General features: G+C 39.1%; 53 protein-coding genes and 1 tRNA gene (1 of these 54 running past the window's edge). 18 read left to right on the top strand and 36 right to left on the bottom strand.

Annotated elements, in window-relative coordinates:
* The 3 genes in view from HPE56_RS15810 to HPE56_RS15800 are tightly spaced (at most 9 nt apart) and all read right to left on the bottom strand, a layout consistent with a single transcriptional unit that may run on beyond the window.
* Window positions 1–105, bottom strand: partial view of a GH1 family beta-glucosidase gene (locus tag HPE56_RS15810; protein WP_188244722.1) — the 5' end (the start) only. It extends 1266 nt beyond the left edge of the window; only the first 105 of its 1371 coding nucleotides appear in the window; its start codon is at window positions 103–105; its stop codon lies off the left edge, out of view.
* 2 nt (window positions 106–107) lie between these two features.
* The gene (locus tag HPE56_RS15805) at window positions 108–1115 is read right to left on the bottom strand and encodes a glycosyltransferase family protein (RefSeq protein WP_188244721.1); all 1008 of its coding nucleotides are present in this window, start codon (window positions 1113–1115) and stop codon (window positions 108–110) included.
* Between the two features lie 9 nt (window positions 1116–1124).
* Window positions 1125–1997 carry a UDP-2,3-diacylglucosamine diphosphatase gene (locus HPE56_RS15800; RefSeq protein WP_188244720.1) on the bottom strand — a complete coding sequence of 291 codons (873 nt, stop codon included), beginning with the start codon at window positions 1995–1997 and terminating at the stop codon, window positions 1125–1127.
* Between the two features lie 452 nt (window positions 1998–2449).
* Between HPE56_RS15800 and HPE56_RS15795 the strand changes: the two genes are divergently transcribed.
* From HPE56_RS15795 to HPE56_RS15775, 5 genes are all read left to right on the top strand, one after another.
* Window positions 2450–3619 (top strand): TIGR03364 family FAD-dependent oxidoreductase, encoded by a 1170-nt coding sequence (locus tag HPE56_RS15795; RefSeq protein ID WP_223170344.1) that lies wholly within the window; start codon window positions 2450–2452, stop codon window positions 3617–3619.
* Window positions 3620–3978: 359 nt separating this feature from the next.
* Window positions 3979–4335: a fructose 1,6-bisphosphatase gene (locus HPE56_RS15790; protein WP_188244719.1), complete on the top strand. Its 357-nt coding sequence runs from the start codon at window positions 3979–3981 to the stop codon at window positions 4333–4335.
* 22 nt (window positions 4336–4357) lie between these two features.
* Entirely contained in the window at window positions 4358–5209 is an 852-nt protein-coding gene (locus tag HPE56_RS15785) for a cell envelope biogenesis protein OmpA (protein WP_188244718.1), read from the top strand.
* Window positions 5196–5693 (top strand): Rab family GTPase, encoded by a 498-nt coding sequence (locus tag HPE56_RS15780; protein WP_188244717.1) that lies wholly within the window; start codon window positions 5196–5198, stop codon window positions 5691–5693. The genes HPE56_RS15785 and HPE56_RS15780 overlap by 14 nt, the downstream gene beginning before the upstream one ends.
* Complete coding sequence (locus HPE56_RS15775; RefSeq protein WP_188244716.1) at window positions 5680–7212, top strand: hybrid sensor histidine kinase/response regulator; 1533 nt, start codon at window positions 5680–5682, stop codon at window positions 7210–7212. The genes HPE56_RS15780 and HPE56_RS15775 overlap by 14 nt, the downstream gene beginning before the upstream one ends.
* A gap of 1298 nt (window positions 7213–8510) precedes the next feature.
* Here the strand turns inward: HPE56_RS15775 and HPE56_RS15770 are convergent.
* Together HPE56_RS15770 and HPE56_RS15765 are read right to left on the bottom strand one after the other, a co-directional pair.
* Window positions 8511–8582, bottom strand: a tRNA-Arg gene (locus HPE56_RS15770).
* Between the two features lie 93 nt (window positions 8583–8675).
* Complete coding sequence (locus tag HPE56_RS15765; protein WP_188244715.1) at window positions 8676–9389, bottom strand: hypothetical protein; 714 nt, start codon at window positions 9387–9389, stop codon at window positions 8676–8678.
* A gap of 448 nt (window positions 9390–9837) precedes the next feature.
* On the opposite strand from HPE56_RS15765, the gene HPE56_RS15760 reads away from it, so the two are divergent.
* The 6 genes from HPE56_RS15760 to rimK all read left to right on the top strand — a co-directional run bounded on the left by HPE56_RS15760 (window position 9838) and on the right by rimK (window position 16709).
* Window positions 9838–11295: an arginine decarboxylase gene (locus HPE56_RS15760; RefSeq protein ID WP_188244714.1), complete on the top strand. Its 1458-nt coding sequence runs from the start codon at window positions 9838–9840 to the stop codon at window positions 11293–11295.
* Window positions 11296–11322: 27 nt separating this feature from the next.
* Window positions 11323–12264 carry an agmatinase gene (gene speB / locus HPE56_RS15755; RefSeq protein ID WP_188244713.1) on the top strand — a complete coding sequence of 314 codons (942 nt, stop codon included), beginning with the start codon at window positions 11323–11325 and terminating at the stop codon, window positions 12262–12264.
* On the top strand, window positions 12254–13228 hold the full coding sequence (locus tag HPE56_RS15750; RefSeq protein WP_109651746.1) for a deoxyhypusine synthase family protein: 975 nt from the start codon (window positions 12254–12256) through the stop codon (window positions 13226–13228). Before speB ends, HPE56_RS15750 begins: the two co-directional genes overlap by 11 nt.
* Before the next feature lie 2 nt (window positions 13229–13230).
* The gene (locus HPE56_RS15745; RefSeq protein WP_188244712.1) at window positions 13231–13551 is read left to right on the top strand and encodes a hypothetical protein; all 321 of its coding nucleotides are present in this window, start codon (window positions 13231–13233) and stop codon (window positions 13549–13551) included.
* Between the two features lie 128 nt (window positions 13552–13679).
* Window positions 13680–15206: a bifunctional GNAT family N-acetyltransferase/carbon-nitrogen hydrolase family protein gene (locus HPE56_RS15740; protein ID WP_188244711.1), complete on the top strand. Its 1527-nt coding sequence runs from the start codon at window positions 13680–13682 to the stop codon at window positions 15204–15206.
* A gap of 126 nt (window positions 15207–15332) precedes the next feature.
* On the top strand, window positions 15333–16709 hold the full coding sequence (gene rimK, locus HPE56_RS15735) for a 30S ribosomal protein S6--L-glutamate ligase (protein WP_188244710.1): 1377 nt from the start codon (window positions 15333–15335) through the stop codon (window positions 16707–16709).
* Window positions 16710–16756: 47 nt separating this feature from the next.
* Here rimK and HPE56_RS15730 read toward each other — a convergent pair whose 3' ends face one another.
* Window positions 16757–17698: an NAD-dependent epimerase/dehydratase family protein gene (locus HPE56_RS15730; protein ID WP_188244709.1), complete on the bottom strand. Its 942-nt coding sequence runs from the start codon at window positions 17696–17698 to the stop codon at window positions 16757–16759.
* 63 nt (window positions 17699–17761) lie between these two features.
* Here HPE56_RS15730 and HPE56_RS15725 point away from each other — a divergent pair, with 63 nt between their 5' ends.
* Window positions 17762–18259, top strand: coding sequence for a hypothetical protein (locus HPE56_RS15725; protein WP_188244708.1), 498 nt, complete (start codon window positions 17762–17764; stop codon window positions 18257–18259).
* A gap of 91 nt (window positions 18260–18350) precedes the next feature.
* Here HPE56_RS15725 and HPE56_RS15720 read toward each other — a convergent pair whose 3' ends face one another.
* The 4 genes from HPE56_RS15720 to HPE56_RS15705 all read right to left on the bottom strand — a co-directional run bounded on the left by HPE56_RS15720 (window position 18351) and on the right by HPE56_RS15705 (window position 22765).
* Entirely contained in the window at window positions 18351–19049 is a 699-nt protein-coding gene (locus tag HPE56_RS15720) for a tetratricopeptide repeat protein (RefSeq protein ID WP_188244707.1), read from the bottom strand.
* A 132-nt stretch (window positions 19050–19181) separates the two neighbouring features.
* Entirely contained in the window at window positions 19182–19556 is a 375-nt protein-coding gene (locus HPE56_RS15715) for a hypothetical protein (protein WP_188244706.1), read from the bottom strand.
* Between the two features lie 121 nt (window positions 19557–19677).
* Complete coding sequence (locus HPE56_RS15710) at window positions 19678–20487, bottom strand: NAD-dependent epimerase/dehydratase family protein (protein WP_188244705.1); 810 nt, start codon at window positions 20485–20487, stop codon at window positions 19678–19680.
* On the bottom strand, window positions 20480–22765 hold the full coding sequence (locus HPE56_RS15705) for a M20/M25/M40 family metallo-hydrolase (protein WP_188244704.1): 2286 nt from the start codon (window positions 22763–22765) through the stop codon (window positions 20480–20482). The genes HPE56_RS15710 and HPE56_RS15705 overlap by 8 nt, the downstream gene beginning before the upstream one ends.
* Window positions 22766–22882: 117 nt before the next feature.
* On the opposite strand from HPE56_RS15705, the gene HPE56_RS15700 reads away from it, so the two are divergent.
* A complete protein-coding gene (locus tag HPE56_RS15700) occupies window positions 22883–23347 on the top strand; it encodes a CBS domain-containing protein (protein ID WP_109651912.1) in 465 nt (154 codons plus the stop codon).
* Between the two features lies 1 nt (window position 23348).
* Here HPE56_RS15700 and HPE56_RS15695 read toward each other — a convergent pair whose 3' ends face one another.
* From HPE56_RS15695 to HPE56_RS15655, 9 genes are all read right to left on the bottom strand, one after another.
* Entirely contained in the window at window positions 23349–23699 is a 351-nt protein-coding gene (locus tag HPE56_RS15695; protein WP_188244703.1) for a hypothetical protein, read from the bottom strand.
* A 1-nt stretch (window position 23700) separates the two neighbouring features.
* A complete protein-coding gene (locus tag HPE56_RS15690; RefSeq protein ID WP_188244702.1) occupies window positions 23701–24195 on the bottom strand; it encodes a DUF6265 family protein in 495 nt (164 codons plus the stop codon).
* 59 nt (window positions 24196–24254) lie between these two features.
* Complete coding sequence (locus tag HPE56_RS15685; RefSeq protein ID WP_188244701.1) at window positions 24255–24830, bottom strand: pentapeptide repeat-containing protein; 576 nt, start codon at window positions 24828–24830, stop codon at window positions 24255–24257.
* Window positions 24831–24833: 3 nt separating this feature from the next.
* Window positions 24834–25256, bottom strand: a complete 423-nt coding sequence (locus HPE56_RS15680; RefSeq protein ID WP_188244700.1) for a PH domain-containing protein — start codon at window positions 25254–25256, stop codon at window positions 24834–24836.
* A 12-nt stretch (window positions 25257–25268) separates the two neighbouring features.
* Window positions 25269–28415: a VPS10 domain-containing protein gene (locus HPE56_RS15675; protein WP_188244699.1), complete on the bottom strand. Its 3147-nt coding sequence runs from the start codon at window positions 28413–28415 to the stop codon at window positions 25269–25271.
* Between the two features lie 191 nt (window positions 28416–28606).
* A complete protein-coding gene (locus tag HPE56_RS15670; RefSeq protein ID WP_188244698.1) occupies window positions 28607–30412 on the bottom strand; it encodes a glycoside hydrolase family 2 protein in 1806 nt (601 codons plus the stop codon).
* A gap of 54 nt (window positions 30413–30466) precedes the next feature.
* On the bottom strand, window positions 30467–33028 hold the full coding sequence (locus HPE56_RS15665) for a beta-mannosidase (protein ID WP_223170343.1): 2562 nt from the start codon (window positions 33026–33028) through the stop codon (window positions 30467–30469).
* Between the two features lie 529 nt (window positions 33029–33557).
* Entirely contained in the window at window positions 33558–34067 is a 510-nt protein-coding gene (locus HPE56_RS15660) for a MepB family protein (protein ID WP_188244696.1), read from the bottom strand.
* A 45-nt stretch (window positions 34068–34112) separates the two neighbouring features.
* Window positions 34113–34553, bottom strand: a complete 441-nt coding sequence (locus HPE56_RS15655; protein ID WP_188244695.1) for a serine hydrolase — start codon at window positions 34551–34553, stop codon at window positions 34113–34115.
* Window positions 34554–35047: 494 nt separating this feature from the next.
* Here HPE56_RS15655 and HPE56_RS15650 point away from each other — a divergent pair, with 494 nt between their 5' ends.
* Window positions 35048–35908, top strand: a complete 861-nt coding sequence (locus HPE56_RS15650; protein WP_188244694.1) for an outer membrane beta-barrel protein — start codon at window positions 35048–35050, stop codon at window positions 35906–35908.
* 467 nt (window positions 35909–36375) lie between these two features.
* Here the strand turns inward: HPE56_RS15650 and HPE56_RS15645 are convergent, their stop codons facing one another.
* On the bottom strand, window positions 36376–37251 hold the full coding sequence (locus HPE56_RS15645) for a polysaccharide deacetylase family protein (RefSeq protein WP_188244693.1): 876 nt from the start codon (window positions 37249–37251) through the stop codon (window positions 36376–36378).
* Between the two features lie 327 nt (window positions 37252–37578).
* Between HPE56_RS15645 and HPE56_RS15640 the strand changes: the two genes are divergently transcribed.
* Window positions 37579–38196: a class I SAM-dependent methyltransferase gene (locus HPE56_RS15640; RefSeq protein WP_188244830.1), complete on the top strand. Its 618-nt coding sequence runs from the start codon at window positions 37579–37581 to the stop codon at window positions 38194–38196.
* A gap of 12 nt (window positions 38197–38208) precedes the next feature.
* Here the strand turns inward: HPE56_RS15640 and HPE56_RS15635 are convergent, their stop codons facing one another.
* Entirely contained in the window at window positions 38209–38535 is a 327-nt protein-coding gene (locus HPE56_RS15635) for a cupin domain-containing protein (protein ID WP_188244692.1), read from the bottom strand.
* Between the two features lie 182 nt (window positions 38536–38717).
* Window positions 38718–39635, bottom strand: a complete 918-nt coding sequence (cysK, locus tag HPE56_RS15630) for a cysteine synthase A (RefSeq protein ID WP_188244691.1) — start codon at window positions 39633–39635, stop codon at window positions 38718–38720.
* A gap of 206 nt (window positions 39636–39841) precedes the next feature.
* Between cysK and HPE56_RS15625 the strand changes: the two genes are divergently transcribed.
* Complete coding sequence (locus HPE56_RS15625) at window positions 39842–40015, top strand: hypothetical protein (protein WP_188244690.1); 174 nt, start codon at window positions 39842–39844, stop codon at window positions 40013–40015.
* Between the two features lie 188 nt (window positions 40016–40203).
* On the opposite strand, the gene HPE56_RS15620 is transcribed toward HPE56_RS15625, so the two are convergent.
* The 6 genes from HPE56_RS15620 to HPE56_RS15595 all read right to left on the bottom strand — a co-directional run bounded on the left by HPE56_RS15620 (window position 40204) and on the right by HPE56_RS15595 (window position 46637).
* A complete protein-coding gene (locus tag HPE56_RS15620) occupies window positions 40204–41019 on the bottom strand; it encodes a class I SAM-dependent methyltransferase (protein WP_188244829.1) in 816 nt (271 codons plus the stop codon).
* Between the two features lie 88 nt (window positions 41020–41107).
* Entirely contained in the window at window positions 41108–41785 is a 678-nt protein-coding gene (locus HPE56_RS15615) for a hypothetical protein (RefSeq protein ID WP_188244689.1), read from the bottom strand.
* Window positions 41786–42392: 607 nt separating this feature from the next.
* Window positions 42393–43058 (bottom strand): hypothetical protein, encoded by a 666-nt coding sequence (locus tag HPE56_RS15610; RefSeq protein ID WP_188244688.1) that lies wholly within the window; start codon window positions 43056–43058, stop codon window positions 42393–42395.
* A gap of 1 nt (window position 43059) precedes the next feature.
* Window positions 43060–43572, bottom strand: coding sequence for an RNA polymerase sigma factor (locus HPE56_RS15605; RefSeq protein ID WP_188244687.1), 513 nt, complete (start codon window positions 43570–43572; stop codon window positions 43060–43062).
* A 389-nt stretch (window positions 43573–43961) separates the two neighbouring features.
* A complete protein-coding gene (locus tag HPE56_RS15600; protein WP_188244686.1) occupies window positions 43962–45614 on the bottom strand; it encodes a serine hydrolase domain-containing protein in 1653 nt (550 codons plus the stop codon).
* 96 nt (window positions 45615–45710) lie between these two features.
* Window positions 45711–46637 (bottom strand): PD40 domain-containing protein, encoded by a 927-nt coding sequence (locus HPE56_RS15595; RefSeq protein WP_188244685.1) that lies wholly within the window; start codon window positions 46635–46637, stop codon window positions 45711–45713.
* Window positions 46638–47053: 416 nt separating this feature from the next.
* On the opposite strand from HPE56_RS15595, the gene HPE56_RS15590 reads away from it, so the two are divergent.
* Both HPE56_RS15590 and HPE56_RS15585 read left to right on the top strand, forming a co-directional pair.
* Window positions 47054–47509 (top strand): helix-turn-helix domain-containing protein, encoded by a 456-nt coding sequence (locus tag HPE56_RS15590; protein WP_188244684.1) that lies wholly within the window; start codon window positions 47054–47056, stop codon window positions 47507–47509.
* Entirely contained in the window at window positions 47499–48062 is a 564-nt protein-coding gene (locus tag HPE56_RS15585; protein ID WP_188244683.1) for a PIN domain-containing protein, read from the top strand. The genes HPE56_RS15590 and HPE56_RS15585 overlap by 11 nt, the downstream gene beginning before the upstream one ends.
* A gap of 134 nt (window positions 48063–48196) precedes the next feature.
* Here the strand turns inward: HPE56_RS15585 and HPE56_RS15580 are convergent, their stop codons facing one another.
* The 8 genes from HPE56_RS15580 to HPE56_RS15545 all read right to left on the bottom strand — a co-directional run bounded on the left by HPE56_RS15580 (window position 48197) and on the right by HPE56_RS15545 (window position 57393).
* A complete protein-coding gene (locus tag HPE56_RS15580) occupies window positions 48197–48769 on the bottom strand; it encodes a DUF7010 family protein (protein WP_188244682.1) in 573 nt (190 codons plus the stop codon).
* A 597-nt stretch (window positions 48770–49366) separates the two neighbouring features.
* Entirely contained in the window at window positions 49367–50989 is a 1623-nt protein-coding gene (locus tag HPE56_RS15575; protein ID WP_188244681.1) for a M28 family metallopeptidase, read from the bottom strand.
* Between the two features lie 388 nt (window positions 50990–51377).
* Complete coding sequence (locus HPE56_RS15570; RefSeq protein ID WP_188244680.1) at window positions 51378–52223, bottom strand: alpha/beta hydrolase; 846 nt, start codon at window positions 52221–52223, stop codon at window positions 51378–51380.
* A gap of 282 nt (window positions 52224–52505) precedes the next feature.
* Window positions 52506–53297: a hypothetical protein gene (locus HPE56_RS15565; RefSeq protein WP_188244679.1), complete on the bottom strand. Its 792-nt coding sequence runs from the start codon at window positions 53295–53297 to the stop codon at window positions 52506–52508.
* Between the two features lie 612 nt (window positions 53298–53909).
* Window positions 53910–54518 (bottom strand): short chain dehydrogenase, encoded by a 609-nt coding sequence (locus HPE56_RS15560; protein WP_166386127.1) that lies wholly within the window; start codon window positions 54516–54518, stop codon window positions 53910–53912.
* A 67-nt stretch (window positions 54519–54585) separates the two neighbouring features.
* Window positions 54586–55149 (bottom strand): Crp/Fnr family transcriptional regulator, encoded by a 564-nt coding sequence (locus tag HPE56_RS15555; RefSeq protein ID WP_188244678.1) that lies wholly within the window; start codon window positions 55147–55149, stop codon window positions 54586–54588.
* 279 nt (window positions 55150–55428) lie between these two features.
* Window positions 55429–56070, bottom strand: a complete 642-nt coding sequence (locus tag HPE56_RS15550) for a hypothetical protein (protein WP_188244677.1) — start codon at window positions 56068–56070, stop codon at window positions 55429–55431.
* 216 nt (window positions 56071–56286) lie between these two features.
* Window positions 56287–57393, bottom strand: a complete 1107-nt coding sequence (locus tag HPE56_RS15545; protein ID WP_188244676.1) for a toxin-antitoxin system YwqK family antitoxin — start codon at window positions 57391–57393, stop codon at window positions 56287–56289.
* Window positions 57394–57671 lie beyond the last annotated feature (278 nt).

Raw genomic sequence — 57671 nt, 5'->3', positions numbered from 1 at the left:
ACCTTCAATTTGGTAGGCGGCAGTGGATACCCCCCAAATAAAATCGGGGCCAAAATCGGATGCTTTTAATCCGTAGTCCGAAAAATTTGGATTTGGTGGTGTCAAATTTAGTAATGCATTTGGCCGACGGAAGCTTCTTGAAGGATCTGATTAACAATATTGGCCGTAATATCCGGATAGTGAATATTGGTTTTATGATCTGTTTCAACCCAGTTTCCCAAAACTTCCAAATGTTTCATTTTTAATGATTTCATAGTGGGAACCCCGATTTCATTAAGGGCCATGGCATTGCATTGTTGTTCATATTGCCCTTTCATGGGTATTGCCAACAATTTTTTTCCTAGATAAAGGGCCTCCGCAGGGGTTTCAAAACCTGCACCGCAAAGAATACCCCTGCAATTGGCCATGCTTCGTATAAAGGCCTCATTATTGATTTTACGAACGGTTATGTTTTTGAAAAGGAAGCCCGTAAGGGTATGTTTAGAAAATACTTCCCATTTTACGCCTTTCAGTTTGGAAAGCATCTTCAATATTTTTTCGTCGCTGTAAGAGGGAAGGTAAACCGTATAATAATCACCCAAGGTTCTGGTCGAGTTTCTGATTTCCTTACGAATGATAGGGGTGAATATGTGGTCCCCATAGGCCTTGAAATGCAGCCCATAGGCATGGCTCGTAGGAGCATATTTTTTTAAGATCATTTTTCCTAAAAGATCGTTCTTTAGGGGTTTTGGAGTGTTGGGGGCAATTACTGCCGCCTGATGGCTAAAACCAACACACGGTTTATCCCTTAATTTGCATGCCCATGCCGACACGGGCTCAAAGTCATTAATGATCAGGTCATAATCTGTAATCGGAAGATTCCTTATTTCTTTCTGTAATTGGGCAGCGTTGGTTTTAAGGTAGGTCCGCCACATATCCACACCCCCCTTTTTTCCAAAGATAAAACTCAGGCCTTTTAATTGATATTTAATGGGATAAGGGATTTTGACATCGGCCTGGGTACCACTGACCAAAATATCGAGGGCGATCTTTCTTTTACGTAGTTCGGGAATTATGTCCCTTGCTCGGCTTAAATGACCATTGCCGGTACCTTGAATTGCGTATAGTATTTTCATTGAATCGGCCTACTTTGTTTTTACATTGCCGCTAGGCACCGAAATGGTTTGGAACTCGAGCATCAAACGTTCAAACAGTTCATTTTTTTCCAATAATTCGGTCGGTTCAAAAACTTCCATGTCTCGGGAATGTATGGCAATGTCATCATCATATCTGTATAGTTCCCATTTGCCCTGGGAGAATTCCAAGGCGGTAAGGTTTTCAACCCAGTCACCGGAATTTAAGTACATGACAGAACCTTTGGTCGTGGTTACCTTTTGAATAACAGGTTGGTGTATATGTCCACAGATAACATAATCAAATTCTTTTTCAATGGCGATATCCGCTGCGGTCTGCTCAAAATCACTGATGAACTTTATGGCCGATTTCACCCCGTTTTTTATTTTTTTGGACATGGAAACGGGTTTTTTGCCCATTTTTTTGGAAACAAAGTTTACGGCACTGTTCAGGAGGATCAGAAAGTCGTAACCCATAGCCCCAAGTTTCGCGATCCACTTGGAATGTCGCATGGTAACATCAAATACATCCCCATGGAATATCCATGCCTTTTTACCATGAATGTTAAGCAATTCCTTGTTAGCGATACTGAACGAACCCATTTTAAAACCTGAGAATTTTCGAAGCATTTCATCATGGTTCCCGGTAATGTATTGCACTTTTACCCCTTTGGCAACCCATTGCAATAGAAGCTTGATGATCTTCATGTGCGATTTTGGCCAATAGTGTTTGCTAAATTGCCAGATGTCAACAATATCCCCATTGAGGATGACCTGGTTCGGTTTGATGGACTTTAAATACTTCAATAGTTCTTTGGCATGGCAACCGTAAGTGCCTAGATGCACATCGGAAATGACCACAATTTCAATAGGTCTTTTTTTCATTTGAACGGGGTCGGATTGGTTGGTTGTTTTTCTTCACTTTTAGGGGTGAACCGTAAGTGCCCATACGATCCAGAAGAAAATCGAATAGGAATGTTGCAAGCGAAACTGGAATATTCTTCATAGTCAGGACTTCAACTATACCAAAGGTTTCGAATAAATTTTGATATTGCTGTAAAGTCTATCTTAAAGTTAGGTTAGGCAATGTTTAACAATAGACTTCTTACATCTTTTTTTATAACCATCTTATAACCTGGAAAAATTATTTTTCAGAATAATATTCATGAATATTGTTTATTACAATGGCCTGGGAGGGCCAATTCAATCGCGTTTCAATATTAGGAGGTAGGGATATGGAATTTTATTGACCATGTATTTGTGTTGACTTTGGAATATTTCGATTGTGGGTATTTTGGGTCGGCGATGGCCGATGGTAAGACTTAAAGGACTGGTATATGACGATACAACCACAATATGACCTTATCGTGGTAGGAGGCGGGGTTCTAGGAACCTTTCATGCCTATCATGCCCTCGAAAGAGGATTGAAGGTGGCGTTGATAGAAAGGGATAATACGCCGCAAGGAGCCACTATAAGTAACTTTGGGCAAATAGTGCCTTCAGGGATGAATAGTAAATGGCAGCTTTTCGGAAGGGAGAGTTTAAGGGTTTATAAGGAAATCCAGCAACAGTTCGATATTAGTGTACGCCAAGAAGGTAGCGTATATTTTGCATCCAACCCTAAAGAGGAACAGTTGCTGGTGGAACTGCATCAAATTAACAAGGACAATGATTACCCCTCCGTGCTATTGACCAAAAAGAAATGTCTCAACTCTTATCCGGGTTTGCGTAAGGACTATGTTACATCCGGACTTTTTTTCCCCGAGGAGATAATGGTAGAGCCACGGGTTATGATCAATAGATTACATAAATATTTAAAGGCAGTGGGGTTGGTCCTTTTTTCAAATTGTACGGTAATCGATTGTATGGCCTTATCTAATGGGATAGAGGTACAATGCTCGAACAATAAATCATTATCGGCGGCAAAGGTTATCATTTGTAATGGTACTGACTTTAAGACCTTGTATCCGAAATTGTTCCGTGAAAGTGATTTAGTGGTGTCAAAACTGCAAATGATGCAGACCAAGTCGCAGCAGAAGTATAGATTACCAAGTTCAATATTTACTGGACGGGCAATACGCTCCTATGGGGCTTTTCAAGAATGCCCCTCGTATACTGGGATGAAATCAGGGGAAAAGTTCAGTTCTGTGGGAAAGAAATGTGGAGTGCAGATCATCTTTAAGCAGTCCGTCGACGGATCAATTATTCTTGGGGAGTCACAGCAATCGGTTTATGTATCTAAAATAGATACCTTGGGAACGGACCTGGATATGGATGTTGATAATTACATACAACAAGAAGCCAAGAGGATTATTGATTTGCCCACATACGAAATACAAAGGCGATGGTACGGTTTGTTCTCCCATTGTAAATCGGCGGATGTTTATCAAGCGACCATAGACGACAATATCCATATCGTTACGGGAATCGGAAGAAAAGGGTTGACCGGAAGCGCAGGATTCGCAAAGGCCAATATTCATCAAATTTTCAATCTAAGACACGTATAGGGACGTATCGATTTTTTTATTAATGGTCAATCAATGTGATACCAGTGGTTTACTAAAAATACCAGGGGCTTTTACATGATGATATTCTTCGAAGTAAATCGTTGCGCGTGAATAACAGCTTTTTAAAAGGTCGGTTTTACCACCAACAAATAGGGATTATTTTTCGGCTATAGCTTTAAAAAGGATAAATCAAAATAGGAAACCTAATTTGTTATATCTTTGAAAACTAGCTTGAAAACACTATATTTCATTTGTTAGGGGATTTTATTCCCTATTTTTTGATGAAATTGAATGTGCTCGATATTTGATTGAATTCAATAGCCAATTACTATATTAAAACCCGTTAAATAAAACCAATAATGTCAAAGGATCAAAAACCTGTAATTAATCTACACGGAAAGCAAGACCCGGACTCAAAGATAGAAGCGATAAAAAACCTCATTTTTGGTGATAATATCCAGAGCTATGACGCAGAGTTCGAGGCTTTAAAGGAAGATATCCTCAATAAGAAAAAGATTTTGGAGGATTTGATTGAGGAGGTCGGGACCGACTTAAGAAAATCAATTGATGATGTTTCAACCGATGTGAATATTCGAATAACCGACCTGGAAAACAGTTTGGCCACAAAGATGGAGGACTTGGACGGGAAAAGCGTTGCCAAGGAAACCTTGGGTAAATTACTCATTGAATTGGGTGAAAAAGTCAGTAGTAAATAAATAGATCTTAAGGGCAGTTCGAATGAACGAGAAAGACAGATTGGAAATCCTTAAGGATATTTTGTTCACAGAGGATCGTGAAGATATTGATAAAATTGCCAATCGCATCGAACTGTTGGAGCAAGCTTATAATAGTAGGGAGAAATTCGCTTCCCGCGTGGATCCCATTGTGGAGGAACAGTTGGACAAGTTTACCAAAAGTATTCCGCATACCCTCGGACCGACAATTACCGCAACGTTAAAAAAGGAAATCCAAAACCACAAAGACGAAGTTGTTGACGCCCTTTACCCCGTGTTGGGTAAAATGGTCAAAAAATATGTGGCCCAGGAAATAAAGGTTTTATCTGAAAAGATAGATAACCAACTGAGCTTTATTTCTGCCTGGAAAAGAAAATTAAGATCGTTTTTTGGCGGTAGTAAGGAAAAAGAGTTATTACTTGATGATATAGGCGGGGAAAAAATTGAACAGGTAATGTTGATCGAACGTGGTTCAGGTCTGTTGAAAGCTAGTTTTTCAAAAACCGAAACCATAGATGAGGAAATGATCTCAGGAATGCTCACGGCCATAAAAACCTTTGTTGAGGATGCCTTTAATCAGAAAAACCAGGAGTTGGAACTTATAGAATATGAACTATACAATATACATATACAAAGCTTCGTCAACTATTATGTGGCAGTGGTGATTTCCGGTGCCTACAGTTTAAAGGCAAAGGATAAGGTTCAGGATATTATCTTCGACTTTTACCATAATTTCATGGAGATGAACCTTGATCTCATCTATACCAGTCGTCATCTCGAACAGCCGGTTGACACCATAAGCAGTAAACTGATTCAAAAAAAGCTAGCAGAATATTTTGGCAATGCAAAAATCTAAGAAGATTGTAATTTTAGGTCATTTCGGTGTCGGTAAGACATCATTGATCCAACGATTTGTAAAAGACAGTTTTTCCGATAAATATAAAGTGACCATTGGCGTTCATATTACCAAAAAAATTGTTGAGGTAAATGAGAATGATTCCATTTCACTGATTATTTGGGATCTCGAAGGTACCGATGAGGTGCAAATGATACGGCAGGCATACTTATTGGGTACCCATGGGGTTGTCTTCGTTTTTGATGTAAGTCGACCTTCCACATTCCAGAATTTGAATAGTGATTTAAAAATAGTTGCCGAGAAAACCCCCGATACTCCATTGATCATCGTTGGCAACAAAATTGATTTGGTAATCCAGGATGAGCTTCAAAGTCTTTTAAAAGACAACAATATTGAAGCAAATTACCTTACCAGTGCAAAAACCGGGGATGCTGTAAACGAAATGTTCACCCATTTAGCTACCCTATTGAATGACCTTACTTAGCCAATATAAAGAGCAATACATAAATCAGAGCATTCAGTTTGTTGTCATAGACTTGGATGGTAAGGTTCTTGAAAGTGATCAAACTTTCATTACGTTGAAACAGGATGGGTTCATCTATGATGTACATCCTTTCTTTATTTCCTACTCAAGTATTCTGGACAGTACGGAGGATTCGATGACCTATAATTGTGTTCACCTTGGGGAAGGTGATATGGAATTGATTACCGATATACGGTTTATAAAGAAAGAGAACCACCTGCTATTGGTCATTTATGACCTTACCGAGCATTATGTCTCCTATCAACGAATCGCACAGGCTAGGAACGAATCCATCATTAATTCTGAATTGGTGGTTCTTAAGAATATTGAATTGGAAGAACGGGAACGTTTCAAAAATGCCTTTATTCAGAATTTCAGCCATGAACTTAGAAATCCGCTAACAAGTATAATTTCGATAACCAACCTGCTCGAAAAAACCAACTTGGATAATGCGCAGCACCAAATGGTTGATTTTCTTAAGGAATCGAATACCAATTTACGATTATTGCTCGATGATATTCTGAGCATAAGCATGATTGCCTCTGGTAGGTTGCAATTGCGTAACAAAGTATTCAATCTGTTAAAATTGCTAGAGCTTATTGCGTTTACCTATACATCGAAAACCAAAGGGACATCCATTTCATTTTTGATGGATCATGATCAAAAAATACCTGAATTTATCGAAGGGGATAGGTTGCGATTGTTCCAAGTGCTCACCAACTTACTGGATAATGCCATAAAATTCACCGAAAAAGGCACGATTGCCCTAAAAGTAATACTCAATCAGAAAAGGGCAAATAAGGTAAGTCTAAGATTTGAGGTAAATGATACTGGTATTGGCATTCCTTCGGAAAAGATAAATACTGTTTTCGAGAGTTTCACACAATTGGAGGAAGAAGGTAAAAAAGGGGGTGCCGGTTTGGGGTTGTCTATAGTCAAAGGATTGGTAGAACTCATGGGTAGTGAGATCAAGGCGGAATCAAAGTCGGGTAAAGGTTCTTCCTTTTACTTTGACGTTACCTTGACCTATGCTATGAATTTAGCTTCCAAGCCTATTGAAAACACCAAAAATAAAACTGTAGATATATCAAAGCTCAAAGGGGATAGAAAATATAAGGTATTATTGGTTGAGGATGATGAACGTACACAAATGGTATTGTTCAAAACCCTTATGGATACCAATCTGTTTTTTATTGATTTGGTCAATGATGGCGCCATGGTTTTTGAAACGGTGATCAACAACAACTATGATATTATTCTTATGGATGTTGATCTGCCCAATGTTTCCGGTGATCAAATTACCAAATTGATCCGTGAATTTCCCTTTAAGAACATCAAGAATATTCCTATTATCGGCGTCACGGCCAATGTGTTTGAAGATAATGTCGATAATTATTTGAAGTTGGGCATGAATGCGGTGGTACCCAAACCATTCGATTTTAATGAGCTGCTAAAAGCCATTGTTAAACTACTTAAGTAGTATCCAACCCTTTTTGCATATTTATACTTTATACGGCTTATTGTCATAAGCGAAACACACTTCATAAACACTAAAGTAAGATAAATCTTGTTAAGAATGTATTTCATCGATAAAATATGCATTTTATCGACATATATTTCTAATCCATTATTTTCAGCCCTTTAGCCATGACTGCGCCTTAGATTTGTCCTGTATTAGAAATGAGACCCCTGATACATTAATTATAGAACGCACATGAACACATCGATTTTTGTAGATATTTTTTTTGTTATCAGTTTGTTGGTTTTTATGACAACCCTTTGCATTATTCTGCCTACCACCTTGTTAAAGCGGAAAGCATTGTTGAAAACAAAGGCGGAATACAGAATGAATAACATGATGAAAAGTAGATGATAAATATAATTGTTGTTTATCTCGGCATTCAAGCCATAAACAACGATAAACCTTAAAGGATAAATGCTATGCTAAACACTAACCATTTTATCCGTTTAAGTCCACTGGAATCTAATTGGCGATTTTAGTGGAGTGATAAAACCAACCCGGGTTTTGATAGTGATTAAAGTAATTTAGGTTTTAATTAGTCGGTTGGTTTAAGGGCCCTGTTTACAGGGCCTTTTTTTAATAAAATAAAGGATTAGATCAGAAAGACAATGCGTCCGTTGCCCATTGCACTATAAAATTTGAATATAACTTTAATGGGGAAATCAGTGAGCTTTAAGTATTTAATAGGTAACAGTTCAAAGGAGATGGATTTTGATCGACACAACAATACGAAGGGGTTGTATCCTGATTTAAACCAAGAGGAATTGTTTATTGGCGCTGTTTTTTTAAGTGACGTGTTAAAATTTGATTTATCGGACCAAGAACATAAAATGGAATACTTTGGTAGACTGGGTTTAGTTCATGTGGACGAATAAAAAGTGCTATGAAAAGGAAGGTAAATGGTGATGCATTGGTGATACTCTTGGGTATATTGATTGTGCTGGAGTCTATTAAAAACGTGCTGTGACCAAATTAATTTAGACTTTCGAAACGTTGATCGAATGAGATACGGAGAAAAGGTCGAAAACTTATCATTAGGGTTGTTTTACGATAACCCAGCCATCATAAGATGAATTTTATGGGTTGGTTATATTCATTTTAAAAGGTAATGAGGGTTGTGTTTGTTACGTTCCCCCTTAAGGGATAATTAGAAAGAAATTTCTGTTATCCCTTTTTAATTTTCCTATATTTAAAACAAAGGTCTGAAACCTTCGATTGACTAAAGGGAGGGGTGAACATGAACACTTAAAAATTAGTGACCTCGGCAAGAATCGAACTTGCATCTAAAGTTTAGGAAACTTCTATTCTATCCATTGAACTACGAGGCCAGTATAAGAAGAGCGCAAAAATAAAGTTTTTTGCAATAATTTACTTTATCAATCGTAAATATTTAAGAAGTATTATTATCAAAGGCTTTTTGGTTAGTTGTTCCGCCTCATCCATATTTCATACATCGGCTCCCCCTTACTATTCTTGCCTTGGTGATGCCAGTCATTCCCATTGATTTTGTATTCGAATGTGAGCTCGGCCCCAACCCTTGAATTATCTCTGGAGAAAAACTCGATATTTTCTTGGTAGACCCCATCCTTCGAGGTAAAGGAGCCACCACCGGTACCGTGAAATTGCATGGTTTCGGTATTATAGGCTATCCATTGAAACCTGCCATCTTGTAAAAATTTCAATGTTTTACGGGATTTGCTGTCACCCCTTCGTTCCTGTCCCTCATCAGGACCCCGTACACCGAACAACCACTGTCCATCCAAATCCTGGCTTATTTTTGCATTTGGCTTAAACTTCATGTCCGATTTCATTCCAAGAATCAAATTGTTGCCATCCTTTTCAAATGGAATACGCAGTTGGCGAATGGGGTCTTTGGCGTAATTGGAATTGAATTCCAGGAGCACCACCAAACGTTGATCTTCAATTTGATAAAACCCACCTTCGGTCTTTATGAAATTTGCAGGTGATTTTTTATAGGTCGTATGTATCAAATACCGATCGGATAACTTTAATTCGTGAACCGTGTCGTTGGCCACCGAAAAATACACACCTGGCATAATCTGGGCATTGATTGTAGGTGCGGCACAAAGGAATACCAGTAAGAAATAGTGGTAAATAGCTGTTTTCGTTTTCATAAGTGGGTTTTTAATACTAAATATAATAATTAAAACACTATAAATGAATTGATTAGGATTGATTCGGGGAATAATGGAATATTTTTGAAGTATTTTTTATAAAAAGCTTGTTTTATAATTTTTTTGATTTTATTTGTACCATCAAACTAAGCGTTTATTAGTTTGGTTTAAGGCTTTTAGCTGAACATAATGAACCTTGTTTATATGCTCGGGACCATGGGGATTAGGAAGTCATACCCATTGTCTGCCCAGGGATTGGGTGACCGGGATTTAAAGCTAACTTCTGTGAGGACCCTTACCATCGTCTGTAGCCAGCACGATTACTTTTTCATTCCTACAACGGCGGAACAAATCATGATTTGATTTTAATTCAATGATCTTTTTATAAAAGGTTCTATTCCTTTATCCAAAATTTTATTGCTATTAATTTTAAATATTCTATTGTTCCATGAACACTAAATACATTGATCTAATCGATCAAACGTTTGATTTTCCGCAAGAGGAGTTCTCACTTCAGAACGATAACCTGCAATTTCACGGCATTCCCTTATATGAACTCGTTCAGAAATACGGAAGTCCGTTAAAATTCACGTATCTGCCCAAAATTTCTGAAAATATCATGCGCGCCAAAAATTGGTTCGCAACGGCCATTGAAAAAAATGGTTACAAGGGAAAGTACAACTATTGTTATTGTACAAAAAGTTCCCATTTCCAGCATGTAATGCATGAGGCCTTAAAGAATGACATCCATATAGAGACGTCATCCGCCTTTGATATCAATATCATTGAAAACTTAAAGGAAAAAGGTAAATTGAAGAATGACGCTTATATTATCTGTAATGGATTTAAGCGTGATCAATATATAGAAAATATTGGTCGCCTTATCAACTCGGGTCATCGCAACTGTATTCCTATCATCGATAATTATGAAGAGATCGATCTGTTGTCCGATGTGGTCAATGACAACTTTAAGGTAGGTATCCGTATTGCTTCGGAAGAAGAGCCTAAATTTGAGTTTTACACCTCCCGTTTGGGAATCGGGTATAAGAATATCGTGCCCTTCTACGAAAACCAAATTAAGGACAATGAGAAGGTTGAACTTAAGATGCTCCATTTTTTCATTAACACCGGTATACGGGACAATGCGTATTACTGGAACGAACTGGCCAAGTGTCTAAAAGTCTATGTGCGATTGAAGAAAATGTGTCCTTCACTCGACAGTCTTAATATAGGTGGAGGGTTTCCCATAAAGAATTCCTTGGCCTTCGAGTATGATTATGAGTATATGATCGATGAGATCATTAATCAGATCAACATAGCCTGCCAAGAGGCTGAAGTATCGGTGCCCCATATTTTTACTGAGTTCGGAAGCTTTACGGTAGGAGAGAGCGGAGGTGCCATATATGAGATCTTATATCAAAAACAACAGAATGATCGGGAAAAATGGAATATGATAGATTCGTCTTTTATTACCACCCTACCCGATACTTGGGCCATCAATAAACGATTTATCATGTTGCCGGTCAATCGTTGGCATGATGAATATGAGCGTGTTCTTTTAGGCGGACTCACTTGCGATAGCGATGATTATTACAATAGTGAACAGAACAGGAATGCCATTTATTTGCCTAAATACAGTAAAAGTAAACCACTTTACATAGGTTTCTTCAATACTGGGGCGTATCAAGATTCCATTGGGGGCGTTGGTGGCCTGCAGCATTGTCTGATACCACAGCCCAAACATATCATTATTGATAGGGATGAAAATGGTGAGCTGACAACCACACTGTTCAAGACTCAGCAAAAAGCTGATCAGATGTTGGAAATACTGGGATACGACAATAATGTGCCAGTGCATAATATTGAAGAGGTCCTTAACGAACAAACAATTCCTTTACAAGGGTAGTATAACAATAAATTAATATTTAAAATCATGAGTACAACGAAGAATTACGCGGGTATTACCGACGAATTCGCACAATTGGAAACTGCGAAAGTGGTTTTGATTCCAGTGCCCTATGACGGTACAAGCACTTGGGGAAAAGGAGCCGATAAAGGTCCGGAAGCATTCTTGGATGCATCGGAGAACATGGAATTGTATGATATTGAAACCAATTCTGAGGTGTATAAACAAGGGATTCATTTGACCAATCCGGTAACTGAAAACGATTCTCCCGAATCCATGGTGGATGCCGTACATAAAGTGACCAAGGAGTACATCAAACGCAATAAATTCGTGACGCTTTTTGGAGGGGAACATTCTATCTCAATAGGTAGTATAAGGGCGTTCAATGAATGCTTTGACAATCTAACGGTTTTGCATATTGATGCCCATGCCGATTTAAGGGAGTCTTACGACGGAACACGATGTAACCATGCCTGTGCCGTGCATGAGGCCAGTCAGTCAACGAATCTAGTACAGATAGGCATTCGTTCCATGGACGCCATAGAGAAGACTTTTATGGATGATGAAAAGACCTTTTTCGCACATGATATGGTGAATGATGAATATTGGATGGATAAGGTTGTAGACCTTATGACCGATAATGTGTTCATTACTTTTGATTTGGATGCTTTCGATCCCTCTATATTGCCTTCTACGGGAACACCGGAACCGGGAGGATTGTTCTGGTATGAAACCCTGGATTTTTTGAAGCAGGTCTATAAGGAGAAAAACGTTGTTGGTTTCGACATTGTTGAACTATGCCCCAATGCCCAAGATAAATCTTCGGATTTTTTGGCGGCTAAGTTGTATTACAAAATGCTAAGTTATAAATTCATGGGTGAAGATGTTGATGATGACTATGATAATACCTATGATGTAAACCATAAATCGGGGAATACCCATTCAAAATTTGAAGAGGATGAAGACTAAAGGAGCTATTTCCAATTTTATTGAAAAATATTATTTGCATTTTAATGCCGCCGCCTTGGTCGATGCGGCCAAAGGCTATGAGGATCAGTTGAAAAAAGGTTCCAAAATGTTGGTGTCCTTGGCTGGGGCCATGAGTACCGCCGAGTTAGGTAAGATTTTTGCGGAAATGATTCGGCAGGATAAGGTACAGATCGTTTCGTGTACCGGGGCCAATTTGGAGGAGGATATTATGAACCTGGTGGCACATTCGCACTATAAACGGGTACCGGAATATCGCGATTTAACCCCCCAGGATGAATGGAATTTGTTGGAAAAAGGACTCAATCGGGTTACGGATACCTGTATCCCCGAGGAAGAGGCATTCCGCAGGTTGCAAGAGCACATATTTAAGATCTGGAAAGATGCCGAGGATAAGGGTGAACGTTATTTACCCCATGAATATATGTATAAGATGTTGCTTTCCGGGGTATTGGAAGAGTATTATGAAATAGATTTGAAAGATTCTTGGATGTATGCCGCGGCAGAGAAAAACCTACCTATCGTTTGTCCAGGATGGGAAGATAGTACTATGGGGAACATTTTTGCTTCCTACGTTTTAAAAGGGGAACTTAAGGCGAGTACCATGAAGTCCGGGATTGAATATATGACCTTTTTGGCTGATTGGTATACCGACAATTCAAAGAATGGTATTGGGTTTTTCCAAATAGGTGGGGGTATTGCGGGTGATTTTCCAATTTGTGTGGTACCCATGTTATATCAGGATATGGAACGTACGGACACGCCTTTCTGGAGTTATTTTTGCCAGATTAGCGACTCAACAACAAGTTATGGGTCGTACTCGGGGGCCGTACCCAATGAAAAGATCACCTGGGGGAAACTCGATATGGATACGCCAAAATTTATAATAGAAAGTGATGCGACCATTGTGGCGCCTTTAATTTTTGCTTATCTTTTGAACATGTAATTATGGACAAGCACGCACATTTAAAAAGAGTAATAGTCGATTTCAGAAAACTGACACCGGAGGTTCTCAAACTTTTGGTCGAAAGGTATCCTGATGGTTATGACGATCGTAATATCATTTCATTTAGAAATGCCAGTGGCGAAAGGGTAGAAGCTGTGGAGGTTTTGACTGAGGACACCAAATATTTGGTCAAGATCAGTGCAAAATTGGAATATACCATGGAGAATTATGATGAGGATGACTATGAGGATTATGATGACGATGATCCAGAAGCCGTTCCCGATCCCGATTTGTCAGAGGATGGACATGACGATGACGATTAATACGAATAACCCTAGGTAACCCATTCAAATTTTCGCAAGCCAATCCCTTTTTAAAGGGGACTTCCCTTACGATATTAAGCCGGTGTCCCGATAAAGGACATGAGGCTAACCTTATCACATATTCAAGAATGAAAATAGAAGAGATTGAAAATATTGAATTAAAGTTCCTAGACCTTGAAGACTACAAGGAACTCAAGGAAGCAATGCTTTCTTCCTATACCAATATGCCTGGTTCGTATTGGAAAGAGGAGCAAATTAAGTTATTGGTAGACAAGTTTCCCGAAGGGCAGGTCGTCATTAAGATCAATGGCCAATTGGCTGGTTGTGCCTTATCGATCATAGTCGATTATGAACTGTATGAGGACGATCATACCTATGAGGACATTACAGGCAACTATTCCTTCAATACACATACCAATGAAGGGGATGTGTTATATGGAATAGATGTTTTTATCAAACCCGAATTTCGTGGACTCAGGTTAGGCCGCAGATTATATGATTACCGTAAGGAACTCTGTGAAAAACTGAACCTAAAAAGTATTGTTTTTGGGGGTCGGATGCCCAATTTCCATAAATATTCGGAAGAACTTACCCCTAAGGAGTATATCGCAAAAGTTCGGTTGAAGGAAATCCAAGACCCTGTACTCAATTTTCAGATCAGCAATGATTTTCATCCAGCCAAAGTGATGAAAGGATATTTGGAAGGCGATGAGGCGTCCAACGATTTCGCCATTTTGATGGAGTGGGATAATATTTATTATCACAAACCCTCTAAAAAAGCCGCCACCAAGAAGACCATTATACGATTGGGGCTTATCCAATGGCAAATGAGGCCTTATAAAGATTTGGAAGCCTTATTGCAACAGGCAGAGTATTTCGTGGATGCCGTTTCGGGTTATCGTTCTGATTTTGCGATGATGCCCGAATTTTTCAATGCCCCCCTGATGGCCGATCACAACCATCTGTCCACCCCTGACGCTATTCGCGAACTGGCGGGGCATACAACAGCCATTGTCCAAAAATTCTCTGAGTTTTCGATTTCATATAACATCAATATCATTTCCGGTAGTATGCCCGAAATCGTAGATGGCCGTTTATTGAATGTGGGGTATTTGTGTAGAAGGGATGGTAGTGTGGAGCGTTATGAGAAGATCCATGTTACCCCCGATGAGGCTAAGGTATGGGGAATGCAGGGAGGCAATCAAATAAAGGCATTTGATACCGATTGCGGTAAAATAGGCATCCTAATATGTTACGATGTTGAGTTTCCTGAATTGGGCCGTATTTTGGCCGATGAAGGCATGAATATACTGTTCGTTCCATTTTTGACCGATACCCAAAATGGGTATTCAAGGGTGCGCAATTGTGCGCAGGCAAGAGCCATAGAAAATGAATGTTATGTAGCGATAGCCGGTAGTGTTGGTAATTTACCCAATGTACAGAACATGGATATCCAATTTGCACAATCGATGGTTTTTACACCCTGTGATTTTTCATTCCCTACCAATGGTATCAAGGCGGAAGCCACCCCAAATACCGAGATGATCCTTATCGCTGACGTGGACATTGATCTACTTAGGGAACTTAACCAATTCGGGGCGGTGCATAATCTAAAGGATAGAAGAACCGACCTTTATGAATTAAGGAAAAAGTAAACCCTGTTCAATGTACAGGATGGGTTATAAAGGCGGTCATGGTGTGTTTCTTATGATTTGGATACACTGAACACTAGGCCGTACGGGCCATAATTTACGTAAGAATATATAAAAAAATATAAAAGTATGACGCTTAATAAGTTGCGTATCATTGGCAGTGAGGAATGGTGTTTTTTCGATCCGTTGGGTATTCCTGCCATTAAGGCAAGGGTAGATTCTGGGGCAAAGACCTCTTCCATTCAGGCCACCAATATCAAGGTAATCAACAAAGGGGTTCAGGAATGGGTGAAGTTTGAAGTGAACCCTTTGCAGGAGAATAGGAGTATAACCCTAAATTGTGAGGCCCGGTTGGTCGACAGGCGAATGATCAAAAGTTCCACAGGAATCTCTGAGGAACGCTTAGTGGTAAAGACCCCCGTAACTTTGGGCGATGATACATTTGAAATAGAATTGACCCTTGCCAATAGGGATACCATGGAGTACCGTATGCTCTTGGGTAGGGAGGCTTTAATGGACAGGTATATGGTGAATCCTGCGGAAAGCTATAAAATACAGCATTTCACCACTGATGAAATTGAACTAAAATACAAGCCGTTCTTTAAACAAAAGACGGGATTGAAAATAGCCCTTTTGGCCAGTAATCCACAGCTTTATAGCAATAAACGTATTATCGAGGCCGCTGAGGCCAGAGGACATGAAATCGTGTTTCTCAATGTTGAATTGGCCTATATGAAGTTGGATGCGCATTCACCTGAAATCAGATATCGTGGAGGGAACATCCTCAATGAGTTCGATGCGGTTATCCCAAGAATCAAACCCGCAGTTACTTTTTATGGTTGTGCATTGATTCGTCAATTTGATAATTTGGGCGTGTATTGTCAGAATACGGCAGAGGCCATATCCCAGTCCAGGGATAAACTTTTTGCCTCCCAGTTGTTTTCAAAAAACGATATCCATATACCGATAACGGGATTTGCAAAATCACCCATGGATACCAAAGATCTTATAAAAATGGTCAATGGAGCGCCCCTCATTATAAAATTGTTGGAGAGTACCCAAGGCAAGGGCGTTGTTTTGGCAGAGACCAATAAAGCTGCGGAGAGTGTAATCAATGCGTTTAAGAGCGTGAATACGAACATTCTGGTCCAGGAGTTCATTAAGGAAGCCAATGGGCAGGATATCCGTTGTTTCGTGGTTAATGGCAAAGTAGTCGCCTCTATGCAAAGACAGGCGGAGAAAGGGGAGTTTAGGGCCAATATCCACCAAGGGGGCAAGGCATCGATCATTAAGATTACGGCAGAAGAGAAGAAATTGGCCCTAAAGGCCGCCAAGGTATTGAATTTGGCCGTAGCTGGGGTCGATATTATCCGATCGAACAAAGGACCACTATTATTGGAGGTGAATTCCTCTCCAGGTTTAGAAGGTATTGAGAATGCCACCGGAAAGGATATTGCCAATGAAATGATCTTGGCGATAGAGCGAAAGCTCAAGTTCAGTTCTTAAGAAAAGGTTGTGGACCCTCTAAAAAGGGTCCCTTTCTAAGGAGTTGCTCACGCCTTTAAATTCGACAGCATCTCCTTGGTCATTTTTTCCAAATCGAATTTCGATTGCCATCCCCAATCCGTTTGGGCATGGGAGTCATCAATACTACTAGGCCAAGAATCGGCAATTTCCTGTCTAAAATCGGGCTTATAACTTATTTTGAAATCAGGTATCCAGACCTTTATGCTATTTGCGATTTCCTCGGGGGTAAAACTTATGGCGGCCAGATTGTACGAGGATCGTATCTTAATGTTTTCCGGTTTGCTTCGCATTAATAAAAGGGTGGCCCGTATGGCATCGTCCATAAACATCATGGGTAACCGGGTATCCTTTTTCAAAAAACAGGTATAGGCGCCCTCCGATAAGGCCTTATGGTAAATTTCTACCGCATAATCCGTGGTTCCCCCACCGGGCATGGTCTTGTAACTGATAAGTCCAGGATAACGTATGCTACGGACATCGACCCCGAATTTTTGGTGGTAATAGTTACACCAGCGCTCACCGGATTGTTTGCTAATGCCATAAACCGTCGATGGTTCCATAATGGTATTTTGTGGTGTCAGGTCCGCGGGGGTATTGGGACCAAAGACAGCGATGCTCGAAGGCCAGAAAATCTTATCTATCTTTTTTTCCTTGGCGAGGTTTAACACATTGAAGAGTGAGTTCATGTTCAGGTTCCAGGCACGCATGGGAAACTTTTCGGCGGTGGCACTTAACATGGCTGCCATTAGGTACACTTCACTGATTTCGTAATAGGCCACCACTTCTTCCAAAGCATTGTAATCCGTGGCGTCTAAAAGCTCAAAGGGGCCTGAGTTCATCAGTTCTTCTTTTCCCTCGCGAATATCACTCGCAATAACAACCTCATTGCCATGTTTTTCACGTAAGGCATACGTAAGTTCCGTTCCGATTTGCCCACAGGCACCCAAGATTAAAATAGATTTCTGCATTAAAATGACGTTAAATGAATACTTGGTAAATATAGCTTTTATTAAAATTTGTACATTCGCTTTATGCATAAATTCTTAGTTGTCCTAGTCGTGTTTTTGGTATCCGTTTCTTGTAAGGAAAAGAAAGATGAAACGGGTGGGGAAGATGCCTCACGATATGAAATTGTTACCGATAAATGGCCTAAAAAGCTTGCTGTGGATCCCAAGGCTGAGGCTATCTTAAAGCAATGGCCCGAATACATGGCCATGGATGTTGGTTTTGATGCTATTTACAACGCGGCGAATAAGGAAGATTTAAGCCTTACGATAGAGGATCTTATCAATGAGCAAAAATTACTGGAAGATTCAACCTATCCCAAAGAATTTGATTCCCCACAGATAAAAAGCCGACAAAAGGTTTTTAAGACCTATTTGCTAAAGGTCAAGGGTGATTTGGTTTATTTTTTGGATCCCGAGACCTCAGTACATGAAATGATCGAATCCTATAATATCATGAGAGAGCAGTTCAATGCCATTGTGAACCATACCTTGGATGCCAAACTGATTTTGGATCAGGAATAGCTATGGTATGCCCCGTTAACGAAAACCTTGCCGCATCTTGTTAAAAAAACGAGACTTCCTGTATCTTAATGTTCGGCGAACCGATTGAAGATTATTTTTTATCCTCGGCAGGTTCTGCTTTTCTGGATTCCAAGGCCTGCTTGCTTAAACTGGCTAGATTAAAGTTAGGGTCTATGGTCAAAGCCTTATCGATCATGGCGATTGCCTCATCGATCTTGGTTTTGTCCTGATTGTAGATGGTAAGGGCCTTTAAATGCATAAATGCCGCCTTTAATGATGCTTCGTAGGGTTGCTGTCTTTCATAAAAAGCATATTTCATATCGTCCTTGGCATTGGCAATCCCATAATCAATATTGGTAATGGCCCCAAGATTATCTCCGGTCTGTATTTTTAAATCGGCCAATTCATAGGCCAAATAGACATTAGGGGTACGTTTGTTCAGGATCTCTAATTGTTCCAAGGCCCTTTTGGGCTGGTTGATCGCTTTCAATGAAATAGCCTTCACCTGTACGGCCAAATCCGAATCCGATTCGTTTTTTTCTATTCCTATGGTGTTCAATGCCTGCATATGCTGATTGTTGTTCGCATAGATGTAGGCAAGCGTGTCTTTTCGTGCTTTGGAAGGGGCAAGTATATTCAAATGTGTTAAGGCATTGGTCATACCGTTCACATCGGCCTGCATTCTCATTTCCTTATAAAAGGCTTCGTAATGTTTTAATAATTCGGCGTTTGATTGTGCATTTACCATAAAGCTGGAGGCAAATAGGACCACGAAGACAACCTTTTTCATATATCTCTTGTTTTCTTGATTTTTCGTGCGCTAAGCTATTAAAATTATATTTATTATGCTGTTAACGAAAGTATTAAATAAACATAAAAAAAGCGCCAAGACGGCGCTGATTTTTTTTGTATCCTAAAAATATCATGCAATGGTTAATTTCACTTCTTTTTTGGCGAACCTACGTATGAGTCCGGCATAAAATCCCAAATTTTTGGTATCCAGTTCAATGCACGACTTTAAAAAATCCTTTAGGTTTTTAAATAAAAGATTGGCGTGTAATAAAGGAAGGTACATATTGACCTTGGTCGGGTCGTAGTTTTTGTCGTCCATTACGATATCCATGGCTACCCTTTTTCTGTGATAATCAATAGATACATCCGTTGCATTGTAATACTTCTTTAAGATAGCAACATGTAAGGTTTTAAATTTTTCGGTTGATTGGGGATTTGCGCAACTTTCGGAAATTAATTTTTCAATCTCCTTTTTAATTCTAAATCGTAATGCTGAATTTTCCATGTCAATCGATTTTTTTGTATACTTAAAATTACGCATTTCATCGATAAGACCTTTAAGAACAGTGGTTTAATTAACACAAACTGGGCATATTTGTTGTGAAAATCAAAATTTATGTGGTGAATTAAGGAAGAATTGAGGTCTTGAAAACATACTTTTTAACATGTATTAACCTACTGGAGTCGACAATCTTACCTGACAAACTTGAATTTTCGTCATATTCCGGGTAAATCAATCCTTTTTGATTGGCCATGCGTTGATAATAATCTTTTTTAGTAGGATGTAAAGGGAAGGCTGCATTGAAAATTTCACCCCACCATTGCTTTTTTAAAATCGACTCGATGATACCTATGCAATCCTCCAAGTGGATTAAATTTACGGGATGGTTCCCATTACGTAACCCCTTTTTGCCCGATAGCATGGTAATAGGATGTCTGTCCTTCCCGATCAATCCCCCAAATCGGATAATGGTCGTTTCTATATTAGGAAGGGCCAAAAACAGTTTTTCCGATGCCAACAATTGTTTTCCCGATGCGGTGGTTGGCTTGGGAAGGATGTCATCGGTGACCACGCCTTGATCATTACCATAGACCGAGGTGCTGCTTACAAACACGACCTTCTTAACCTTGGACTTTTTTAAGGCCCCGCATAGGTGTTCCATTTTCTTGATGTAATTCTCAGGATTGGAACCACGTAGTTTCGGCGGGATATTGATGATAAGGGTTTCCGCATCTTCCAATAGCGTTGTTATGGGACCGTTAAGTCCTTTCTCCGATATTGAAATTTTATAGGGTGTAATACCAACAGTTTGAAGCATTGGTATTTTGTCCTCGGAGGTCGTGGTGCCAAAGATTGTAAAACCCTGGTGTATAAGGGATTTGGCCAAGGAAAACCCTAGCCAACCACAACCCATAATCGCGATGTTCTTATTCAAAAGGGATGGTTTTGGTTATCAGTATGGCATCATTCAATACAAAAGGCATGGGTATATTGTTTTCGGGTCTTTCGGGAATGGTGAATTGTGCATTGGTCAACAAATCGTTGGAGGCTTCATAAATAGTGAGTTCGGGTTTAGCCTCTTTGGGCAGGGTAAGTTGAAGCTCGGTATAATCGTTATTGCTGATATAATGAGTAACTAATCGGCCTTGCTTCCTTTGGGCCAAATAAAATTCCGACAAAGGAATGGAGTTGACAATGGCTTTTTTGATTTCAACGGCATTGGTGAACACTTCCAGACGGTTGACATCGCGTTGGGGGGTTATACAAATCGTTATCATTCGGTCGTTTCCAATAATTGTATCAAGGGTGATATCGATTTTAGGTGGGGTGATTTCCTTTAAGGGGGCATCGACCATATGGGTGAAACCGGTAGAGTACTTACTACTTATGGTCTTTTCCTGTAGTTTGCCGGGAACCTCCTTGGTTTTACCTATATATTGTGACGTCCAAGCGGAAACCACGTTTTCATAGGTCGCCCATTGTGCTGTGTTGTTATCGGCATCCAGAACATATAGCAAACTGGTCGGTTTTGCATTTTCCTTGGTAAAATCCGAATTGAAATGGGCAGAAACCATAAATCCGATAAAAAGTAAAAATCCAATTAGGGCCAATCGGTTCTTACCCTTATAAAATCCAAAAAGGGGAAGAAGTAAATAAAAAGTCAAAGAAGTCAATAGGGTAGTGGCTACCATCATTTTCAACCCCAAACCAATAGGGAACATTTTAATGAAAGGGGGATAGATCCAAAGGGCAGGCAATGCCAGGATCAATATCAAATAAGCACTTGGTTTTTTTTGGTTGATGACCACCATAAATGAAACCATAAGCGCATATAAGGGAATAATGAAAAAGCTGGCTCCTGGTAAATAGGCCGCAACCAAGCCACATATCAGTGTCCAAAGGAATATCGGAGCTACCAAGAGATTTGGCGTTTCAATCGATTTGAATTTATGGTATGACCAAAAACAGGTGGCTATGGCAAATAGAACAAAGGAGGCAATATAGGTATGGCCGTTATAGGTGAAGCCGTGCAATATATCGGTATATCCAGGGTACAGCCATTTGAGGAAACTCCAGCCATAAAAACCGACAACCCCATTTATAACCAAAGCAAGTAACATGGGTAAGAACCCTTTTAGTAGTTGGTTTATTTGGATTGTTTTTTTTCGAAAACCGATGATCAAAAGAATCCCGAAAAAGAGGACGGCCAAAGCGAACATGGGCCATATCCATTCGAAAGGATAGGAGACTAGCTTAAAGAAGGGTACGTTAAAGTAGACAAAATCATTTAGGCTTTTCAGGTGCTCCAGATCGGAGTTGGCAAAATAGGATAACAAGGGCATTAAATAACTGCCTTGGTGGGCCAACGTATTCCGGTCCAAACGATTATAATTATCACGTACGGTATGGTAGTCGAAATGGTCATCGATAAAGGCAAAATTAAAACCTTCTATATCCCCATCTTCCCTAAAAACGGTCAGATCGGTGTCGTTGGGAAGCATTTTATAAATACTGTACACCAAGGAATTCGCTACGGGATACTTGGGATTTGCTGCAATAAATTCCTGGATAAGTTTGCCATTGCCTCGATTTGTTTCCACCAACATATAACTCGGCCCACCACTTCCCCGGGCCTCAAAATTCAAGACCAGGCCTAGGTCTTTTGCCCAAGGGTGTTTGTTGACGAACAAATCCGCACCGTTAAGTCCCAATTCCTCAGCATCGGTAATCAGGATGATGATGTCGTTTTTAGGTTGTTTCCCTTCCGCTAGAAAAGCGCGCACGCCTTCTAGGATCGTGGCAACCCCACTGCCGGCATCACTTGCCCCCAATGAGGAATGCGGACTACTGTCGTAATGGGAAAGCAACAATAGGGCCTTACCATCTTCCGATCCTTTTATCCGGGCAAGAATATTGGTCGCTTTGCTCAAGTTGCCCCAATCGCCGGCGGTATAACCTTCTTGGAGGGAGGTTTCCAAGCCCAGGGATTGTAATTCGGATACGATGTAATTTCGAACTTCGGTATGCGCCGGGAATCCAACACCATGTGGCTTTTTGGAAATGTTTTTCACATGGGTCAGGGCCCTGTCCGTTGAAAAAGCATTTTTTGTGGTATTGATGTCCTCCGTATAGGAAGGCATTGCCGCTTTAAAACTCCAGTAAACTGCAAGAAGAATGAGTAAGAGCGAGGTAATTTTTGAAAATGGTTTCATGGCGGATACTTGTACCCTAAAAGTATAAAATTATCGAATGATCTGGTATTATACCGTCCATTTTATGGTATTGGATTATTTTTTCTATCTTTAGTAATCAACCTAAAAGATAAAAATATGGCTATCAAAAGTTTTCAAGGAATCAGAAAAGCATCTAAGAAAGAGTTTGACGCACCTATTTTGGTCTCTGATTATATGACTACCAAGTTGGTGACCTTCGCTCCGGATCAGTCCATTTTGGAGGTTATGGAGCAATTTGCCAAGTATCATATCTCAGGGGGTCCTGTATTGGATGATAATGGTTTTTTGGTTGGGATCATCTCGGAAGCGGATTGTATGAAGCAAATTTCCGAAAGCCGTTATTTTAATCAGCCTATTCTCGATAAGAGTGTGGAAAAGTATATGTCTAAAGAGGTGGAGACCATTCCCCATGACACCTCGATTTTTGATGCAGCATGTATTTTTGACAAGCATAACCGCAGAAGATTACCTGTGATGAAAGATGGGTTGGTCGTGGGTCAAATAAGCCGTAAGGACATTGTTATAGCCGCCTTAAAACTTAGCGGACATAATTGGAAGTGATCTATTCCCGTTTTACGATCATATAATAATCATTCTCCAAGGGTAAGTATCCTAAATCATAGAGGAAATAGTAGGTAGTGCCTTTTTTGGTGGTATAAAGGTTGGTAATGAATTCAAAATCGAAGCCTTTATCCATCAATCGGGTTCGCGTGGTCTTTGTTTTCCCATCCTTTAGGGGGAAGCTATCCAAAATGCGATAGTTCTTTCGCAGTCGGTTGTTGATATTTCGGATAAGGTTCTTACTATCTTTGTTGACCTTGTTGTTGTAGGCGTTCCTGCAATGGTCCGAACAGAATTTTTTGTCGACACGTCCCCTGATTTCGGCGCCACATTCCAAACATTTTCTTTGCATCTTATTTTTCCCTTTTGTAATTGAATTTAACTTCTTCGGAAGCACCTTGGCCATCATCGACCACCACATACATGTTTATTTCGTTTTCACTGATCCGCTCTATGGTAAAATCATCGAAGTAGATGGTATGGTCTTCCATTTTCACTAATTTGAAATCGACGGTTTCGTCTTTTTCTTCCCAACCTTTCAGTGAACCATGAAAATGTTTCAATTGCAATATCAAGGTTTCATCGCGTTGTTGAATATGGCCCACTTCATAAAAATGTACTTTACCGTCGGTCACCAGTTTAAAGACAAACATCATGGAATCACCCAAGGGCGGACTCCATATTTCTTCGGCGACACCACCAAAGGCCTCACCTTTCCAATGGCCAGCAATCCATGCGACGTCGTCTAATGTGGCTTTGGGAGCGCCACTAGTTTCGGTAAAGGAAACGGTGTGCTGGGAAAAGGAGCCCATTGAAATGCAAAAAGCAAGAATAAAAATCGGTTTCATGGAATAACATTCTTGTTGCCAACAAGATACAAATTATCCGATTACAAACGAATAGGAGTTTAATTTTCAATAACGATGTTGTATTTTGTCAATAAACCGACGATATTGGCCTTTGAGAATTTTGCTTTTTTGATTTGATTTCTTTCGGGGTCAATGCTGAAGTTATAGGCGGTGGTCAAATCCGTTTTCTCCAATACGGTATCGTAAAATATAGCCTTTTCCAAATCGCATTCATCCAGTGAGGCCCCAGATAGGTCGGTTTCCGTAAAATCGACTTCGATCAGTTTGCAATCGTCAAATTGAATGGCACCCAATGCCATTTTATAGAAGGATGAGAAATTCAACACACAGTTTGAAAAGCCAAAGGACATTAGAAAATCATTGCAATTTTCAAATTTCACTCCCATCATTTTACATCGGGTAAAGTGTACGTCGTTCAATACCGTCTGGCCTAGGTTCGTATTGCTGAGGTTGCAATCCAGGAATTGGCATTCCATAAAATGTTGATTGTCGAGATATCCCTCGGAAAAATCGCAATTCTCGAATATACAGTTTTCATATTCCCCTTTTGAAAGTCGGTCTGTCCTATAATCCTTTCCTTTGAAGGTTTGGTCTGCGATGAAAGGTTTGTTCATTGATTATCCTTTGTTTTTGGCCTTAAGTTGCACATTTATTTTGGGATTCCGTTGTACCAGTCCATCAATAAATCCATATTTCTCTTTTGGGGATATAATAACATAGGTGCCATTGTCCAAGGAGATTTCCAAACGATCTAAGGAAGCGGCAGGGGCACTAATGGGATTATGGGTTTCCCTGATTTTTGTTATCCTGCTTATTTCGTAGGATTGGTTCAAAAGAAACCCCGATCTTACCTTCAGAATGTTCCCGTCGATGGTGTAATAGGTCTGATGGAAAAGGTAGGCAATAAAGGCTGCGGTAAGGGCTATGAATAATAGTCCACCCCAACTTTTTTCGATAACCAGGGTATAGGAGCTTATACCAAAAACTAAAGCGATAAATAGCACTAGGCCAACCCCTATTTTTGATTTGTAGATTTTCATTGGTGGTCTGTTTTATTCTTTCAGGATTATCGCTGGTAATCCCAGGTCATCATATAATTTGTTATACGCCTCCATTTCATCGTTTATTATGGCATTCCTTTCGGTTTCATAGGTTTCCCATTCGGCCATAAGGTCTTTAAGGCGCTCTTTGGCTCCCTTGGTCACTTTAGGTTCGGCAACATCAACGTAACCTTTTAACTCCATAAATTCCGCATTCAGTCGATTGTTGTAATTGATCACATCCTGAAAGGTTTTTTGCTTGGGTTGGATGAGTTTCCGTTCCCAGGTGTCAATACGCTTAATGAGTGTTTCGCCCTTATCCAATAACTCCTTGGTTCGATCATTGTCGCTTAGCAATTTCGCATAACTTTTCAATTGTGCTTTTGCCGACTGCATCGCGGTAACCGATTCGTGAATGCTTTTTATACTACCTTCAATTTGCCCCAAAACAGTTTGTTGTTCTTCATAGTTGGCTTGGGAAGCTTCTACCTTTGGATTTTTCAATACCGTAACTTCGGTCTCGGATGTAAATCCGTCGACGGTCAATTTCAACTGGTATGTACCGGGACCCACCCGTGATCCAGCATAACTCCCATAGACAAAAACCTTGTCTACGGCGGGGAGGGTTTCCTTTCTGAAATCCCATGTAAATCGATTGTATCCTTTTTTGGAGGGAAGTGTTTCGGGTTTGGACGGGCCGCCGGGCCAGGATTTGAAATCTTTCGGTTTTTTGTTCGTATAGGTTCTAATGGTTTTTCCTTTATGCAATACTTCCAATTTAAGGTTTAAACTGTCGGCATCCTTGTCTAAATAATAATCGAAAGTCACGCCCGATTTTGGATTCTGACCTAATCCCGGAACGGGTTTGTCGGTATGTCCACCAAAAAGCAGATAGGTATCCTTGGGCTTGTAAATACTGATTGGTTTTTTTGGTGCATCCATGTTTTGAATAGCAGCAAGGTCATCGAGAATCCAAAAAGAACGACCCGCTGTGGCAGCGATCAAATCATTATCCTGAATGACCAAATCGTTGATTGGGACGATAGGTAGATTCAACTGGAAAGGTTGCCAATTTTGTCCGTCATCCCATGAAATGAACAAGCCGGTTTCCGTGCCTGCATAGAGCAATCCTTTCTTGCGCTTATCTTCCCGTACTACCCGTACAAAGGTATGTTCTCCGGTTATACCATTAGTTATATTATACCAAGTGGTACCGTAATCGGAGGTCTTAAAAACATAAGGTTTTAGGTCCATTTGTTTGTAGCGCATCACGACGACATAGGCTGTCGCCGGATCATGTGGGGATACCTCTATACTGTTCACGATTCCTTCCCTTAAATTCGGGGGAGTTACATTGGTCCAATTTTGACCGCCATCTTTGGTAAGATGTATAAGTCCGTCATCACTCCCGGCCCAAAGCACCCCCTTTTCATGTGGGGATTCAACCAAATACATGATGGTATTGTAGTTTTCGCCGCCTGCCGCTTCGTTGGTGTACGGACCTGAACCTGGACCTTGTTGCGATTTGTCGTTCCGGGTAAGGTCTGGACTGATAATATCCCAACTATGTCCGTTATCCATAGATTTGAAAACCACATTCCCCGCATGGTAAATGGTGCTTCTATTATGGGGGGAACTTATGATGGGGGCATTCCAATTATATCGAAACTTAAAATCTTTCGGGGCATTCCCAAGGGCTAATTCGGGATATTCCTTAATGGATTTTCCTTCCCCTGAGGCCCGTACCCATTTTTCGATAATTCCCTGATAGCATCCTCCAAAAACTACTTCGGGGTTATCCGGGTCAAAGGCCAAATAGGCACTTTCACAACCGGCGACAGCGTACCAATCCTTCCAATCGATACCTTGATCGTTGGTTCGACTGGCAATGGCAATGGCTGAATTGTCTTGTTGGCCGCCGTAGATAGTATAAGGCACTAGATTATCGGTAATGACGCGATAGAACTGGGAGGTAGGTTGGTTCTGCTGTGAACTCCAACCCTTACCGCCATTGTTCGAAATATTGGCACCCCCGTCGTTGGAATTGATCATTTTGGAATTGTCGGTCGGGTTGATCCAAAGGTCATGGTTATCGCCATGGGGCGTAGGTAAGGGTTTGAAGCTTTTACCGCCATCGATGGATTTCGTTACCGGAGCATTGAGCACGTATACCAAGTTTGCATCCTGTGGATCGGCAAAAATTTCCATGTAATACCAAGAACGGGCGATATTGATCCGGTCCTTGTTTACCTGTGTCCATTTTTTGCCGGCATCATCAGAGCGGTAAACGCCCCCTTTGTCATCTTCGGCCTCAAGAACGGCAAATACACGTTCAGGATTGGCCCTTGAAACGGAAATTCCTGCTTTCCCGAATGCTTTGGGCAGCCCTTCCTTCATTTTTTCCCATGTGCTTCCCCCATCTGTTGACTTGTAAAGGCCTGAATCTTTCCCCCCAGAGGTTATCGTCCAAGGAAAGCGTTCGTGCTGCCACATGGCCGCATATAGGATCAACGGGTTCGTCATATCCATGGATAAGGAAGCGGCTCCCGTTATGTCATTTACGAATAGAACCTTGTCCCAAGTCGTTCCACTATCCATTGAACGGTAAATGCCCCGATCGGCAGTGGGACCGTATTGGGCACCTTGTGCCGCAACAAATAGAATATCCGGATTGGTTGGGTGGATGATGACGTCGGAGATATGTCGCGTATAGTCCAAGCCCATATGCTTCCAGGTTTTACCGGCATCGGTTGATTTGTATACGCCATCACCCATAGAGGTCATGACCCCACGGGCGGCATGTTCGCCCATACCTACAACAACAATATTCGGATGGCTTTCCGAAACCGCAATGTCGCCAACCGATCCCGTTTTAAAGAATCCATCAGATACGTTCTTCCAGGTAATACCGTCATCAATGGTTTTCCAGACCCCACCGCCGGTACTTCCCATATAATAGGTCATTGGTTGCTTAACAACTCCGGTTGAGGCCACACTTCTACCGCCTCGAAACGGACCGATATTACGCCATTGGAGTCCATGGAACATAGAATCCTGTACAGTAATGGCTGGAGGCGTTGATTTCTTTTTCCGTTTTTGTGATTGTAATGAAAGGGGTATGACAAGCAAGGCAAGGAGAATATACTGCAAGGATTTCATAGGGTTGGTATTTAGGTTTTTGCATAGCGTTGAAGGCTATATCTGAAAGGTAAGAAACCTATAAGAAAAATGCAGGGTAACCCATGTGTTTTCTATTGGTTTTGCTTGATTATGTTAAGGAAAAGGCATAAAAAAACCTTGGTCATTGACAAAATTCATGGCAATGACCAAGGTTTACTACGATCAATAATTTAATTGTTTTCCTTCAGATAGTAATCACGAAGAATATAAAAAGCCTGTTTTTTCATACCCTGTTCAGAAATCAATCCTTTTCTATTGAAATCTTCCTGGATTCGTTTTAGAGGACGTCTCGAAGAGCGGAAGTCCATTAAGATCCAAGGGGATAATCCGGACAAAAATTCAATATTCCGCATCATTTCAATATTGGTCCTATACACTTCGGCCTGGTATTCTTCAGTCCATCGTTCATTTTTAGAGCCATGAAGACCATATAAGGCACCGCCGCCGACTTCGCTCATGATCATGGGTTTGTCATAGGCACTTGCCCATTTTACCGAAGAACATTTTTGGGGTTCGTCAACGTACCAGCCACAATAATGGTTTATCCCGATGACATCGACTGCTTTACCCAAGGGGTCTTCGATCATTTTGCCGCCTTCTCCCTCACTTTGGGTGTCCAAAGCAGCGGTTATCAATCGGGTATTGTCCAATTTTCGGGCCTCATTGGTAAGATTGGTCAAGAAATCGAGTCGCGCTTCACCTTCCGGGGTTTCATTGGCCACCGACCACATGAGAATGGCGGCCCTGTTCTTGTCACGGGAGATCATTTCCGTAAGTTGGTTTTTGGCATTGGCGTAGGTATCCTTGTTGTCGAATAGGATGGTCCAATACACGGGTATTTCCGACCAGATCATAAAGCCCATTTTTTCAGCTTCCCGAACCATGGTCTCACTATGGGGATAGTGTGCCAAACGGATATAATTGCAGCCTAGTTCCTTGGCCCATTGCAGCAATATTCTGCATTCTTCTTTCGAGGTTACCCGACCGGTCTTAAATGGGGCTTCTTCATGAATGCTTATACCCTTTAGGAAGATTTCCTTTCCATTGAGTAAAATTTTAGACCCTTGGGTAGAGACGGTTCTAAACCCAATGGTATCGGTTATCTCGTCGGAAGCTGTTTTAATAGTGACTTCGTACAGTTTAGGGTTTTTGGGTTCCCATAGGGTGGGTTTCGCTTTTATCGAAAAATTGGCTTTACCATTTTTAACGATGGATTTTACATTTTTACGGAGTTCGGGAATGCTGATTTCCACGTTGTCACCATCCGAGCCATTTTCGACGGTTACCCAGCCTTGAATGTCGGTGGTACTGCCTTTTGCCAATTGAATGGAATAATCGGCGATGTGGGTTTTAGGTGTTGAGATCAAATGAACAGATCGGGTAATGCCCCCGTAGTTCCACCAATCTTGGTTGACGGTGGGTACATTTTCACGTTTACGTTTATTGTCGACTTTGACGACTACGAAATTATCCCCTTCCTTAAGCTTGTCGGTCACCTCAAATTGAAAGGGGGTATACCCACCCGTGTGGGTTCCTATACGTTCCCCATTGAGGTAAACGATCGCCTCATAATTTACGGCTTCAAAATACAGATAGACCAATTCATTTGTTTTGGCAGAGTAGTTGAAGTCCTTTTTATACCAAACGGTACCTTCATAATAGTACAATTTTTCCATTTGGGTATTCCAATCCCCTGGGACTATAATCTGATCACTGGTATCAAAATTATATTCAATAAGATCGGAGGGCGATTGCATTTTGGCATTTTTGAAATACCCGTTATCCATGGGTTGTAGCCTGTGATTGTAGTAGCCATTCTCAAGGGGGTCTACAATAATATCCCACAGTCCGTTCAATGAAACTTTTTCCCTAGCATCGATATTTTGGAGTAGATCGGAGAATGCCCTGTCCTGTGCAAAAAGCGTCGTAAAAGAAGAGATAAATAATAGGATGAGTAAACTTTTGATTGGTTTCATTTTCTAATTCATTTTTAGGGTTTAGTGGAACGGTATCGTGATTGATCGCTTTAACTATAAATCCGGGGTAAAAGTATCTACCAAAGTGATCACCTTAAGTTTGTCCTTAAATGAGGCGAGGTTTTCGTTTGCACCTTTTTTTATGGTTACTGTTTTTTGGGTATTCGGAAGCATGTCAAAATAGTTATCCGAGAAATTGGCATCGGATCCTGAGGATAGAAAGACATTCTTGGCCAATTTCAGGGTGCTCAAAGTTACTTCAAAACCATCGGTATTTTCCTGTATCTCGAAAGAAAGTTCCGGATTGGGAAAATCAAGGGATTTATAAGGGGATAAATAGCGTAAATTCTCGGTATGTACCTTTTCATTAACGATCATCTCACCCTGTAAGAGCACGTTTTTTGAAATATTCCTGTTGATCAAATCCCTTTTTGGTATTGTAAAATAGGACTTGGATTGGTTCGGTGCTACAACAACCTGCTCTTCCCATTGGTCAATAGCGTTACCTTCAAAATCGAGTAGGCGAAGCTTCAATTTTGCATCAACGGGTTTTAGGGAATCCGACACAACGTAAACCTTTAAGCTGTCTGCCTTCTCCTCAAAAGTGATCAAGAAATTTTCGAAGGATTTTTTGGCCTCATAATGAAGGGCCTTCCATTTACCATAATAGTCGATACTCGACCAAGAGGCTACTGGCCAACAGTCGTTGATCTGCCAGTACAAGCTGCCCATACAGCGGTCCCTGTTTCTTCTGTGGGCCTCAATACCCACTTTGATGCCATGGGCCTGTAATAGATGGCTAACATATAGGAAACTCTCAAAATCCTTTGGTCTTTTGTAATGGCGTAACATATATTCCTCAATGGTCTCATTGCCGATACTCGACCTTTGGTGCGATTTCATGACCTCGGAATAGATGTCATAATCCTCGGGAACCGTATATTTTTCAACGCTTGACATTTCTGGAAAGGACTGAAAGCCGTACTCCGACATAAATCGGGGTATTTCTGTCGTATATTTTTCGAACGGTTCTTTACCCCACCAGACCATCCAATAATGGGCGTCCCCTTTTTCCATGGATTCCGGCTCCCCAAAATCACTTTCCGGGGATGATGGCCAGTAAGCCCGGTTACCATCGAAATTTTGAACGACTTCCGGAAGTATTTTATGAAAGATGTCATCATAGGCCTTCCAAACCGTATCGGCAATCTGTTGGGATTGTTCTTCGGCAACCTGATTTTTCCAGCCCCAGTTTTCCCAGGCGGAGAGAATCTCATTATTTCCGCACCAAAGGGCGATTGAAGTATGGTTACGCAGTCTTTTTACATTGTCTATGGCCTCTTGCCTTACATTGTCAAGAAATCCTTGATCACCGGGGAACATGGCACAGGCAAACATAAAATCCTGCCAAACAAGTAGTCCCATTTCATCGCACATTTGATAAAATTCATCGTTCTCATAAATACCTCCGCCCCAAACGCGGAGCATATTCATATTGGCCTTTTTGGCAGAGGTTAGTATATGTTCGTAGTTGGATTTTTTCGCACGTGGTAGAAAGGCATCTTGCGGAATGTAATTGGCCCCCTTCATAAATACGGGATGCCCATTTACCTTAAAATAGAATGATGTTCCATAGGCATCGGGTTCCCTTACCAGTTCTACTGTTCTAAGGCCTATTTTATGGGATTTTCGGTCGATATAGGAGTCTGATATGACTTTGACCTCGATGTTGTACAATACTTGTTCCCCCATTCCATTGGGCCACCATAGTTCTGGATTCTCTATCTTGAAAGGGATATTGAACTTATTTTTTCCCACCGCTAGGGCGACCTCTTGTTTTTTGACTATGGAATCATTTACCACAATCTCAATTTCCGATTTTTCATTGATTTCGCTGGCACTCAATTCAATTTGGGCGGTAAGGCTGGCACTTTGGGCCAAGGTATCTTGCTTAATATAAACGTCATCGATTCTGTGATGGTCCCAACTGCGTAGTTTTATGGGTCTCCAAATGCCGGAAGAGACCAATCGGGGGCCCCAATCCCAACCAAAATGGTAACCGGCCTTACGGGTAAAGATACTCACTTGTTTATCGCCTTCGACCTTGCCGATGGCCGCCAGGTCATTGTCCGATACCGGGATTTTATATCCTAAGGCATCGTATTTTTCCAATCCTTTTTTAATAGGCGATTCGAATACGATTCGCAGCGTATTCCCACCCTCCTTTAGTATGGGTTTTACTTCTGCCCTATAATTTCGGAACATATTATCGGTTTGAAGGATCAGCGAATCGTTCAGATATATTTGGCTGTAGGTGTCGAGTCCTAGAAAATCGAGTTCTAAATGTTGTTTTCCAAGAGCCTCCTTGGTCAGGGTGAACGTGGTTTTGTATTCCCAATCTTCCTTATCGATCCATTGTAGGTCGTGCTCGTTCAATCGGAAGTAAGGGTCTGGAATTTCCCCTATTTCCATTAGATCGGTATGAACCGTACCTGGCACGGTAGCTTTGTTCCAAAGGGTGTCTTGTGTTTTTTTGAAGGTCCATTGGTCAGACAGAGCGATTTCAGCAGTGGAAGGGGAATTGCCGCAACCGGACATAAAAAGGAGTACCAACATATAAAGAAAGTTTTGGTGTAATTTTTTGCTCTTAAACATGGTTTTATTGGTTTAGGTGGTGTACAGGATGTTATTGCTATTTTGGTTGCAAAGTGATTTCAAATCCAAACCGGTTATTGAAGGCTGTAGTTTGTTCGTAACGGGTCTATTCATGGTCTTAAAGGCTAGGTTCGGCATACCCTGGAACATACCGTGTGTTCGAATATTTTGGTATAAAAAGGGCTATATACCGTCAAAAAAACTAACGTGATTATCAAAATTAAAGGTTGCCAACTACTAAACCAAGTACTAAAACATCTATATGTGGAAAAAGACTATTTTGTATCACTAATTTACAAATTACGTTCATATGTGGTTTTGTATTCGCGCCATAGACGATAGGCCTTCAGCCCTGTGGTCGGTTTTTTTCAAAATCACAGCACCCTTAATGGTATACCCGATACTTTTTGCCCTTTCTTTAATACAATTCAGCATGGTACAAAATTCATGGGGTTGTTGTGGCCCGGCCACGGAGATCGATAGCTTATCGTCATGGCTTTTTGTGGACAGGCACTTCGTACAGTTGGGAGACCCTGGTTAGGTCGGTTGCCTCATTGATGGAATAAAAATAATCCAATTGCCATTTTTGGGTACGTTCCGCTTGTTTGTTTTTCGCTATATCCCACTTCGGATACACCCGGAAGGCTCTTTTTCCTTCTTTCTTTTCCGTGGAGATTATTCCTTTCCCAATCAGCACCGATTTCGGGAAAACAAATTGCCCGAACCCATGTACTGACCGCACGTTCACGATATAAAAATCAATTTGGTCGGTTGCGCTGAAAGGTTCAATCGGTCCGTTGCCGGTCCGTTGCCAAAAAGTAACGAATTGCCCGGTTTTTGTAGGTGTGATCTTGGCGTTTCTGCATCTTATATGGAGTCCGTTCAGTTTAAATCGACAGGCATCATATGCTTTACCTTCCGATTCGGTTTTAAAGTCGGTTAGGTCAAACCCACATGGGGTATAGATTTCCGTATTGATTTGGGTTAGATTCCTATCCATTTATTGTGTTTTCTAAACGATGCACGGCTTTTGTCATAGGGCATTTCAAAAGAGTACCGTATTTATGGTTGCATATGTATTGCTGCATTCGGTTTGTAATTTGTTTTCAAAATCCTCAAGCGTTTTCCATAGGTCAATAAATTCCTCGATGCCATCTTTTTCAAGGTCCGTGTTTATAATGAGGATTTTGACCATTTCTTTTGCTTTTAATAGGGCAACACCTATAAAGGTTTTGGAAATAGAGGCGATATTCTGAATCGTATTCTCCGAATATCCTATGTTTTTCCTTTTATCAGCATACCCCAGTCCTTTCTCGAATACTATTCCATCTTGATTGACAACAGCAACGGAGAAACCAATAATATGCCCTTGTGCATAAATCTGTTCCAATGCTTGGGTTAGTTCTTTTGTAATTGAATCGTTTGTCTGGCCATAGCTTTGGTGTAACAAAACATTGAAAGTCAATAGGATAATAATTTTTTTCATAAAGTGATGGACTTAACGGACAGGTAACGGGTTTGTGTCGGGGGGTGATTTAAGTCCCTAAATTAGGAAATACCAACCGAATGGAAATCCGGAAGGGGCAATACTGTAATCCATACCATGTTTTTTATGAAGTAGTTTGGTTCTTGTGCCCTATTTTTTAATACTACCATGGTTGGTGGTTAATAGGACTAATCGAATCATTTTAATAAATTTATTAAGATTAATTAGTTTAATGGCTATAAAATTTAACGATAATCCAGGTAATGTTTTAAAAGTATTGAGCATTGCTTAAAACTTAATTACACTTACATCCAAGTTTATTAAAGAAGTATCTTTGACTATAGTTTGAATTTGGTTATCGATTGCATACGTAACACTTTCCTAATCAAAAGAATATACCTCTTGAATGAGGGCGGATTGTTTTGGTGTTACAGCTTCGGAAAACCGATTTTTCATATTATTTAATATATAATTATCACGCTAAATCGAGAATTATGAAACGTTTAATTACAATATGCGCGGCTGTTTTGGTAAGTACCATATCTTATGGGCAATGGCAATTTTCAGCAAGTTCTGGATATGCTATAGGAAGCGCAGGCATGAAACTGGGGGAACGGGTGAATGCCTCGGAAACGGAAAACTCCTATGGTAGTTATGGGGAAGGGGCCAACGTTCAAATACGGGGGACTTATTTCTTTGATGACTCGTTCGGAGTGGATTTGGGTATTGGGTATTTAAATGGTGCAGATCAAGATGTACGAATTATTGATTTGCCCAGTACGGAAGTAGATGCAGTGGCCAGAGCCCGTGCTTTCGGAGCTTCAGCATCCATAGTTTATAAATTCACGAATAACATTTACGGTCGTTTTGGGGCTTTATTGAAAATGGGTGGTAAAACGGAAGCCGTGGTGTATCAAAAATCAGTTTTCTCAGCAGATGAGGCAACAGCTTTTGGTGTCCCGGAGGGTTCCTATTCCGAGACAAATTATACGGAAGATTATCACGGACATTTTCCTTTAGGTCTTGTTGCTGCACTTGGTTACAAATATGATTTGAATACTAATTTCAGTCTTTTTGTTGAAGCTGAGTATTATGGCATCAGTTTAAAACGAAAAGATTCCGAAATTTCTGCATTCAATACTGATATCGTTTTACCTGATGGTACTGTTGCCGTGGACGGTTTTTATTCCTTAGATAATTTACCTGATGGCGTCAATAAGAAAACGACTTATGAGGACAATTTATCGAACACCAATACAGATACTTCAAAAGTACTATCACAAAAAGTTCCCTATTCGTCATTTGGACTTAATATAGGGGTTACTTATAAATTAGGGGGTTCTAATAAAGAGTAGTAACCCAAGGGATTTCCTTTCTTGGTCTATAATAAACGACCCTATTGAAACGTTGGTTTTGATAGGGTCTCTTTTTTTTGGATCAAGAACAATTGTTGTGTTTATGCAAGGATAATCGTCAATCTGGAAAGGAAGAATGCTATATTTTCCACACCCCTTAATGGGGGGGCTAAAGAAGGAACGGCCTATTTTTGATTTCGTTTTAAATCAAGTGGTTTCCGCATTGGGCGGGGGAAGTCGTCCATAGAGCATTTCACCTTAGTGAAAGCGGCCTGGACGATGTGGCCGCGGAAAGTGCGTGGATTTAAAGAAATTCAAAATCAGCCTAGCGTTTTTTGTTTCTTTTTTGGGCAATGCAAAAAAGAACAGAACACGAACTTCGGGATAGTTTATGTTTTCTTTTTCTAATTCACACCCAACTTTTGGGATTGACCCTTCTTTTTGTTGCTATACGATGGACTTCATTTTTAAATTCGGCCATTATCTCGAGCTTTTTTTATAGCTCCCCAAGTGATTAATTGAATATTGTTTTCTTGGAGTTTTGACCTGTTTTCCTCATTGGTGAAAAAGTCGAGGTCGATCTGTCGCCATTCGGAACCGAAATTTGGATGGTTAACGGTTATGCCCTTCATTTCACGGTCATCAAATGCGGGATGGATTAGGATAAGGTTGATCCCACTTGATAAGTTTTCCAAAATGTCGCTATAAAAGTCCCCCAATTTGCCCGTCTCAAAATACTTGAATTCCCCAACATAGGTTCTATCAATCAGGAAGTCGCCTTCTTCTATATGCTGTTCAGGCTGTAGTCCCACCATTTGCAGTAATTGTTTATTGATCAAAACCGGAAGGTTGAATTCCCTCCCCAAATCCTTGTAGATCTTAAAAAATGCCGGATCGGCCCCGACACTGTACATGTGCGAATCAATATGGGTAGGTTGTAATCCGAATTCCAAGGCTTTTGCTATCTGCCCATGCAGCTCTTTTCGAACATCCTCTGGCGTCGCGTTTTTTCCAAGATCTTTCCTGTTTTTATAGAAATGTCCGTTGCCGTCGACCAAACTCGGTACTTCGGAAATGGGCAGGACAGGTCCGAATTTGTACTTTTCCCATTCACAGGTGAGTGTTAGGTGTATTCCGTAGTCAAATTGGGGGTTGTCCTTGGCAAACAGGGCCATTTCATAAAACCACGGACAGGGTACCATAAGGCTGTATGAATTTACAAAGCCGTTCTCTAGGACCTGTATCGTTGCCCTATTCTCGGAATGCGAAAGTCCGGCGTCATCTGCATGTATGATCAGTAATTTGGCTTTATCCGGGAATTCCATTTTTGATAACCAGTTCATTTTCTGTTTGCTTTAGGTCTAGCACAAGCAAGACCGCGGTTTTTGTACACTCTAAAGTACTAATAAAATGTATTTTCGAACCCCAAATCACTCAATCATATCGGTCCGTAACACCAATGACCCTTGTAGATTGTAGTAAAGCGTTTGGCATGTCACAGGTTGTGGGTAATTTTGCGCAGTTGCGTATAAGCTGTACGTTTGTTTTAATGTTTCATTTAGTCGCTTGTAAACATGTGTTTATAGGCGGAATGGACCAATGAAGTTTTTGTGGAAAAGAAAGCAGGTAAAACGAAAAGGGTAAAGAAACCTTGGCCAACAAAAGAGGCCATGGACCAGGTTTATGCCATGAAACTTTGGGGTGGTGGCCATGCTGATTTTTATTCGGGTGTAGGGTCGCATCATCCCGAGATTGTCAATCCGTATATCGCTGTTGTAAAATCATTTTTAACATCCTTTAAAAGTCCTCTCGTGGTTTGTGATCTGGGTTGTGGGGATTTCAATGTAGGGAAAGAATTGGTGAAGCATACCAAAAAGTATATTGCGATAGATATCGTATCGGACCTTATTGTACATAACCAGGAGAAATTCAAGCAGGAAAATTTGGAATTCCATTGTTTGGATATCGCATCCGATGATTTGCCTTCCGGGGATTGTGCTGTACTACGACAAGTGTTACAACATCTGTCCAATGCTGAAATAGCCCAGATAGTACGTAAGTTGGGGGATTACAAATATGTGATCATTACCGAGCATGTACCTGAAGGGGATTTCATACCGAACAAGGATATTATTTCAGGACAGGGAATCCGACTGAAAAAGCAAAGTGGAGTAGACGTATTGGCCCCACCATTTGATTGTAAGGTAAAAGACGAAAAGCAATTACTGTCTATTAGCTTAAATGATAATATGGGGGTTATTGTAACGACCTTGTATACGCTTTTTTAAGACCAAGCGATGCTATGATTTCAACATGGTCAATACCATTTTAAATTTTTCTACCGCAAGTAATGCATGAGGGACATTTGCCGGCATAATGATGCTTTCGCCCGCTTCAAGAACGTTCGATACGCCATCTATTTTTATATCGGCCTTGCCATCGACAATAAAGACCGTCGCATCAAACGGTGTGGTATGCTCACTCAATCCTTCGCCTTTATCAAAAGCAAATAATGAGATGTTTCCCGTTTCTTTTTTTAAGATGTGTTTGCTAACAACAGCTTTTTCGGCATAGGCGATACTCTTGTCATAGGAAAATATCTTTCCTTTCTCAAATTCATTGGACATGGTGTTCTTTTTTTAAATGGTTAAATCATTCCTTTAATCCCGACGTTTTGGGGTGGCGGTCATTGCAAATAATCAGAACCCCTGTTTAGGCACTAATTGCCTTTATGCCCTGTCACCCTAAGTTTCTCCCCTATTGATTTTCAATGATGGTAATGTACGCGATTTTATGAAATTCAATCCTATTAATGTGTTGTAAAAAGTGCCTCTACGGAAAGGTAACGTTCACCGGTATCGTAATTCATGGTCAGGATGGTCTCCTTACCCTTCAGGGTTTGCAATTGTTTTCTAACAGCAGCCAAGGAAGCCCCTGTAGATATGCCAACCAAAATACCTTCGGTTTTCGCTATGTTCTGTGCCTCCGAGAATGCTTCATCCTTGGTTATTTTAAAGACCCCATCAATGGTATCCCTATTGAACACTTCCGGAAAAAAACCGGGTCCAATCCCTTGTAAGGGGTGTGGTCCTGGTTTCCCTCCAGAGATTATCGCAGAATCGTGGGGCTCTACGGCTATGACCTTTACATTCGGGAATTTTTCCTTTAAACCTTCGGAAATACCCGTGATATGGCCACCGGTACCCACACCGGTAATTACATAATCCAAACCTTCAGGAAAATCATTGGCAATTTCCAAGGCGGTTGTCTTACGGTGTATTTCTGGGTTGGCCTGGTTGGTGAATTGTGAAGGCATCCACGCATTTTTATTATTAGCCACTAATTCGTCGGCTTTTGCTATTGTACCCCCTAAGCCCAATTCTTTTGGGGTAAGCACAAGATTGGCCCCGTAAGCGGCCATTAATGCCCTTCTTTCGACAGACATCGATTCAGGCATCACCAGCGTAAGTTTGTAGTTTTTTACGGCGGCAACCATGGCCAAACCAATACCGGTATTTCCGGAAGTAGGTTCTATAATTTCCGTATCCGGGGTTAAAATGTTCCTTTTTTCAGCATCCTCGATCATCGCAAGTGCAATTCTGTCTTTAATGCTTCCTCCAGGATTTGCTTTTTCAAGTTTCATCCAAACATCCGCATTTGGAAATAATTTTGCCAATCGTACTACAGGTGTGCTTCCAATGCTTTCTAAAATGTTATCGATCTTCATGTTTACTATAATTAATGGATTAATCTTCCATGCCAACTGTCCTATTGGTATAATGCCTCGTTAAGGCAGACAGATTGCAAAGTTAAAGGGAAATAGTTTATACCCAATTATGACGCAGGCAAATTGATATTTTATCTTCGTTTTATAGTAAAAAGCTTACGAAACTATAGGCAGGGACATGGGCCATCAAGAGTAAAATGAACCGTGTGTTTACACCCATCCCCATTTCCCTGATTTTACCCGTTAAACTATTTGGGTCGACCATTATGGACTTAAAATCGGTACAGACCAATGTTAAGGTCAATGGTGGGCTGCAAATAAAAGACAAGCAAAAATGGGATCTCATCGGGAAAAATCCACCTTTTCAATTCGGCGGCTAAAGGTTTCCGTTTTTTCATCTTCATTGGTTTTAGGGTTCGGCATGCAAGAGTATATCCCAAAGGGTATGAAGAGGACAAGGATTTTCATACTTGTATTGTTTTCAACGGTTCGCATAGGATGTTGTCGTTGACCCAGAGGATGGCTATGTCCCTGTTACATACAGTGTAAAAAAAGTTTTAATGTTTCCCTATACGCTATCAACGGTATTTTTTGTTGCCACTAGGGCATAAACCATGGGAATTTTATTCCCCAGGTGTTCTATCCTGTATTTTCTATCGTCGATTTTAACCGCTTTGTTAAAACAATTATAGGGAGAATAATCAAATTCATCGAGCGAATTTATCACAAGCCCATTTTGGATCAAACTATTTATTACCTCGCTTAAACCGTGATTCCACGTTACATAGTCTAGGGTTAGGTCTGCTGATTTGTCTGCATAGGTTCCTTTTTCTGTTTCCACGATCGCTCCGGAATTGGAATAATTGTATGCTACGCTTTCAAAATTGTCATCAAACATCCAAACAATGGGATGAAATTCCACAAAGACCAATTGTCCGTTTGGTTTTAGGTATTTGGAAATGATTTTGGCCCATTTGTTTAAATCGGGCAACCATCCAATGGTTCCGTAGCTCGTATATACAATGTCAAATTGTTTGTCCAAATAATTGGGAAGGTCATAGATATCACAACAGATAAAACTTGCATTTGAATCGGTTTCCTTGGCAAGTTGTCCTGCTTTTTCGATGGCCTTATCGGATAAATCGACACCGGTAACCTCTGCCCCAAGCCTACCCAAGGAAATTGTGTCTTGTCCAAAATGGCATTGTAAGTGTAAAATGGATTTGCCCTGAACATTACCCAGTAGGCCGAGTTCAATGGCATTCAATGAAGTTTGGCCTTTTAGAAAACCGTCAAGGTCATAAAACTCCGATTGCATATGAACATCCGTTCTGTTGTTCCAGGAACGCCTGTTTATCTCGATATAGTCCTGTTCTGGTTTCATGGTTCCGGTATACATTGTTGTGCTTTCGTTATTTTTTCCTGTTTCGGATTTGGCGCGCTATTCCCACTATTAAAAACTAGTATGCTATTTAATCTTTTCTACAAACCATTAATTTCAATTCTTTTTCGGAATCATCCAACACCAAGAATGTATAATTCTTCCATTCGATCGACAGTTCGTTTCTAACGGACTTATTTAGGGAGGTAAACGAAATGGTCTTCTGCTCATTTTTCTCCATTAGCGAAACATAATAGGTGTTGAAAGCAGCTACCTGATTCCCATCTGGATCTTCTGACCATTCCCCTATACATTGCTCAAACAGGATCGTAATGTCTCCAATAACCGCAGTTTGCCCAATATCAATAAAAAATGCTTTTTTAAAGTCCAATTTTTCGACAACCAAATCAACTTCTTCCTTATTGATATTTAAGCTAAAGGCATAATTGTCAAATGCTTTTGGATAGTTTGTCCTTTGGTTATCCATAGCCTCGTCATAATACCAAAGATAGGTGGTATATTCCTTGTTCTTCCCAACGATATTCAACGCTAACTGAATATGGGGGGAGTGCTCCTTTATGGGTTTTGACTGAATGATTAGATTGGCAGGCTCTATGTCCAAGCTCTCAAAGTGGGTACTGGGGTTTTTCCCGATTTTCAGGGGTATTATAATGGAAGTATTGATCATATCCTTTTCGGATTGTGCATGTCCCGGCATTTGAATGAGTGCAAATAGTAAAATCAATATATTTATTTTAATAGGCTTCATGGTCATATCCATTTTTTATTAATAAAGGCTGTCAAATTTGAATGTGGATATAAAAATGAGCATTCCTGTTGTCGCCAATATATGAAGCCAAAAACCCATATGGTTTATGACCTTTACATAGGTTTTATTCTGAAAACCCATGATTGTGAAAAGGGCCGATATTAAAATACAGGCTTCTATACATAGTACAGCTAATTCTCGAAATTCAAATTGATGTTGTTTTATATTCTGGGTGTCGACAACCCAAAAAACAAGCATCCCTATCACAAAAGCCGCGTTTAAATAAGCGATTGATACTATTGTTTTTTTTGTTTTATACCCAATGGCAATGGTTGCTAAATGGCAAATCAGGATAATTACTAGCACTACACTTACCGTTGTATCATTCATAATGGTCCATTGGGGTTTTTACTTTCTCTATTTTAAAAGCCAGATCCAAAATATTTTATGGACTTTATAAAAATACGCAAATCCGGTAATGCTATCCGGCTCGGATACTATTGATTGACTTTAGAGTACTGGACCCTGGTTTTTAATAGGAGGTGTTGTTATAAACGGTTTCTTATTTTTCCATTACATTTTGAGGATACATTTTGATTATTTTCATTCAACCGTTCTCCTTTTCGAATTCTTCTATTTCCCTGTAGAAATCAATGGCTTTCTCAACGGATTTTCCGCCCGAACCTGCAATTAAGTTCCGAAACCATTTTTTATTTAAGTTTTCGGGCTTGTGATTTTTATACAACCAAAAGGAAAAATATATAAAACCACCTGTTAGGATTATTTGAAACATAATATAAGGTAATCCTACGCTTTGAGGGAACCAGTTGTCGCTCAGATAAAATGTTGTAAAAAAAGGAAATTGTAAACACATTATTTTGGCGTGGTCGATTATGGAAAGTTGAAGTCTGGATAATTGTTTCTGTATTTCCATGATGCTGCCATCGTAATTGATGTTCTTTGTCCAAGCGAGATGTTTAATATAGTCCGCAAACCCCCTTATATTTATCAAAGCGATTGCCGAAACGGAAACAATAAAATAATTACTTGCCGAAGAATAATTGGAAATAGCATAAAACAAGGCGTAGCCTAAAATGAGAAGATAAAATACAAAAGCTACTATTCCTGCCGTTTTTAATTGAACCAAGCCTTTTAAAGCAGATTCTGCCTTTTGACCAATAACCTCTTTTAAAAGTAATTTATTGATTTCCAATGTTTTTTCGATTTTGGCATTCTGTTCTTTCCAAATATTTATGAGTTCTATATTTTCCATTTTAGTGATGATTATGTTGATTGAATTCCTTTTTTAGGTTGCTTTTGATTCTGCCAATTTTCGTGGCCACGTTGGTTTCTGTAATCCCGATGATTTCTGAAATTTCTTTGTAACTTTTTTCTTCAAGGTATAGCAACATGAGGGCTTTGTTTAAATCATTTAATCCTGAAATGATCTGATTCAATACCCCCAAGTTGGTTTCTTTTTCATCGGATGTTTTCGTGTCCGAAACATCGAGAATAGCTGTTGTCATCGGGTTGGAAATCCGTTTCCTACTGTTTTCTTTCCTGTAGAATGAAATGGCCACATTCAATGAAATTCGGTAGATCCAGGTTGAAAGTTTAAATGTTTCGTTGTAGTTGTCCATTGATTTCCACAACTGCAATGTAATTTCTTGGATGAGGTCCTTCCTGTCTTCAATGTTACGACAATAGGAGTTCGCCACTTTGAATAGAATACCTTTATGGTCCTCAACAATAACGAGAAATTTGGTTGTTCTATCTTTGTTTATCATTCGGTTGTGCGTTTGGGAACCTAATTTCAAAATAGAGGTTGTACGGTCAGTTTTTATTGATGTTTTTGTGCTTCATTATAGTTCGATTTCAAAACGAAGTATTCGTCCTTTCTTAATTATTCGCACAATGGTCACAAAAATCACACTTTTTAGAGGAAACTATTTTCAAGCAGGAATATGACTTGAATTTTTAGTGACGTCCAGAGGGGAAGTTTGCCATTATTCCTGAAGTTTTTTCTTCCGCTAGTACATAACCTTTTGTGTATGGATGGTTGCGCGTTTAAACACCCAATAAAGTAAATAGAAACCGATAGGCGGGTCGAGACACTTTGGGGTTCATACGCAGGCTAAAACTAGCAATTGATTCTACTGGCTGTTAGGCATGGTGATTATATTTTTTCAAATAGTAATCCCATAATTTTAAACCCTTCGATTTCATCATTGTTATTTCTGATAAATTCAACTGGACTTATGGGTATTTCAAGCACATCTTTTGAAAGGGAACCCATTTCATCTTTCCAAGCACCATTTCTGTAATAGTAATAGAGTTTTCCGTTTTCCAATTGAAGTTTCTTGCTAATCTGAAAGGCCTTGTTAAAATAATGTCCTTCATATTCCTTTAGTTCTTTTTCTGAATGCTCGTAAGGATGAAACGTTTTAAATACCCAAGGTTTTTCATTTTCCAATTCATCGTAGGTGTATTGTTTTTCGTTTTCATTGAGATTGAAGGTAACAAGGGCATTGCCTTCCTCCCCGAATAAAAATTTGTGGTTACCCAACGGAATCAGTTCCGTGATTTTATCGCCATCCAAAGTGAAGACTTGTAATTGATCGTCCACTAGCTTTATATTGTTGGCTTTTCGGTCCACATCATTGTAATAATACAAATAGGAACCTTCATATTTTTTTAATGCTTGGCGTGATAATTTTATTCGTTTATGATCAGGGGATTCGTTTTCAGTTTCCTTATTTTGGGGAATATATAAATCAATAAGCTTAAAAAAGCGGTCTTTAAAATCCCAATCAAAGGTATTTTGGGTCGTAAAAAAAGCAATGTCCAGTTCTGGGAAATAAAGGTATTTAGATACGAATCCGCTACTGATCATACCGTCAAATCCCATTGCCTCATAGCCGTTGTGCGTTTCAAATTCCACGCCTAGACCGAAATTGATGATCGTTCCATCATTCAATGTTGCTTTTGAAAACATTCTCTTCCATATTTCGGGCGTTCCTATGGTTGAATTTTTGATGTTTTGATGCCATTGGAACATATCTTCAGGATTGGTAATGATTTGCCCATCGCCAGCAAAATACAATCCGTATTGATGTGTTTTGTAAAACTGACCTTCATCCTCTGTGTAGCCAATGGCCCTATTGGGAATGGTTCTGTAAACATCTACATTAAGAATCGTATGTTGCATGTTAAGGGGCTCAAAAATAGTTGTCTGCAAGTAGTCCCCAAACGACATTCCAGATGCCTTTTCAACTATGGAAGCCAGTAAAATATAGTTGGCATTGGAGTAGTAAAAGTAATCCCCTGGCGTAAAGTGAAGCTCTTCAATATTCGTGATAATATTGACGAGCATGGATTGTCTTATGTAATCCCTCCAATGAATATCACATATTTCAAGATAAGGGTCTACCTCTTTTATACCACTTGTTTGGTTTAATAAATGCGCAATGGTCGGGTTTCCTTCTTTATATCTAGGAAGATTGTCAATGTATTTGTACGCTGGGTCCTTTATGGATAATTTGCCTTGATTTTCCAACAGTAAGATGGCTGCTGCCGTAAACTGTTTCGCAATTGAACCTATATCAAAAACGGTTTCGTTTGTAACAGGAATGTTATAATCAAGATGGGAACTTCCATACTGTTTTTCAACGATGATTTTATCTCCATGGAATACAGCAATGGAAAATCCGGGTTCGTTCGTATTGACTTGATATAGTTCGTCGATTTGGGAACCCAAATCTTGGGAATGTGCAAAGTTTGTCGCTAGGCAAAAGGATGATAGGAAAAAAATAAACGCTATTCTATTCATAGGGTTGGTTTTCGGTTAAAGAGTTTATTTTTTCTGGATTGTTACAGTTGCGTGGGTCTTATGGGGCTATCGTCTTTGTATAGGGTTTTGTTGGTTTTAAATTCGATATCGCATCATTATTTTATGGGAATCAGCTGTTTTTTGATGATAGTACATGATGTTTTTATCTACCGTTAGGGTAGGGGCTTCTATTAAATTCAAAATAGTCTCCGAAAATAAAACGCTTGGAATTGAAAATTCGGAGGTAGGGTCATTTCTCACAGCAACGCATATTTCCAAAACAGTACTCGATGTAATTTCTCCTTTTAAATATCGGGTGTAATACAATTCCAGGTTATCACTACTGATACAAGGCGCATAATAAATATAATTGGAATCATTGATGTTCTGTAGGATGGATGCAGAATTCGGAAGTGTACTAAACGTTGCACCATTGTCTTTTTGTGCAATTCCAATGGTCGTTTCACAAGGACCTTGGCAATTCAGGTCATCAAACCTTGCGTTGTTGAAGTACAGATATTGTCCGTCTAAACTTATTCCGTGATCCATTATTAACCAGCCCGGTGTATTCCTGTTAAAGTCACCCTGAACCCTTTCAATATCACGAATACTTCCAGAACTAAAGGTGCCGTGAAAAAGGTTATTTAATTCCGTGGGATAATTCCTTGTTGATGTCCAATAAAAACTACCATTAACGTCCATATCGGCAACGGCATCCAAATGGGGTGGTGTTGTTTGGTTTGCCCCTGTTAATTCCCCAGCAAGATTGAAAGTTGAATCATTGACTTTCGTCGCATAATATAGCCTTGTGTTTATACCATCATTTAAATTGTTAAAGAAGAGATAGTTCCCATCCGGTGCGATAAATGGTTCCATTGCATCAAAGGAAAGACCATTGATCACTACTTCAATTTCCGAACCAAATTCAGGATATAAACTTTGTGGATTATTGATTTCATCATCATTTGATGAGCATGAAAATAGGAATACAAGTGAAATTATATAAATGGGTATTATTCTCATGGGTGGGTTTTAAATTTTTTCAAATGCCTTCCGATGCTCTAGGATAAAAACCTTTTGGCTCGACAGTGACAAGCTATGTATTACGCATCGTGTTAGGTACGGTTTTTTTATGTCATTACCAATATTTTCAAATGTGTCCTCATATTCGATTTGGGTTGTTTTAAATTGCACTTAAGGTGTTTGTATCTGGTTAGTTACATGTTTAAAGTACCTAATTTAGCAAATACAAACCGATTGTAATCCCGATGTTTCGGGGCCTAAGATTTCGCGACTTCATAAATATACACAGACCTTTTGTTTTAGCCTTAAAGTGCGGATTAGGTTGTGCTGTCATTTTTTTTAGTTTTAACATTTCAAATGTATGTTCGTTTCGTTTATTTCGTTTATTGTTGTAAAGTAGAAAACAAATAAATTAAATGGAAACTTACAATAATGTGAATAAAGCCTCAAAAGAGGAGCAAAAGGTTGCAATTCAATCCTATGATGCTCTTACTTCTGTAATTAAGGAATTAAAATCCAATAATCCGGAAATTGAGATAGATGAGACTCAGGAAAGAATTAAAATTCCATTAAGCGCATTGAAACTATTAGGAGAGATTCTCGAAGCAATGAGTAAAGGGAAGCCATTTTCCTTGGTGCCTATGGCTACAGAAGTTACAACCCAAAAGGCAGCAGAAATTCTAGGTTGTTCCAGACCCCATATTGTTAAGCTTTTAGAAAAAGGAAAAATAGATTTCACTAAAGTTGGAAAACATCGTCGAGTTAAGTTTGAGGATGTAATGAAGTATAAAAGAAAAATGAAGGAAGCTCAGAAAAAGCATATTATTGAAATTATGGAATCTGACGAGGAAATCGGGTTGTATGATACATAGTGTTCGCTTTATTTGTGTCTTAGATACAAATGTTATTTATCCGATTGAGATAAGGGATTTGCTTTTTTGGTTTGCTCATTATGATTTATATACTCCTAAATGGAGTGAGCATATTTTTGATGAATGGGCCGATGTCATGAAAGGAAAAGGAGTTTCGGAAGGAGAAATTTCTAAGCGTATAACAAAGGCAAATAGGGCATTTCCAGATGCTTTTGTTTCTAACTATTCAGGACTTATTTCTGGATTGGAATTACCTGATAAAAATGATCGTCATGTTCTGGCCGCGGCAATTAAGACTAATGCTAACGTAATTGTAACAAATAACATTAAAGATTTTCCGAAAGAGTATTTATCTTCTTTTGGACTTTCAGCTAAGACCGCAGACGACTTCTTAACTGATATTATTGACTTAAATCCTGAAGAAGCGATAAAAGCATTTAAAGAAATGGTGCTATATCGACGAAATCCCGATTTAGATGGGTTTGAAGTATTGGATATACTTAGAAATAGGGGATTAAAAGATACTGCTGACTTTTTTCATTCACAACTTTGAGTAAATTAATGCCATTGGTCTTACGTATGGCTCGGTGCGTGTCGCTTGGCACTAATTTACTAAAAGGAAACTGATCGTTCAGAAAATCCGTATCCCAGAAGTGTCGGGGTTCGGAGTAACACTACCTCAAGCCATTAATTGAACATGGCGTTAGCGCTCCTTCTTTTTCGTTTGTTTGATATAAGTAACCATACCGTCAATACGAGCAGACATAAGACCATATACAATGGTACGAAGTACATTTCCACCATAGTTACGTTAAGGGCAACGACTAAAGCCCCAACCGCGATGATTCCAGCAAAAATGGCGTATCCAATTTCATCATAGAACCAGGCATACGGGAAGAAGTGCGCCCCTGTTATGATCACATAGGTCATTACAAAGTAATCTGGATTATCCCTCAAAATAAAGAACAAAAAAGGAAAATAGAAGAGTTGTGCCAAATTCAGCCACATGCCCAGTGGCTGTAGTGGATTTGTTTTTGTCGTCCATTTTGTCTTGAGGATTTTCGATAGTAGAAGGGCCAAGGGCAGCATCGTAATTCCAATGTAGAATGTCAAGATACTTTTACTATATGCTTCCTTGGGTAATGTCCATATATAGGCAATGGCACTCCAGACAACAGCGGCAGAAATAATAAAATCAATTCCACTTTTGGCATTAATGGCCAATTCCAATTTCAATTTTTTTAAATCGGGTGTATTCATAATAGTTTTAGGTTGGTTCAGGGGCAATATTAAACAGCTATGTCCCACTTTACTATTATAAATTTCCGAAATGTTGATTTGCTTGTCCGAGTTGTATGAAACGGGAGTAAACGGTCTTGGGGTTGTTGCGGGTTTGCGTGCGTTAATTTTCAGTTTGGCACAGGCTTTCGGCATTAGGAGTGGATTCTGATGTAGTCGAATCGGCCGTAATTGCAGTTATACCTTCTTGTTCAACGTTTTTTTGTTACTACAGGTTATTTTGTAATCCTTCGTTCCATCTTCTCACAAACTCTTCAGACCAAGCGTCCCATCCAATGGTAGTTAAAGTCCAGATTGTAATGCCCAAAACAATTAAATTTAAGACTAATCCTATTATAGAGATAATCTTTCCATTTTTATCTTATTATTTATTCATAAATCATGCGTAAACGCAAAGCTATCTTCTTGTTATTCAAAATGTTGTACAACGGGTTTGTATAAGATTAGTTGCGTCGTTTAAGCACCTAATTCAACAAATAAAAACCGAATAGAAAATCAGCAATGATTTTCGTAAGTAGGCTAGAACTAGCAATGAATTATATACGGCTTAAGTTTGATTTATTTTCTTGCTACTTTAAACTCACTGCCATCATACCATTTTGGGAAATAATCTTCATTGGATAATTTCAATCCTACATTATAAAATAGCTGTAGGTCTAATCTAATACCGCTCAATTCAAAGGTTTTAGCATCGTAATTATCTGATACCTGATGGTATTTAAATGCTCCATAATTATCATTAAACGCTTTCACTTCTTCAATGCTATTATTAAATCCTTCATAAGTACCAGCGGCATACAAAGCAGGGATCCCAATTTTGGCAAAATTAAAATGGTCTGATCTAAAGAAATATCCTTTTTCAGCTTCTGGATCAGGAATAACGTATCTTTTTTGTTCTTCGGCTGCTTCGTTAGCGTATTCATCCATTTCGGACTGACCATATCCGGTAATGGTTAAATCTTTCATTTCTCCGAGATTAGCAATCGCATCCATGTTTATATTGGCAACCGTTTTTTCTGGGTCGAATATGGGGTGTGCAGCATAATAGGCAGAACCTAATAAGCCTTGTTCTTCCCCAGTTAATGCGATAAACACAATAGATCGCTTTGTAGGTTTACTTTTCTTAAACGCTTCTGCTATTGCTAATAAACCAGCTGTACCTGTCGCATTATCTACAGCTCCATTGTAAATGGAGTCACCTTTTATGGGTTTACCTACGCCTAAATGATCCCAATGTGCAGAATAGATGATGAATTCATCCTTTTGATCTGTTCCAGGTATCATGGCAACTACATTTTTTGAAATGTCTTTTTTAATTTTATTTTCAATACTAACGGAAACATTTAAGTCTAATGGAATAGGTTGAAAATTTTTATCATGTGCAATCGTTTTATAATCTTGACCTTTCATGGCTGATACATCAAACATTTTTTGAGCACTTTCATTACTTACCCAAGATTCTACAGCTAAAAGTGGTGAATCGCTTTCAATTACCAATCTAGCGCCACTCCAACTAGATTCTATCACATTCCAGCCATAAGAAGCCGGTTCAGTTTCATGAATTATAATTACCCCGGCTGCTCCTTGTCTTGCTGCTTCTTCATATTTGTATGTCCAACGGCCATAATAGGTCATTTCGTTGCCTTTAAATAATGTTGAATCTGTTGCTTTAAAGCCCGGATCATTGATTAAAACAACGGCTGTTTTTCCTTTCCAGTCAATGCCTTCATAATCATTCCACCCATATTCGGGAGCAACAATCCCGTAACCAGCAAACACAAGTTCTGAGTTTTCAAGACTCACTTCTGTGACTGTTTTATTTGTGGTAGCTACAAAATCTTTTAAGTAAGCTAAATCAAAACTTTTATTTTTGCCGCTAATTGTCATGTGCTCAGAAGGTGTTCCGTCAATTTCTACCATTGGAACAGCTTGAAAAAAACTTTCACCATTCCCTGGTAAAAGCCCAAGTTTCTCAAACTCATTTTTTAAATAATTCACGGTTTTTACTTCTCCTTCAGTAAATGGTTTTCTTCCTAGAAATTCATCAGATGCCAGCCGTTCAATATGATTGCCAATAGTTGTTTGATTTACTTCAACAATGTTTGTGTCTAACTTTTTGTTGTTGTCACAACCACTAAAAAGCACTGTTACTACTAAAATATTTAAATATTTTTTCATCATTTATATTTTAAATTGAACGTGAGGTTTAATTATTGCGAGTGTGTTTGTATAAGATTAGTTGCGTTGTTTAAGCACCTAATTTAGCAAATACAAACCGTCCCGACGCTTCTAGGTTCGTAAGTAGGCTTACACTAGCCATTAATTATACACGGTGTGTACCCAGCATGGGCATCCTTACCTTATAGCAATATAAGGATTTATTTAGAGGGTTTAAGTCCTTAGGTGCTGGAGTAACCCTTCGACTTCGCTCAGGACAGGCTCTTTGAAGCATTAGTGAGTCGCAAGGTGGTTCACTGTGAGGTTAGGACTAAGAAAGCGAGTGCTGACGTATCGGTACGGCATCGCTCCTAACTAGGGGCGGACCCGTCTACTCGATTACCAACTTTTATCATTCAATTTTCACAATAGGTTCCTTTTTTAGATACCCAAGTGATACCAAAAATTTATCTGCCTCAAGGACAGTTTTTTTATAAAATTCAAAATTCTGATAGTTGAAGAAACCGTGTCCCTCTCCTTCATATAGTTTCAAATCACATCTACTTTCAACCTTTTCCATTACTTTCTTATAATATTGGGCTGTTACTACTGGAACTAATTCATCATTAGTTCCAAGAAATATAATGGTGGGAGGAGCTCCTTTTTTGATGTTGTGTAGTGGTGAAAAATTTTTAAACCCATCACCAATTCTTTCATAACCATAACCCCCCGGACCATTATCGATTACAGGGTTAAAAAGTACCAATGCATTTGGCATGCAGTTTAATAATAAATCATCGGTATCTTCATTATAATCTTCTATTAATGCTGTTGCAGCGGCAAGGTGTCCCCCAGCTGAACCACCGGAAGCTATAATTTTAGTTGAATCGATATTAAAACGCAATGCGTTTTTTCTTATAAATCTAATGGCGGATTTAGCATCTTTGAGCGATTCAAATGGGGTTGTTTTGTTTTTGCTCTTAGTCCTATAATCAGCCAAAAAACAGACTATCCCTCTTTTCGAAAAATACTGGGCATGGTTTTCGAAATGGGTTCTATCACCCTCTATCCATCCACCGCCAAAAAAGAAAATCATGGCAGGGTAGGTTTTGCCTACTTCAACTTGTACGGGATAATATACTTCCAAGAATAATTTAGTAGAGTCAATCTGTTTGTATAACGTTTTCTGTTGCGCAGAGCAAATGGAACTATTAATTATAGTAATCGCCACTATGGAAAGGAGGTATCGTATCTTCATAAGCTATTTCTTGATTGTAGGTAACGCCAGAGGCGTGATTTGGTTTTGTTTTATCTTGTCCAAAGCTACCCCAACGCTTCGGGGCATAAGATTTAGCGACAATATAAATATACACAGACCTTATGATTTAACCCTAAAGTCCGTATTACGTTTCGGTTTTGTGCCTGTTGCACAAGTTAAGAAAAAAGGCTTGTGCAACGGTTACCCTTGTTCTCAGTAGTTACGAGTTATATAGCAACCAGTATTTTATTTGAAAGCCAATAGTCAATCTAGCCAATTTTGTTATTGGCCTTTTAATTCGAATTCTTTTTTTGCGGCTTGTATTTCTTCACTACTCTTTGCTCGCACTAAATACCATTTTACATCTTTGGAATTGGGATTGCTTCTTGTAAAATGTATTTTTTTTGGTGTGATTTGTTCATTATTTTCACCATAATTTTGAACCTCGACTAGGTTTCTTTCTATAAAATTCCACCCTTTTTTAAATGCAACATCCGCAGTCAGCTCAAATTCAAGATTAGGGTCTTTAAAAGATGGTCGTATACATGAGTCTTTATACTCAAGGTCCCTGTCTATGTACATCCAGTAATATTTACTACCTATGATTTTATCAAAATTTTCTTTGATTAGCATTCTTCCGTCCGAAATGAGGGATACATAGGCTATTGGTACGCCATACTTTTTCACGTACATAGGCGGATACATCTGAGAGTAAACATCATCGTATGGCGTTTTGAAAAGAGGCTGTCCCATCATATCATATTCACCTTTGTCCTTACATTTTAGCATCGTAAATTGACTTTCAAGACTAGATTCATTGTGATTTTTGCCAAGAGCTTTTATATCATATTCGGGCAAATTGAAATGAATATTACCCTGTTCATCAATTCTTCCTAAGGTGATTTCATCTCCACCTTTTTGCCATTGAACAAGTTCAAATCCTCCCTTTGTATAATCTAACTCTCCCTCAAGTCGATTTTCAACTTTAGGCATTGATGTTTTACTTTCCAATTGTTGTGTCTTGCACGATGGAAATAGAATAATGGCGAGAATTAATATTAATTTAGTTTTCATATTTATGGTTAAAAATTTATTACTTAGATCTATTCCCTATTACTGAGAACGGTTTGGCTCGTATGTTTGAACAGTACGGGAGCAAACCAGCGTTCGCTTTCCGCCATGTAAATAGCGAAATCTTTTGGTTTTGTTTTTTCTTTTTTTGTGTCAAAGCGACCCCGGCGCTTTGGGGCCAAAGATTTCGCGACTTCCTAAATATACACAAACCTTTCGTTTAAACCCGAAGCCCGTATTGTTTATAGGTTTTGTGCCTGTTGCACTAGTCAGTGAAAAATTTCTTTGAAGATCATTGCCGAACGGGTGATCGATCGTAACTTTAGGTATGCAGTGGAAAAAAGGTGATGCACTTCTAGGCAATCGCCTATAATTTGAAGAAGTACCTGAAATTCATAGTAAAACGTGCGAAAAGTGGTGCCGGGCAACTTGCTTTGACAACCTTAGTGTAAAGCATGGTTCAATACCTGAACAGAACTTTTTTACGGCATCCAAAATTTTCGTTCAACTTCTAGGAAGGCATCAAAAAAAGCCCCTTGAAGAGGCTTATATTGATGATATTATGTCTGATTAAAGGCTTGTGCAACGGTTACCGGTGTTGGCGGTAGTTTTTATTTATGCATCTACAAAAATTACTTGACCCGTAATAAATCCATCAACCGAACGTTCAAAAGCTTTACCTACTAATTTTCCAGGAACTGGCTCAAAACCTGGCATCATTTCACCATAAACATCCCAAGCCTCTTCTAAAACAGTTGGGTTTATTGAGTTTACTCGGATTCCTCTTGGCATTTCAAAAGCAACACATTTAACAAATGTATCAATAGCGCCACTAGTAGTAGCATCAGCAATTGCAAAAGGTATAGGCTTAGTATTTAAAATTCCTGTTATTAAAGTAAATGATCCCTTATCTGCAATATATTCTTGACCAATACGTACAATGTTTATTTGTCCCATCATTTTACTTAAAATGGTACTCATCCATTGTTCTTCGGTCATTTCAGTGAAATTTGCATATTCACAAACACCAACAGTGTTTACAACAGCATCAAAATGACCAACATCTTCGTATAATTTCCTTAATGATGCTTCGCTTGTAATATCTACTTGAAAGTCATAGCTATCAGCAGAACGTCCAGCAGTTATAACTTTGTGTTTTCCTAGACCCGTAAGGGCAGCTTGTCCCATTTTTCCGTTTGCTCCAATTAAAATTATTGTTTTCATATAATATCTGTTTTTAAATTATATGCAAATTTATGAAGCACTAAAGGTTTATGAAGAGGACATTTGTCTAATACGTAATATTAGCCCTTATTCGACTTAGGTGACGTTGTGTAACGCCTAGGTAAGAAGCTATATAATGTAGTGGAATCTCTTTGATATATTCAGGTTGCATTGTAATTAAATCTAAATAGCGTTGTTGAGCCTTATCTTTTTGATGATTAAATATCCATTTTTCTAATTCAACATATTCCTTTTCGGCAATAATTTTCAAAAAACGCAACCAATTACTATTTGATTTAGCTAAATTTTCTAAAGTTGCTTTTGGTATTGAAATTATTTCAGCATCTGTCAGAGCTTGAATATTTTCTTCAGATTTTTTTTGTGAAATAAATGAAGAATAAGCCATTAATAATTTATTAGGAAAAGTGAAACAATAGGTAATTTCATCGTCATTATTTGAATAATAATAGGAACGAAAAATTCCACTTTTGACAAAAGCTATAGAGTCGCAAATTTCATTATTATTAATATATAAATCGCCTTTTTTTAATAAAATAGTTTGAGATAAATTCAAGAAATCATTAATCTCTATGTCGGTAAATAAATTAAATGATTTTAAATATTCGTTCATTTTTTTCTTTGATGTTTGGTATACTCAAATTACCGCCAACGTTTCGGCTAAGCGTAGTGCGGAGGTACGCCGTCTGCGACAGCAGCGGGCGCGTTGGCGCGTTGGCCGGTTTCCGTCTGCTGACGTAGCTAAAGCTTATTGTTTTGCTTTTTCTTTTTTGTCCAAAGCTACCCCGACGCTTCGGGGCATAAGATTTAGCGACCTCATAAATATACACAGACCTTTCGGTTTCGCCCTAAAGTCCGCATTACGTATAGGTTGTGTTGTACATAGTGTTTTTTAGGATTCCCATTGGTTTATTGAAGTTAGAATTCCCCAAACTCCATTAACTTTCTCGAAAATCACAATTCTCCCATTTCCGCATAACCCTCCACAATGAATTCCGAAATATACTGAAGCTAAATCTCCATTATATTTAACTTTAGAGAATTCAATGACCTTACGAGTTCCGTATTTTTTTATTATCCGTTTCCATGGATTTTTTCTTTTGAATTTTCTACCAAAAAAAGAATAGTATTTTTTCGCAGTTATTGACTGAATATTTAGTTTGTCCGTCGATAATAAATTGGAATTAATTTTCGGACTTAAACCAAAGTCAGATGTCAATCCATAAACAGATTTTCTGAATTTCGATTCATTGATAAGTCGTTTTATGAAAATCGTATCGTTCCCCGTATTAATTGAGATAAAATTTATGTCCGAATTAGATATCGAATCGGATTTTGCGTCAAAAACCTCGTATAAATTGTCAAATCTGTTTTCAAATTGTTCAATCAATAAAACTGAGTCAATACTGCTTTTTATTCCGAGCTCTAGTTGTTCCGTTATAATCAGAGAATACAATTCATAATCTACTTTTTCAACCTGCGGAAAGGTCGATTGAGCAGTTAGAAATATTATGAAAAGTACTTTTTTCAACATTATGTACAACGGTTGAGCTATGAACAGTACGGGAGCAAACTAGCGTTTACTTTCCGCCATGCACGTAGCGAAATCTTTTGGTTTTGTTTTTTCTTTTTTTTGTGTCAAAGCAAAATCCAAAAGATTTTGCGGGCTTCATAAAAATACACAAACCTTTCGTTTAAGCCCGAAGCCCGTATTGTTTATAGGTTTTGTTGGCAGCAGTCATTTCAAAAATTATTCAAAAACAGTTTCTTTGATTAGATTGCCATCTTTATCATAAGACACCCATTTTCCTTTTTCTTTACCATCAATATAGTTTCGAACTTCTCTAAGTTGCCCATTTTCAAAGTAAACCCGAAATTCCCCATTTAATTTATCATTAGAAAAGAAAGCAACATTTTCTATTTGTCCATTTTCAAAATAATTTACCCATTTACCGATTCTATTCCCAAAAGAATAATTATTTATTGACCTAATCTGCCCATTTTTATAATAAGATATTCCCTCTCCTGTTCTCTTTCCTTTCGAATATTTTTCAACTAAGGCTAATTCTCCTGTTTCCCAAAAGCGTTTCATTTCACCATTTAGTTTGTCATCAAGAAAGTATGCCGTTTCCCATAAATGCCCATTTTCCTTGTACTTTTTTCTTTCACTCGTAAGAAGACCTTTAAAATAATTGGACAGTCTTTTTAATTGACCACTTTCAAAGTATTCCTTGCATTCTCCATCCTCTTTGCCATCAATATAGTTTACTGTTTTTTTTAACTCTCCATTTTCAAAGTAAATACTATATTTTCCGTTTAATTCACCATTGGAGAAAAAGGAAGACTCTTCTATTTGTCCATTCTCATAATAAGTTTTCCACGAACCAATTCTCTTGCCTTCAGAATATTTTTGAATCCATTTTAGTTGTCCGTTTTCATAATAGGATTCCCATATTCCGTTTTCTATACCAATCGAATGATTTTCGATTTTCATTAGTTGTCCGTTTTCATAGAAGCTTTTCCATTCTCCTTTTCTGAACCCTTCTTTAGAATATCTTTCAATGTTTTCTATATTCCCATTTTTATAAAAACTTTTGGCTTTTCCTGTTCTTTTATTATCAGAATACCTTACGACATAGGCTAATTCACCAGTGCGATAATACGTTTTCCATTTTCCAGTTCGTTTTCCGTTTAAATACTTTCCTTTCCAACGAAATTCTCCATTTGAAAAATTAAAATTTCCTGAAATCTTGTGGGTTTCAAAGCTATCAATCACTTTTCTATAAATCTGGTCATTCTGTGAATGAACATTGAAGTATTGAATACTTAGAAATAGAAATATTAGTATTTTTTTCATTTAACTTAAAACCTTTTTTTATTTTCTTGATTGCTGCCAACGTTAAGGCTATGATTTCGTTGTGGGAAACGTCGTAGACTTTTCCACTTATGAAATCAGGCCGTTTGATGGTTTCTATTTATGTTTTTTTGCATAATGCAACAATGAATTATAGCCCTTGTTGAACTAATCCTCGTACCTCGGAAGCTTTTAGTTTGTTTATAAAAGTACGTTATCTTACTGTTTGATAAAAACCTTAAGAATATGTATTTAAAAAAAGTCAAGGACGATCTTGGAGA

The organism is Maribacter aquimaris (genome assembly GCF_014596745.1).
Classification (GTDB): domain Bacteria; phylum Bacteroidota; class Bacteroidia; order Flavobacteriales; family Flavobacteriaceae; genus Maribacter_A; species Maribacter_A aquimaris.
Note: the sequence above shows the minus strand (reverse complement) of the source record. Positions and strands in the feature narration are given on the sequence as shown.

Coding starts and splice junctions, on each gene's coding strand:
- HPE56_RS15640 (WP_188244830.1), top strand. CDS start 37,579: ATGGACCAGGTTTATGCCATGAAACTTTGGGGTGGTGGCCATGCTGAT.
- HPE56_RS15650 (WP_188244694.1), top strand. CDS start 35,048: ATGAAACGTTTAATTACAATATGCGCGGCTGTTTTGGTAAGTACCATA.
- HPE56_RS15550 (WP_188244677.1), bottom strand. CDS start 56,070: ATGTTGAAAAAAGTACTTTTCATAATATTTCTAACTGCTCAATCGACC.
- HPE56_RS15670 (WP_188244698.1), bottom strand. CDS start 30,412: ATGAAACCAATCAAAAGTTTACTCATCCTATTATTTATCTCTTCTTTT.
- HPE56_RS15545 (WP_188244676.1), bottom strand. CDS start 57,393: ATGAAAAAAATACTAATATTTCTATTTCTAAGTATTCAATACTTCAAT.
- rimK (WP_188244710.1), top strand. CDS start 15,333: ATGACGCTTAATAAGTTGCGTATCATTGGCAGTGAGGAATGGTGTTTT.
- HPE56_RS15620 (WP_188244829.1), bottom strand. CDS start 41,019: ATGAAACCAGAACAGGACTATATCGAGATAAACAGGCGTTCCTGGAAC.
- HPE56_RS15680 (WP_188244700.1), bottom strand. CDS start 25,256: ATGAAAATCTACAAATCAAAAATAGGGGTTGGCCTAGTGCTATTTATC.
- HPE56_RS15615 (WP_188244689.1), bottom strand. CDS start 41,785: ATGAAGCCTATTAAAATAAATATATTGATTTTACTATTTGCACTCATT.
- HPE56_RS15560 (WP_166386127.1), bottom strand. CDS start 54,518: ATGAAAACAATAATTTTAATTGGAGCAAACGGAAAAATGGGACAAGCT.
- HPE56_RS15665 (WP_223170343.1), bottom strand. CDS start 33,028: ATGTTGGTACTCCTTTTTATGTCCGGTTGCGGCAATTCCCCTTCCACT.
- HPE56_RS15720 (WP_188244707.1), bottom strand. CDS start 19,049: ATGAAAAAGGTTGTCTTCGTGGTCCTATTTGCCTCCAGCTTTATGGTA.
- HPE56_RS15565 (WP_188244679.1), bottom strand. CDS start 53,297: ATGAAAACTAAATTAATATTAATTCTCGCCATTATTCTATTTCCATCG.
- HPE56_RS15795 (WP_223170344.1), top strand. CDS start 2,450: ATGACGATACAACCACAATATGACCTTATCGTGGTAGGAGGCGGGGTT.
- HPE56_RS15765 (WP_188244715.1), bottom strand. CDS start 9,389: ATGAAAACGAAAACAGCTATTTACCACTATTTCTTACTGGTATTCCTT.
- HPE56_RS15790 (WP_188244719.1), top strand. CDS start 3,979: ATGTCAAAGGATCAAAAACCTGTAATTAATCTACACGGAAAGCAAGAC.
- HPE56_RS15730 (WP_188244709.1), bottom strand. CDS start 17,698: ATGCAGAAATCTATTTTAATCTTGGGTGCCTGTGGGCAAATCGGAACG.
- HPE56_RS15800 (WP_188244720.1), bottom strand. CDS start 1,997: ATGAAAAAAAGACCTATTGAAATTGTGGTCATTTCCGATGTGCATCTA.
- HPE56_RS15745 (WP_188244712.1), top strand. CDS start 13,231: ATGGACAAGCACGCACATTTAAAAAGAGTAATAGTCGATTTCAGAAAA.
- HPE56_RS15750 (WP_109651746.1), top strand. CDS start 12,254: ATGAAGACTAAAGGAGCTATTTCCAATTTTATTGAAAAATATTATTTG.
- HPE56_RS15595 (WP_188244685.1), bottom strand. CDS start 46,637: ATGAGAATAATACCCATTTATATAATTTCACTTGTATTCCTATTTTCA.
- HPE56_RS15675 (WP_188244699.1), bottom strand. CDS start 28,415: ATGAAATCCTTGCAGTATATTCTCCTTGCCTTGCTTGTCATACCCCTT.
- HPE56_RS15700 (WP_109651912.1), top strand. CDS start 22,883: ATGGCTATCAAAAGTTTTCAAGGAATCAGAAAAGCATCTAAGAAAGAG.
- HPE56_RS15715 (WP_188244706.1), bottom strand. CDS start 19,556: ATGGAAAATTCAGCATTACGATTTAGAATTAAAAAGGAGATTGAAAAA.
- HPE56_RS15740 (WP_188244711.1), top strand. CDS start 13,680: ATGAAAATAGAAGAGATTGAAAATATTGAATTAAAGTTCCTAGACCTT.
- HPE56_RS15555 (WP_188244678.1), bottom strand. CDS start 55,149: ATGAACGAATATTTAAAATCATTTAATTTATTTACCGACATAGAGATT.
- HPE56_RS15760 (WP_188244714.1), top strand. CDS start 9,838: ATGAACACTAAATACATTGATCTAATCGATCAAACGTTTGATTTTCCG.
- HPE56_RS15705 (WP_188244704.1), bottom strand. CDS start 22,765: ATGAAACCATTTTCAAAAATTACCTCGCTCTTACTCATTCTTCTTGCA.
- HPE56_RS15580 (WP_188244682.1), bottom strand. CDS start 48,769: ATGAATACACCCGATTTAAAAAAATTGAAATTGGAATTGGCCATTAAT.
- HPE56_RS15785 (WP_188244718.1), top strand. CDS start 4,358: ATGAACGAGAAAGACAGATTGGAAATCCTTAAGGATATTTTGTTCACA.
- HPE56_RS15635 (WP_188244692.1), bottom strand. CDS start 38,535: ATGTCCAATGAATTTGAGAAAGGAAAGATATTTTCCTATGACAAGAGT.
- HPE56_RS15610 (WP_188244688.1), bottom strand. CDS start 43,058: ATGGAAAATATAGAACTCATAAATATTTGGAAAGAACAGAATGCCAAA.
- HPE56_RS15600 (WP_188244686.1), bottom strand. CDS start 45,614: ATGAATAGAATAGCGTTTATTTTTTTCCTATCATCCTTTTGCCTAGCG.
- HPE56_RS15645 (WP_188244693.1), bottom strand. CDS start 37,251: ATGAACTGGTTATCAAAAATGGAATTCCCGGATAAAGCCAAATTACTG.
- HPE56_RS15575 (WP_188244681.1), bottom strand. CDS start 50,989: ATGATGAAAAAATATTTAAATATTTTAGTAGTAACAGTGCTTTTTAGT.
- HPE56_RS15655 (WP_188244695.1), bottom strand. CDS start 34,553: ATGAAAAAAATTATTATCCTATTGACTTTCAATGTTTTGTTACACCAA.
- HPE56_RS15805 (WP_188244721.1), bottom strand. CDS start 1,115: ATGAAAATACTATACGCAATTCAAGGTACCGGCAATGGTCATTTAAGC.
- HPE56_RS15780 (WP_188244717.1), top strand. CDS start 5,196: ATGCAAAAATCTAAGAAGATTGTAATTTTAGGTCATTTCGGTGTCGGT.
- HPE56_RS15585 (WP_188244683.1), top strand. CDS start 47,499: ATGATACATAGTGTTCGCTTTATTTGTGTCTTAGATACAAATGTTATT.
- HPE56_RS15725 (WP_188244708.1), top strand. CDS start 17,762: ATGCATAAATTCTTAGTTGTCCTAGTCGTGTTTTTGGTATCCGTTTCT.
- HPE56_RS15605 (WP_188244687.1), bottom strand. CDS start 43,572: ATGATAAACAAAGATAGAACAACCAAATTTCTCGTTATTGTTGAGGAC.
- speB (WP_188244713.1), top strand. CDS start 11,323: ATGAGTACAACGAAGAATTACGCGGGTATTACCGACGAATTCGCACAA.
- HPE56_RS15690 (WP_188244702.1), bottom strand. CDS start 24,195: ATGAAACCGATTTTTATTCTTGCTTTTTGCATTTCAATGGGCTCCTTT.
- cysK (WP_188244691.1), bottom strand. CDS start 39,635: ATGAAGATCGATAACATTTTAGAAAGCATTGGAAGCACACCTGTAGTA.
- HPE56_RS15590 (WP_188244684.1), top strand. CDS start 47,054: ATGGAAACTTACAATAATGTGAATAAAGCCTCAAAAGAGGAGCAAAAG.
- HPE56_RS15685 (WP_188244701.1), bottom strand. CDS start 24,830: ATGAACAAACCTTTCATCGCAGACCAAACCTTCAAAGGAAAGGATTAT.
- HPE56_RS15695 (WP_188244703.1), bottom strand. CDS start 23,699: ATGCAAAGAAAATGTTTGGAATGTGGCGCCGAAATCAGGGGACGTGTC.
- HPE56_RS15775 (WP_188244716.1), top strand. CDS start 5,680: ATGACCTTACTTAGCCAATATAAAGAGCAATACATAAATCAGAGCATT.
- HPE56_RS15660 (WP_188244696.1), bottom strand. CDS start 34,067: ATGGATAGGAATCTAACCCAAATCAATACGGAAATCTATACCCCATGT.
- HPE56_RS15570 (WP_188244680.1), bottom strand. CDS start 52,223: ATGAAGATACGATACCTCCTTTCCATAGTGGCGATTACTATAATTAAT.